Origin of the sequence: Streptomyces sp. SPB162 (assembly GCF_029504575.1) — a bacterium.
Lineage (GTDB): Bacteria > Actinomycetota > Actinomycetes > Streptomycetales > Streptomycetaceae > Actinacidiphila.
Map to the genome: position 1 here is coordinate 628,156 of NZ_JAQFII010000001.1, position 56,619 is coordinate 684,774.

Below are 56,619 nucleotides of genomic sequence, written 5' to 3' on the forward strand. Positions count from 1 at the left end.
GCTGATGCCACCGGGGCCGATCCCCAGGGCGATACCCGGCCGGGAGGGCAGTGGACGGGCGGTGCCCTGCCGCAACAGGAGCGGCTCGTCGTGGCCGGCCAGCGTGACGTCGATCCGGCAGGTGTCCGGGTGGAGCGAGATGGTCGCGACGGTGGCGAACATGGCGGAGTAGGGGCGTTCCGCGACGAGGACCTGTTCCATCAGGGCCAGCAGCCCGGACTCGCGGTGGCCGCCCAGGACGAGCGAACGCCAGGCGATGCGCAGACACACCCCGATGGCGGCCTCGTCGGGTCCGTGACCGCTGACGTCGCCGATGACCGCGTGGACGACACCGTCCGACGTCTCCACCACGTCCAGGAAGTCACCGGCCAGCAGGGCGCCTTCGCGGCCGGGCAGGTAGCAGCTGGTGGGGACGACGGCCCGGGTGGTGAGCATCGGGGTGGGCAGCAGGCCCCGTTCCAGCCGAGTGTTCTCCTGTGCCCGCAGGTGGTTCTCGCGCAGCTCGGTCGCGGTGCGCTCGGCGTGCTTGCGGTGTACGGCGTAGCGCAGCGCACGGTCGAGGAGTTCGCCGGTGACGGTGCCCTTGACCAGGTAGTCCTGAGCTCCGGCGGCGACGGCTTCCGCGCCCGCGCTGCTCTCGGCCATGCCGGTGAGGACGATGACGGCCGCCGCCGGGCAGGCGGTCAGCACCTGGTGGACGGCGCCGGTGCCCGACGCGTCGGGCAGGTGGAGATCGAGCAGGATGCAGTCGGGCGTGCGCCCCTTGAGGCGGGCCAGCCCGGCGGCGAGCGTCTGGGCCCACTCCAGGTCGACGCTCAGACCGGTGTCGGCCAGGTACTCCTCGACCAGCATCGCGTCACCGGCGTCGTCCTCGATGAGCAGGACGCCGTAGCGGCCCGGCGACCGCTGGGCGGGGACGGCGGGCGGCATCGCCGGCGCGTTCATGACGGAACTCTCTCGGTGTCCGCGGCCGACTCGACCTGGGGAAGGGGCAGTCCCGGCAGCGTGAAGGTAATGCGGGCGCCGGGAGTGTGATCGGGGTCTATCGCGATCGAACCACCGTGGAACTCCACGATCTTCTTGCACAGGGCCAGCCCGATGCCGTTGCCCGGATAGGCGTCCCGGGTGTGCAGCCGCTGGAAGATCACGAACACGCGCTCGGCGTACTCGGCCCCGATCCCGATGCCGTTGTCGGTCACCGCGAAGTGCCACAGCCCGTCCTCGAACCGGGCGCTCACGTCGATTTCCGGCACCCGCTCGGGAGCGCGGAACTTCAGAGCGTTGGATATGAGGTTCTGCAGCAGCATGCCCAGTTGGGTGACGTCACCGGACACCGCGGGGAGCGGGTCGTGGGTGACCTTCGCGTCGGACTCCTCGATGGCGATGCTCAGCGCGTCGGTGGTGCGCGAGAACAGCACCTCCAGGTCGACCGGCTCGTTGTCGGCGTGCAGCCGCCCCACCCGGGAGAAGGCCAGCAGGTCGTGGATGAGGGTCTGCATGCGGTTGGCGCCGTCGACGGCGAAGTCGATGTACTGCACGGCCCGCTCGTCGAGCTGGTCGGCGTAGCGGCGCTGCAGCAGCTGGCAGAAGCTGGCGACCTTGCGCAGCGGCTCCTGCAGGTCGTGCGAGGCCACGTACGCGAACTGCTCCAGTTCCGCGTTCGAGCGGCGCAACTCACCGGCCTGCTCGTCCAGCTGCTCGCGGGCCGAGTCCGTGAAGGCCAGTTCGTCCACCAGCCGCCCGCGCATCGCTTCGATGTCCACCGTCAGCCGGCGCAGGTCGGCCGGACCGCTGGCCGTGATCGGGTGGTCGAAGTTCCCCTTGGCGACGCGCCGGACGTCCTCGGACAGCCGCCCCAGGGGCAGCGTCACCCCGCGGCGCAACCCCGCGAAGACCAGCACCGTCAGGGCGAGGATGACCACGGCGATGAGCGAGAAGATCCAGTTGCGCTGGAACCGGACGTCGTGCAGTTCCGCGTGCGCCTGGTTGCGTGCCGTCTCCAGGTCCTTCTCCAGGCGGGCGGCGCCCACGCGGATCGCGTCGAAGTCCTGCCGGCCCTCCTCGGCCCGCTCACTGGCCAGGGCCACCGGGCCACCGGGCGGCGCGGCGGCGACCGGTTGGCCGAACCGGGACTGCCACGTCTTGGCGTTGACGAGGATCTCCTCCAGGTCCGCGGCCGCCGTCGAGTCGTCGGCCAGCAGGTCGCGCAGCAGCGCTACGGCGTCCTTCTGCTGCTGCAGACCGGAGCGGTAGGGCTCGAGGAACCCGGGTTCCCCGGTGAGCCCGTAGCCGCGCGCGCCGGTCTCCTGGTTGATGAACGCGCTCTCCAGCCGCACCGAGGTCACCAGTGCGGGGGTGCTGCCGTCCACCAGTCGGTCCGAGATCGTGGTGGAGCGGGCGAGGACCCACACGCCGGCCGCCGCGAGGACGGTCAGGACGGCGAGCGCCGCACAGACCCCCACGGTCAGCCAGCACCGCGTCGTCCAGCCCGCCGCACGACGAAGGATCCGTCCACCCCCACCCGCTTCGGAGCGCCTCCCCCCGGGCGAACCCTCGTGGCTGCGCACCCCTGCAAGGCCTGTCACCGCGACTCCTCGATCACCCCGCCCCGCCGCGGCCGCGGCGGGGCCCATTGCTCTGCCCCCAGGTACAGCGCGCCATCGTACCGAGTCCGACAACCAAGATTGTCGCCCTGTCGGCACGACCGTAGGGTGGGCACATGCGTCGCGGGCGCCGCCCCGCTTCCGACCCCGCAGACCTCCACAGGAGCGACTTCGTGAACGCCCTCGCCTCCCCCCGCTCCTACAGCATCCTGCTCGTCGAGGACGACGCCGCCGACGCGATGCTTATCGAGGAAGCCCTCGCCGAGAAGGGCATGACCCGCGCCATCGCCCGCGTGGACGACGGTGTCGCCGCCCTGGAACACCTGCGGGACCCGGCCAACGACCGCCCGGATCTCATCGTGCTGGATCTGAACATGCCCCGCATGAACGGCCGGGAACTGCTGGCCGTCCTCAAGGACGACCCGTCCCTGGCCACCATCCCGGTGGTCGTCCTCACCACCTCGTCCACCCCGGACGACATCTCGGACGCCTACCAGCACCACGCCAACGCGTACGTCACCAAGCCGGTCAACCTCGACGACTTCCTGCAGTCCGTACGGGGCATCGACGCGTTCTTCCTCGACATCGCCACCCACCTCCCCCGCGATTGAGCGGCGGGCGGCCCTTCTTACGACCGCGCATGCGGGACAATCGCCATCCTTACCTCCTATACACCAGGCCAAGAAGCACTTTTGGGTTGCATCCACGATTCCGCGGCCGGACGATGGGGCATGACGACGGGAGCAGCCGCCGCGTGCACCGCCCGGAGGGGGAATCGGATGAGCCGACCCATCACACCGGAGGGCTCCGCCGCGGCGTGGGACGGCTTCTTACGAGCCGACATCATCGGGAAGCCGGGTGTGGCCTACGCCGCGGCGCTCCTCGGCCCGGACGGGCGGTATCTGCACACCGCGTCGGCGACGGCCGGCGACGACGGCTCCGGTTACTTCGGCCCGGAGGACGCGCCGGCCGCCCTGTCCGTGCGGGACGCGGCCCGCGGCGGACCCCCCGTCGCCGAACCCTTCTCGCTGGGCGGGCGCCGGGTGAGCATCGGCCCGATCGCGGGCGGCGCCGACCTGTGGGCGACGTCGCTGATCTGCGAGCGCACCGGTCTGAACGTCGGGGTCCTGGGCGGCACCCCCAGGGGGCAGGTGCTGGTCGCCCTCTGCCACCCCATGAGCGACGACATTCCCGTACCGGGCGTCTACGGCACGGAGACCTCCACCTGGAGCGTGTTCAGGAGCCGGATCGGTCTCGCTCTTCTCACCGTCTGATCACCGCCGTTGGACCTTTCGCCGAATAGCCTGGCAGGTGCCATGGAGATTCGCATCATGAATTGCAAATGCCATGGAATTGCCCCTACGGTGTCGCACATGCGGCCCTGGTTGGCCGAACAGCCACGTCACAGGGAGACCACTGCCATGTCCTTCGCCTTCGACAGACGCCGCGCCGCCGCCGCGATCGTGACCGCTGCCCTCTTCGTTCCGCTCGTCGCGGGCTGCAGCAGCGATGACAAGAAGGACACCGACTCCTCGGCCGCCCCGTCCGCCTCCACCTCCGGGGCTCCCAAGGCCGCCCTGACGGTGCTCGCCGCCTCCTCGCTGACCGATGTCTTCAAGACCGCCGGCGCCGCGTACGAGAAGAGCCACCCGGGCACGACGGTGAAGTTCTCCTTCGCCGGTTCGCAGGAACTCGCCGCGCAGGTCAAGCAGGGCGCGCCGGCCGACGCCCTGGTGACGGCCGACACCAAGACCATGGACGGCCTGAAGTCCGACACCGGCACCCCGGCGATCATCGCCAAGAACCGCCTGGTGATCGCCACCGGCGAGGGCAACCCGCTGAAGATCACCGCCCTCAAGGACCTGGCCGACACCAAGTTCAAGGTCGTCCTGGCCGCGCCCACCGTCCCCGTCGGCCGGTACAGCAAGCAGGTCCTCGACGCGCAGAAGATCGTCGTCAAGCCGGTCTCGCAGGAGCCGAACGTCCGCGCCGTACTGAGCAAGGTCGAGCTCGGCGAGGCCGACGCCGGCATCGTCTACGCGACCGACGCCGCGAGCGCCGTCAGCAAGGTCGACGCCATCGAGATCCCCGACGCGCAGAACGCCGTCGCGTCGTACCCGGCCGCTACCTTGAAGACCACGAAGAACAGCGAAGCCGCCGCCGCGTTCGTGGCGTGGCTGAGCACCCCCGAGGCACAGCAGATCCTGCGGGCGGCGGGCTTCCAGCAGCCGTAGTCGTGCGCGGAAGCGGTAGCTTCACCCTGCCGCGAGGTTGTCCGGACCGGGGCCGGGCAGCCCGGTCACCGCTGACGCCCGCCCCGATCCCAGGAACCGCCGATGAGACGCATCCGCAGCCGAGCACGCGGCCCGCGCACCCCGCTCGCGCTGGCGCTGCCCGCCCTGCTGGCGATCGCGTTCCTGCTGATGCCGCTGGTCGGCATCCTCTCCCGCACCGCCTGGGGTGACATCGGCACCCACCTGGCGAGCCCCGACGTCACCACGGCGCTGAGACTGTCGCTGGTGGTGTCGTTCTGGGCGCTGGGGCTGTCGCTGCTGCTCGGGGTGCCGCTGGCGTGGTTGCTGGCCCGGGTCGAGTTCCCCGGCAAATCACTGGTGCGCTCGCTGGTGCTGCTGCCGATGGTGCTGCCGCCCACGGTGGGCGGCGTCGCGCTGCTGCTCGGCTTCGGGCGGCGGGGACTGCTCGGGCCGTGGCTGGAGAACACATTCGGCATCGTGCTGCCGTTCCACACCTCGGGAGCGGTGGTCGCGGCGACCTTCGTGGCGATGCCGTTCCTGGTCATCAGCCTGGAGGGGGCCCTGGCGGGGCTGCGCCCCCGATACGAGGAGACCGCCGCCTCCCTGGGCGCCTCGCCGGTGCGGGTGTTCTTCACCGTCACCCTGCCCATGGTCGCCCCGGGCCTGGCGGCGGGCGCGGCACTCACCTGGGCACGTGCACTGGGCGAGTTCGGCGCGACCATCACCTTCGCGGGCAACCTCCCGGGCACCACCCAGACCCTGCCGCTCGAGGTCTACCTGCTCCTGCAGGACTCGCCGGAGGCCGCCACGTCCCTCTCGCTGCTGCTGCTCGTCATCGCGATGGCGGTGCTGATCGCGCTGCGCGGCCGCTGGGCGGGCGGCCCGGCGGGCCGGGAGCGCGGCTACCTGCGCCCCGCGGACGAGCCGCCGGCCGATGCCGTCACGGACCGCCCTCCGGCCGACGAATCTCCGGAACCGCGGGCCGCACCGGACCGCTGGGCGCTGCACACCGACGTCACCGGCTTCAACCGGCTGACCCTGGACGCGGAGCCCGGCACCACCATCGCCGTCGTCGGACCCAACGGCGCCGGGAAGACCACCCTCCTGCGCGCGCTGCTCGGCCTCACCCATCGGGCCCACGCCGAGCTGCGCCTCGGCGGCACCGACGTCACGGACCTGCCACCGCACCGGCGCGGTGTCGCCTGGGTCCCGCAGGACGGAGCCCTGTTCCCGCATCTGAGCGCGCTGTCCAACACCGCCTACGGTCTGCGGACGCATCGCGTGCCGCGCGCCGCCGCGCGCCGCTCCGCCCAGCAGTGGCTCGACCGGCTCGGCGTCGGCCACCTCGCCCACCGCAGGCCCGCGCAGCTCTCCGGCGGCCAGGCCCAACGCGTCGCCCTCGCCCGTGCGCTCGCCGCCCGCCCCCGGCTGCTACTGCTCGACGAACCGCTGGCCGCCCTCGACCAGACCACCCGCGCCCAGGTCCGGCACACCCTGCGCACCCACCTCGACGGTTTCGGCGGGGTCTGTCTGATCGTCACGCACGACCCCGTCGAGGCGGTCGCCCTCGCCGACCGGGTGCTCGTCCTCGAGGACGGGCAGGCCCTGCAGGACGCCTCCCCCGCCGATGTCACCCGTCACCCCCGCTCCCCCTGGGTCGCCCGGATGCTCGGCCGCAACGCGTGGCCCGGTACGGCGACCGCCCATGGCCTCGCGCTGACCGGCGGCGGACACCTCGTCGTCGCCGAGACCCTCGCCGACGGGGCGCGCGCCCTGGCGATCATCGCGCCGGAGGCGGTCTCCGTCCACCGCGACCGACCCGTCGGCAGCCCCCGCAACGTCTGGCCCGGCACGATCCGCGAGATCACCTCCGTCGGCAGCCGCCTGCGCCTGCTCGTCACCTCCGACCAGGCTCCCGACCTCGTCGCCGAGATCACTCCCCAGGCCGCCGCCGAACTCGGCCTCACCGACGGCACATCGGTCTGGACCAGCGTCAAGGCCACCGAGGTCACCCTCGTCACCTTGTGACCCCCGATCCCGGCGCCACGGCCCGATAAGCTGCGACATCGTTCCCCACTGGACGCGGCGAGGGAGGTGAACGGCGAACGTGACACGCCATGTGCTCATCCTGGGCGGCACCACCGAAGCGCGCGCTCTGGCCTCATCGCTGACCGCCGATCCGGCGCTGCGGGTGACCAGTTCACTGGCCGGGCGGGTGGCCGAGCCGCGACTGCCCGAGGGCGAGGTGCGGATCGGGGGGTTCGGGGGGCCGGACGCACTGCGCCGCTGGCTGACCGAGCACGCGGTGGACGCGCTGATCGACGCCACCCATCCCTTCGCCGCCGCCATCAGCTCGCACGCCGCGCAGGCGGCGGCGTCCGCCGGCGTCCCCCTGCTGGCGGTGCGGCGGCCCGGCTGGACGGCGGGCCCGGGCGACCGCTGGCACCCCGCGGACTCCTTGGTCCAGGCCGCCGCGATGCTCCCGGACCTGGGCCGGCGGATCTTCCTGACCACCGGCAGGACGGGGTTGGCCGCGTTCGCCGGAACGACCGGTGCGTGGTTCCTGATCCGCTCGGTCGACGCCCCGCGCCCGCCGCTGCCGGAGCCCTCGGAAGTGCTGCTCGCCCGGGGACCTTTCACCCTCGAAGGGGAGGCGGAGCTGCTGCGCCGGCACCGCGTCGACGTCCTCGTTACCAAGGACAGCGGCGGACCGGCCACGGCGGCGAAGCTCACCGCCGCCCGCGAGGCCGGCGTTCCGGTCGTCGTCGTACGCCGCCCGCCGGTGCCCGAAGGGGTGCCCGTGGCCGCGACCCCCGGCGAGGCGGTCGCGTGGCTGCGCGCCGGGCCCGTCCAGCCCCGGGACGGGATCAGTCCCGGTCACCGGCGGGTGTGCGGCGCAGCAGGTAGGTGTCCATGATCCAGCCCTTGCGGGCGCGGGCCTCGGCACGCAGCGCCTGGATGCGCTCCGCGACGTCGGGCAGCCGTCCCGAGACGAGGATCTCGTCCGGGGTGCCCAGGTACGCGCCCCAGTAGATCGTGACGTCGGCGCCGTCGTCCGGGAGCTGCGCGAAGGCCTGGTGGGCGTCGAGCATGACGACGACGTCGTCGGCGCCTTCGGGGAAACCCGCGGCCAGCTGCCTGCCGGTGGTGATCTGCACGGGCCGCGCGGGCCGGTTCAGCCCGGTCCGGTGCTTGGCGGCGAGCGCCGCGACGCTGCTGATGCCGGGGACGACCTCGTAGTCGAAGGCGACCGTGCCGCGGTCGAGGACGTCCTCCAGGATGCCCAGCGTGCTGTCGTACAGAGCGGGGTCGCCCCACACCAGGAAGGCGCCGCACTGGTCGTCCGCCAGCTCCGAGGCGATGAAGTGCTCGTAGATGTCGGCGCGGCGGTGGCGCCAGTCACCGACAGCCGACGCGTAGACCGGGGACGGAGCCGTCCGGTCCCGGTCGGGGTCCTGCGCCGACACCAGCCGGTGCGGACGCGTCACGTGCCGCTCGATGATGTCGTGGCGCAGTTGGACCAGGTCCGACTTCTCCTCGCCCTTGTCCAGCACGAAGAACACGTCGGCCTGATTGAGCGCCTTGACCGCCTGGAGCGTCAGATGGTCCGGGTCGCCCGCGCCGATACCGATGACAAAGATCTTTCTCACGGCGTCGAGTCTGCACCATGGCTCGGTGGCCGTACACGCGGCGGGGTCCCATCTCACCGTCCGGCACCTGAACAAAGTTGGCCGCCCGCGCCCTTGCCCTGAGGGCCGCCCCGTAATCCCTGGCGGGCGCCCGACGACGGCTACGGCACCTCGCCTGTTGGCGGAACGCCCGAATACATCCAGTATGCGAGTGCCCCTCCGCCGTGCGATGCACCGCACCTGACGCCGCGCGCTGATCCACCAGGGATTACGGGCCAGCCCTTAGGCCGTGTCGGACACATCCCGCCTGGCCCGGGACGCCTGGCACGCGCGCTCTCCCCCAGCTACCGCTGGGAGGGGCCCCCAGTTGTCGGGCCCGCCCCGGTACGTCCAGTACAGGGGCGACCCTCCGCCGTGCGGTCGCCCGCACCAGACGCCCCGGGCCCCGCCCTCCGGGCGGACGCCGGTATGTGTCAGACACGGCCTAGGCTGGGAGATGCAGCTGGTTCGCCCTGTCCGCCGGACAGGCGCGTCGTAAGAGGGAACCCGGTGGAATTCCGGGACTGCCCCGCAGCGGTGAGTGGGAACGACCGCCGTCATACGCACTGGGACCCGAGCAGGGATCTGGGAAGCGACCGGCCAGTAGGAGTCTCGTGTCCGTACGAGACGCGCCCGCGAGTCCGAAGACCTGCCACTGCCCGCGCGCCCCCGACGGCGCACGGTGATTCCGGAGACCTCGAGGGCGGGTCGGAGCACACATCAGACGGGCACGTGCCGCATGCGTCGTTCCGGCGTCTCGGCGACGTGTATCCCGTCCGGTATGTGGTCCTTCGCGCCGTCGACCCTCCCGGGGTCGTATGGGAGACACTCGCGAAGGAGAGTTCCATGACCAGCACGTCAGCCACCGCGCGTTCCACCGTGCACGGCTATCCCCGGCAGGGCCGGAACCGGGAGCTGAAGAAGGCGATCGAGGGCTACTGGAAGCGCGACGTCGGTGCCGACGCCCTGCGGGACACGGCCGCCGAGCTGCGCCGCACCAACTGGCGGCAGTTGGCCGACGCCGGCATCCAGGAGGTCCCCACCGGTGACTTCTCGTACTACGACCACGTCCTGGACACCAGCGTCATGGTCGGCGCGATCCCCGCGCGGCATCGCGCCGCGGTCGCGGCCGACGCTCTGGACGGCTACTTCGCGATGGCTCGCGGCACACAGGACGTCGCGCCGCTGGAGATGACGAAGTGGTTCGACACCAACTACCACTACCTGGTGCCCGAACTGGGTCCCGACACCGTCTTCAGCGCCGACTCCGCGAAGCAGGTCGCCGAGTTGCGGGAAGCGCTCGCGCTCGGCCTCGCACCGCGCCCGGTGCTCGTCGGTCCGATCACCTACCTCCTGCTCGCCAAACCCGCTCCCGGCGTGGCGGCGGACTTCGAGCCGTTGACGCTGCTCGACCGGCTGCTGCCGGTGTACGCCGAGGTGCTGGCCGATCTGCTGGCCGCCGGAGCCGAGTGGGTGCAGCTCGACGAGCCGGCCCTGGTGCAGGACCGCACCCCGGCCGAACTCAACGCCACCGCACGCGCCTACCGTGTGCTGGGCCGTCTCCCCGACCGGCCGAAACTGCTGGTCGCGTCCTACTTCGACCGGCTGGGGGAGGCCCTGCCGATCCTGGTGAAGGCACCCGTCGACGGGCTCGCGCTGGACTTCACCGGCCCCGCCGCGGCCAACCTCGACGACCTGGCGGCCGTCGGCGGGCTGCCCGGCAAGCGCCTGCTGGCAGGCGTCGTCGACGGCCGGAACGTCTGGATCAACGACTACGAGAGGTCGCTGTCCGTCCTGGGCACGCTCCTCGGCCTGGCCGGACACGTCGATGTGGCGTCCTCCTGCTCCCTGCTGCACGTCCCGCTGGACGCCTCGGCCGAGCGCGACATCGACCCGCAGATCGCCCGCTGGCTGGCCTTCGCCCGGCAGAAGACCGCCGAGATCGTCACGCTGGCGCGCGGGCTCTCCCAGGGCACCGACACCATCGCGGCCGAACTCGGCTCCAACCGCGCCGACCTGGCCTCCCGGGCCGGCTCCGCCCTCACCAACGACCCCGCCGTCCGGGCTCGCGCGGCGGCCGTCACCGACCGCGACGCCCGCGCCGCTCCCAGCCCTACGAGGAGCGCACCGCCGCCCAGCGCGCCCTGCTCGGGCTTCCGCCGATGCCGACGACCACCATCGGCTCGTTCCCACAGACCACCGAGCTGCGCACCGCGCGGGCCGATCTGCGGGCCGGCCGCATCGACACCGCCGCGTACGACGCCCGTATCGAGACCGAGGTCCGCGAGGTCATCTCCTTCCAGGAGAAGGCCGGCCTCGACGTCCTGGTGCACGGTGAGCCCGAACGCAACGACATGGTGCAGTACTTCGCCGAGCAGCTGACCGGCTACCTCGCCACGCGGCACGGCTGGGTCCAGTCCTACGGGACCCGCTACGTCCGGCCGCCGATCCTGGCCGGGGACATCTCCCGCCCCGAGCCGATGACGGTCCGCTGGACGCGGTTCGCGCAGTCGCTCACCGAGCGCCCGGTCAAGGGCATGCTCACCGGACCCGTCACCATGCTGGCCTGGTCCTTCGTCCGTGACGACCAGCCGCTCGGCGAGACCGCCCGCCAGGTCGCGCTCGCCCTGCGCGACGAGGTGAACGACCTGGAGGCAGCGGGAAGTTCGGTGATCCAGGTGGACGAGCCCGCCCTGCGCGAGACGCTGCCGCTGCGCGCCGACGGCCGTGCGAAGTACCTCGGCTGGGCGACGGAGGCCTTCCGCCTCACCGCCGGCGGGGTCCGTCCCGACACCCAGATCCACACCCACATGTGCTACGCGGAGTTCGGCGACATCCTCCAGGCCATCGACGATCTCGACGCCGACGTCATCAGCCTGGAGGCCGCCCGCTCCCACATGCGGGTCGCGGACGAACTGGCCGGCGCCGGCTACCCGCGCGAGGTCGGTCCCGGGGTCTACGACATCCACTCCCCCAGGATCCCGGGCGCGGCCGAGGCTGCGGCCCTGTTGCGCAAGGGCCTTGAGGCGATTCCCGCCGAACGGCTGTGGGTCAACCCGGACTGCGGCCTGAAGACGCGCGGCTGGCCGGAGGTGCGGACCTCACTGGAGAACCTCGTCGCCGCCGCCCGCGAGGTGCGGACCACGCTGCCGGCCATTCCCTCCTGACGCGCGGGGGGCCGGGGCCACCCGTCCCCGACCTGGCTGGCCGGTACACCTAGGCCGTGTCGGACACATACCGGCGTCCGCCCGGAGGGCGGGGCCCGGGGCGTCTGGTGCGTGCGATCCCAAGGCGGAGGGTCGCCCCTGTACTGGACGTACCGGGGCGGGCCCGACAACTGGGGGCCCCTCCCAGCGGTAGCTGGGGGAGAGCGCGCGTGCCAAGCGTCCCGGGCCAGGCGGGATGTGTCAGACACGGCCTAGCGCAGTGCCGGCCGCCAGGCCGGGCGGGGCCGCTCCCGTTCATCCTTTCGGGCTAAGGAAGGAATGTTTGTCCTGGGCCGCATTCGGAGGAGCGCTCTGATGGGGGCGCCGCGCCGATCGTCGTGGACGCGGCGCCCGACAGCGAGCGAACGAGGTGTGGGGGAATGGGCTCTGTTGCTCTGGGCGTCTGGCTGATCACCGCTTCCCTGGGGGCCTACCTGTTCACGATCTGGTTGCGCCACGGCGGCCTGCGGCAACGCGAGGCGGGCATCACCCGGCTGCCGGTCTCGCTGATCCTGGGGCACGTCGCGCTGGCCGTGGTCGGCCTGGCGGCCTGGACGGTCTTCCTCTGCGGGGAGTTGGCGGCCTCCGCGTGGGCGGCCTGCGGCGTCGTGCTCGTCGTGGCGTCCCTGGGCCTGATGATGCTCTTCCGCTGGCTGCCCAGCCCGGGGCGCCATTCACACGGCGAGCGGACCGCCGAGCGGAACTTCCCGGTCACGGCGGTCGTCGCGCACGGCGTCTGCGCGGTCGTCACCGTCCTCCTGGTGCTGGCGGTGGCGATCCGCTCGACCTGAGCGCACGGCCCGGCGCACGGAGCCGCCCGTAATGCGAACCCCGTCCTCCGCGTAGATCCTGAAGATGTTGTTCCATCACGCGAGGAGGTCGACATGTCCATGCTCGACAAGATCAAAGGCATGCTCAAGGGTCACGAGGACCAGACGAAGCAGGGTGTCGAGAAGGGCGGCGACTTCGTCGACCGCAAGACGCAGAACAAGTACAGCGGCCAGGTCGACACGGCCCAGGAGAAGATGAACGAGCAGTTCGGCGGCACGCGTCCGCCCACCGACGAGACAGGCCGGTAGCCGGCCCGCACCGTTCGGCGTTCACCGGCCGACCGATCCCGGAGTTCGGCCCGGCGGGACATCGAGAACGCTCCGCCGGGCGTCCGTTCGCCCCACGTCCGGCAGAAGAATCGGCCGCCGTGGCGGCCCCCGGCAGTCCCGGGGCACGATCCGCCCTCATACCTCTGCCATCGTCCGGCTCCTCGTCAGTGCGCCCTCCCGAACAACCGAGGTGTCTCTCCCAGTACGGCGAGTGGCCGCCAGCCCCCGGAAGGCGCGTCCTGTGCATCTCGATCCCATACCCACGCCCCAGCGCGGCCGACTCCTCCGGCGGCACCGGTCACCGACCGCCGCATGGGCGGTGGCCGCGGGCCTGCTCGCGGGCACCGCCGTAGGCGCGGGAGGGAGTCACAGCGCTGTCGCGGCGCCGCAGCCGTACCCGGCCATCGCGTCGGCGGCCGCGAACCAGCGGGCCCAGCAGGTGGCGCGCCTGGTCAACGCGGAACGCGTGAGGCACGGCTGCCGTCGGGTGGCGGTGAACGCGAAGCTCACGGCGGCCGCCCAGGAACATGCCGACGACATGGCCACGCGCGGCTACTACCAGCACGCGACGCCCGACGGAAAGGACCCCGGCTCCCGGCTGACGTCCGCCGGGTACCGGTGGAAGCGGTGGGGCGAGAACATCGGCAAGGGCTCCAGGGACCCGCGGGCGGTCATGGCCGCGTGGATGCGGAGCGGCGCGCACCGTTCCAACATTCTGAACTGCGCGTTCAAGGAGATCGGCGTGGGCGTGAGCATGCGCTCGAACGGCCCATGGTGGACCCAGGACTTCGCCGCCCGCTGACCGTCTCCCCGCCCGTGGAGGGGCTCCGCCCGGCCGCTCCCAACGCGCGGTGACGGTGACCCGTGCATAGCGTGGACAAGCAGCAGCCCATACGAAGGGACGACGCACCATGAGCGACAGCACACCGCGGAACCGGCCCGAGCCCGACCGTTCCGACCTGGGAGGCAAGCAGCCGGCACGCGGCGCCGCGGGGACCCGCGGCCGGACCACCATCGCCGACGGCGTGGTGGAGAAGATCGCCGGAATGGCCGCCCGCGATGTCGGCGGCGTGCACGCGATGGGCACCGGTTTCTCGCGTACCTTCGGCGCCGTGCGCGACCGGGTGCCGGGCGGCGGCAAGTCCGTCACCCGCGGAGTGAAGGCGGAGGTCGGCGAGACGCAGGCCGCCCTCGACCTCGACCTCGTCGTCGAGTACGGCGTGTCCATCGTCGACGTCGCCAACGCGGTGCGCGAGAACGTGGTCGCCGCGGTCGAGCGGATGACCGGGCTCGAGGTCGTCGAGGTCAACATCGCGATCGGCGACGTCAAGCTGCCGGACGAAGAGGACGACGACGAGGACGAGCCGCAGCAGCGGGTCCAGTGAGCCGCGTTCCGACGCGGGAGACGGTGGGCGGGCGATGAGCATGGCGCTGGTCGGACTGGCCGCGGGCATGGCCCTGGCGTTCGCCGGGTACTTCGGCGGGTTCGGTGCGTTCCTGCTCGTGGCGGCGCTGGGCGCCGTCGGCTTCGTGGCGGGGAAGTTCCTGGACGGAGAACTCGACCCCCACGACTTCTTCCGCAGCCGCGACGCCGGCAACGGCCCTCGCGACCGCACCCGGCGCTGAGCCACCGGCCGGCACCGCCCGGTGGTCCGGACCGCAAACGCTCTCAAGCGTGGCCGCGAACCTCACGCACCGTGCACGCGGCCGGGTGCCCGGCCCGGGAACCACCGTCCCTTCCGACCCCCGCAATGTGCTGGTCACATTGCGGGGGTCGCTTGTTGACGCGCTCAACCACTGCCGCGGCGCGGATCGGGGCCGGTAACTGCGAGTTCGCGCCAATACCTGACGTACTCCCGAGTAACGCTCGCTAGAGGTATAGACCAATGATAGGTATGAGGAACGGATCTCACATGTGCGATCACCATGCGTCACTCCCCATGGGAAGGGATCACCCGCTGTGCCCCGTTCCTCCCGCTCCGCCCCGCCCGCACGTCCGCTCTACCAGCGGATCGCCGACAGACTCCAGGCCGAGCTCGACAAGGGCCGCATCGCTCCGGGAGACCGACTGCCCGCCGAACGCCTGCTCGCCGACCGCTTCGGCGTCAACCGGCAGACCGTACGCCAGGCCCTGCAACTCCTGCGCGAGCGCGGCATGGTCACCACCGGACGCAGAGGCACCCGCGCGGCAGCCGTACCCGCGGCGCTGCCACAGCAGGTGATCGACACGGCGGCCGTCCCGCCCGAGGGGTTCGAGAACTCCCTCGGCGTCCTGCGCACCGCGCCCGCACCCGTCGACATCGCCTGCCTGCTCGGCCTCACCCCCGGCACCCCCACCCTCGTCCACCAACGCGTCGAGCCGGTGCCCGGCGACCAGTTGGCCGACGCCACGTCCTACTTCTCACCCATCGCGCTCGCGGAGATCCCCCAACTGGCCGAGCACCGCCGCTCCCCCGAGCCGCACCGCGGCAACCTGCGCGGCCTGTACCAGTGGATGATCGACGCGGATCTGCGCCCCCACCGGCGCGACACCATCGACCTCACCCCGGTCCACGACCCCCGCCCCGCCGCGGCGGACCAGGTGAAGCCGACGATCCGGCGGACCATCGCCGACCAGCACGGCCGCGTCCTGGAGATCACCGACCTCCGGCTGCCGCCCGGTCCGGCCCGGCTCGTGTACGACTTCGCCCTTCCCAGCATCTGACGGCACGCTCCCCGCCCGCCGGCCCGGACGCCCCGCGCGGACCCCGCCCCCGGGCACCGGCCCCCCTCGGATCTCCCCCGATGCGACCCACCGGGTCCCCGAGGATAGGCCGCCGGTCGCCCGGGGACTATGGTCGGACTTCCCAGATCCGCTACGACGAAGGGGCAGTCGACGATGGCGCGGGACGAGGCTGTTATCGGCTGCACGGGGGAACTTCTGATCGCCACCCGAGGATCCGCCGGACCCGGCGAGATCCTGGTGCGCGTCAGAGGCGGAACCGAGACCTTCCTCGCCTGGTCCGAAGAGCCCCTGCCGCGCGGGACGATCGTGCTCGTCATCGAGTCCCGCGGAGCCCGGCAGGTCGGTGTCATCGAGTGGGCAGATCCCCTGGATGCGTTGGGCGGCGTCACCGACGCCACCCCTTGAAGGAGTCGACATGTTCGGTTATCGCGTTCCCGCCCCCGACGAGGCGATGCTGATCTCAGGCGGCAGGCGGGGACTGGAAGGTGCGCCGTTCCGCGTGGTGACCGGCCACGGCAAGTTCGTGCTCCCGGTCTTCCGCAAGACCCGCTTCCTCACGTTGGCGATGTGCGAGGCCGAGGTCGCCGAGACCTGTGTGACCAAGCAGGGCATCGCGCTGACGGTCAAGGCCGTGATCGCCTTCAAGGTGGGCAACGACAAGGAGAGCATCGTCAACGCCGGTCAGCGGTTCCTGTCCGACCAGGACCAGATGTCGGTACTGACCGGCCGGATCTTCGCCGGACACCTGCGGGCCATCATCGGCTCGATGACGGTCGAGGAGATCGTCACCGAACGGCAGAAGCTCGCCACCGAGGTCCTGGAGACCTCCAAGACCGAGATGGCGAAGATCGGCCTGTCCGTCGACTCGCTGCAGATCCAGTCGATCGACGACGGCAACACCGGATACATCGCCGCCATGGCCGCACCGCACAAGGCCGCCATCCAGCGGCAGGCCCAGATCGCCCAGGCCCAGGCCACCCAGGCCTCGGTCGAGGCGGAGCAGGTCGCCGCACGGAACCAGGCCGAGTACGCGCGGCAGACCGCCGTGGTCAAGGCCGAGTACTCGGCCCAGGTGGACCGCGCGCAGGCCGAATCCGCCCAGGCCGGCCCGCTGGCGATGGCCCACGCGCAGAAGGAAGTGCTCATCGCGCAGACCGAACTGGCCCAGCGCCAGGCCGAGCTGCGGCAGCAGCAGCTGCGGGCCGAGATCGTCAAGCCCGCCGAGGCCGAGGCCGAACGGATCAAGGTGCTGGCGATCGCCGAGGCCGAGCGGATGAAGATCCAGGCCGAGGCCGCCGCCTCGTACGACCGGGTGGCACTGGACCGGATGCTGATCGACCAACTGCCGCTCATCGTCAAGGAGGCCGCGGGCGGCCTCGCCGGGGCCAACGTCAACGTCCTCAACGGCGCCGACGGCCTCAGTGAGATCGCGGCGGGACTGGTCGGCCAGGGGCTGACCATCCTGGACTCGGTCCGCAAGAACCTCAGCGGCTCCGCCGAGTACCCCCGTCCCGGCAAGGACGACGCCCTCGTCGAGCTGCAGGGCTACCTCAAGCCGGCCGGAGGCACTGCGGGGTCGGCGACGACGAAGCGCACCGAGAAGGGCACCGGCCAGGACAAGCCGACGGACGGCCCCGTCACGATCGACTAGGCCGTGTCTGACACATACCGGCGTCCGCCCGGAGGGCGGGGCCCAGGGCGTCTGGTGCGTGCGATCGCACGGCGGAGGGTCGCCCCTGTACTGGACGTACCGGGGCGGGCCCGACAACTGGGGGCCCCTCCCAGCGGTAGCTGGGGGAGAGCGCGCGTGCCAGGCGTCCCGGGCCAGGCGGGATGTGTCAGACACGGCCTAGAGCTCTGGCCGGAAGGGTTTGCCCGGTTCGCGGCGTCCGGCGCGGTGCGTCGCACGGCGGAGGATGGTCCTCGTACCGGACGTACTCGGACGACTCCGACAACTGGGGGCACCCCCAGCGGTAGCTGGGGGAGAAGTGCCGCGCCGCGCGTCGCGAACCGGTGAACCTTTCCGGCCAGAGCACCAGCGGCAGCGCGCCCGGACTCCGCCAAGGGACCGGTGAGCAGGGACGATCCCCCGCCCACCGGTCCCTTCGGCGTGTCCGGCCCCCCGCGCGGACCGGGAGTACTACGCCACCAGCGGGAACGGGACGGCGAACGCGGCAGCCGGGGGCCGCGACCGGGAAGAACGACCGAGCGGCCCGCAGCCGCCGCGGACGGGTGACCGCACACGACGCGCCGCACCGGCAAGAAAGGCCCGGCCCATGCTCCGGCCCCCCTCGCACCCGCCCTCCCGTGCGTTCCGCCGCCTCCGGCGCCGGAGGCGGACGCGGACGGCGGTGGTCGTGACCGCCTTGCTCGTCCTGGTGGCGCCCGCGAACGGCGCCGCCGCCGGCCCCCGGTTCGCGGACGCGACTCAGCTGGCGCCCGGCGTGCGGTACGAGACGTTCTCGGCGCCCACCTCGCACGGCACGGCCCACGGCCACCTGCTGACGGTCGAACTGGATGACGTCCACGTCAAGGTCGAACTGCTGCGGCCCGACACCGCCGACGCGGTGACCGGCGCCCGGGCCCCGGTCTCCCAACTGGCGGACGCGCGCGGCGCGATCGCCGCCGTCAACGGCGACTTCTTCAACATCACGGAGGTCGAACACCCCACCGTGCAGCCGACCGGCTCCACCGTGGGTCCGGCCGTCGCGGACGGTCGGCCGCTCAAGGCCGCGGTCCCGGACGGTCAGCGCTTCGGCCCCGCGCTGGCGCCGGGGACGACCGACGAGGACGTGCTGAGCATCGGAACCGACGGCGCGGCCCGCCTGGACCGGTTGCGGCTGCTGGGCAGCGTCACCACACCGGCCGGGACGCAGGAACTGGCGGGCCTCAACCAGTACGCGCTGCCCGTGGACGGCATCGGCGGCTACACCTCCGACTGGGGCCCCTCCTCCCGCGCCCGCGCCGCCTGCGGCACCGACCACGCGCGCGCCGCCGCCTGCGACACCGACCCGTACGAGGTGACGGTGGACCACGACAGCGTCACCTCGGTCTCGACCACCCTGGGCGAAGGTCTCGTCCCGCCCGGGACGGCCGTCCTGGTGGGACGCGGAGCCGGCGCCGGCGCCCTGCGCGGCCTGCGGCCCGGCGACGCCGTCCACGTCGAGTACCGGCTCCAGGCCACCGGAGACGTCCCGCCGGCCTTCGCGATCGGCGGCTACCCGATCCTGCGCGACGGCGTCCCCCTCGCCGGCCTCGACGACACCGTCGCCGCCACCCGGACCGCCGCCGGATTCGGCCTCCAGGGCCACCGGTTGTACCTGCTGGCCCTGGACGGCGCGACCGAGAGCGGCGCCGGGCTGACCCTCGGTGAACTGGCCCGCCTGCTGCACGACCTCGGAGCCGACGGCGCCGTCAACCTCGACGGAGGCGGCTCGTCGGCCCTCGTCACCCGGCCCGCGGGCGCGGCGCACAACACCGTGCGGAACCATCCGACCGGAGCGGCCGAACGCCCGGTGCCGAACGGGATCGGCGTGCTCTCCTCCGTCTGAGGGGCTACACGCCGGGGTGCCCAGGACCGTGCTGCGGCGGGGGCGGGATCGACCCGAGACCGGGGACGGCTTCCGGCCACACCAGCAGGACGGGGCAGGGCGCGTGGTCGACGACGAAACGGCCATCGCGCCCCAGACTGCGCGGCCCCAACCGGTGCGGATCCCCGTCCCGCGCGCAGATCAGCAGTTCGGCACCCTCGGCCGCCTTGACCACCTCGCGCGCCACGCGCCCGCGGACCCGCAGCCGGGCCGCGGGCCGGCCGAGCCGGTCGGCCGCGGCCTTGAGGAGCTCGGCAGCGGCCGTCTCCGACCGGGCTTCCAGGTAGTCGCCCGGATCCCGCTCGCGGTGCCCCCGCCCCAGCAGACCGGCGAACGCGCCGTGCGCGGCGGCCTCGACGTCATCACCCGTGACATGGAGCAGGGTGAGGTCGGCCCCGTCGGGAACGTGCGAGCGGGCGGCGTCCACCGTCGCCTGCCACGCGCCCTCGGTGATCCAGATGATCGCGGTCACGGGTCGTCAGGCCTCCGGTCGTCTACGGCGCCACCCACCCTGCCACAGCGCTCGCCCGCTCCGTGGGAGTACCGGACCCGTCCGTTGGCCCGGAGGGGCTACAGCGGAGCCGCGCGGCGGCGGGTGCCGGCGTGCGGATGACCGGGACCCGCCCGGGTCCCGGTGCCGCGGCCGGGCTCAGAAACTCCCGTAGTTCACCTGCCAGGTCGGCAGCCCCATCCGCCGCCAGATCGCCACGACACGGTCCCGGTCGTCCAGGCTGACGCGGACGTTGAAGCGGTGGCGGACGTGCGCGTCGAACAGTTCGGCCTTGACGACGTCGTCGCGGCGCTGGTCACCGGCGTGCCGCATCCACAGCTCGTCGCAGGGCACGTCGTGGGCCGCGAGCCAGGCCTCGGTCTGGGCACGGAACTCCTCGCCGCGGCCGGACAGCAGCACGATCCGGTCGCCGCTCGCCTTGCGGAAGGCGACCAGCGCGTCGCGCACCGAGGAGTTCAGGCCGTCCTGCTCGCAGCGGGCGAAGTCGTACGGGTTGCGCTTCTGGTTGACCGCGAGGGTGCCGTCGATGTCGCACATGACCGCGTCCGGCAGCCGCCCGTCCGGGACGTAGGGCAGGACGGACGGGGTGTCGTTCATCCACTCGTCGGTGAGCCGCCAGCCGCCGCGGGTGGCCTTGGCGTGCTTGTCGGCCAGGATGCGGATGATCTCCTCGCCCACCGGGCGCTCGCGCTCCGCGTCGCGGCGCAGGCACTCCTCGAGCGGCACGTCGGTGAAGTCGTGGACGACGAAGACCGCAAGACCCCCGACCGCCGCCTTGAGCCGCTTCGGGATGTGCGGGGTCAGGTGGGTGTTGTCGACGACGACGTCGAAACCGGCGGCGACCGTCTCCCGCACGGCGGCGTCCTGGATGGCCAGCACGGTCTGCTCGTGCTCGTGCGACCACTGCCGGCCGCCGCCGCTGCCGCCGTCCCCGAGCATCACCCGCAGGTCGTCGAGGTTGACGCGCCGGACACGGCCGTCGGAGTCGGCGCACAGCTTGCGGGCGGCGGTGGTCTTCCCGGAGGCGGGCAGACCGGTCATGACATGCACGGTGGGCATCGGGGTTCAGCCTTCTTCGTCGTTCGCGAAAGGGTCGGAGGGGCCGGGCTTGATGGCCCGCCAGAACTGTAGATCGACGTTCAAGCCGTCGAGCAGCTGGAACATCGTGCCGCGCACCCTGCGGTCGCTGATCCGCTGGGCGGCACGGGCGAACGCGGCGCGGTCGTGGGCGAACGGCGCGAGGGCCGCGAACTCCTCCTGGGCACTCGCGGCCAGCGCTTCGGCCTGCGCCACCAAGCCGTCCGCGATGCGGCGCACCCAGGCGTCGAACTCGTCCGGGACCTGTTCGAGCAGCGCGTCGAGCGGTCCGGTGCCTCCCGCCGCGTAGGCGGCCAGTTCCTCGGGCGGGCAGCCGAGCGTCTGCGTCAGCCGCTTGGGGTCGCGGTCGGCGAAGCGCTGGACGCCGAGGCTGCGCCAGATATCCCGTTCGGTGACACCGGTGATGACCTTGTGCAGCCGCACGTAGTCCGCCGTCTTGGCTTTCGTCCGCACCCCGGACGCGAACCGCAGGACGTACCCCTCGGCATCCGTTCCGGTGACCGTCCGGCCGTCGAGCCGGATGTTGTCGGCCGTCAGCGCGAGCAGCCGGGCCAGCTCGGGCGCGGGCCAACTGCGCACGACGGAACCCACCGGCTGCCACTCCCGCGCGGCGTCGGCGAGGACCCGCTCGGTGCCGTCCTGCGCGTAGGCCGCGAGCAGCACGAGGTCGCGGCGTTCGCCGTAGTTCACGACGATGCGGTTCTCCGGGTACAGGATCTCGACGAGGTAGGTGCTCCCCGGGTCGAGCGCGCCGGTGTCGGCGGCACGCAGCCGCCGCGTCGCCCAGGTGGCCTGCTCCGAGGTGAACGAACCCTTGGAGGCGACGTGCCAACGCGCGTCGTAGTGGAAGGCGATACCAAGAGACCCGTCGACCTTGTCGTACACCTCGAACGGCTCGACGGGCAGCGGCGGCGCGTACGGCAGCCCGAGCCCGTGCTCCCCGACGTTGAAGAACTTCTCGAACGGCCACGCCACGATCGCACCGGTCACGTCATCGGCCACCAGACCGCGGCAGCGCGTGGTGACCTCGGTCCAGGCGCGTTCGTACTGGCACGTACGCGTGTAGGTGTAGATCGAGAGCGGCAGCTCGGGGTGCTGCCTGCGCGAGACGTGCCCGGACTCGATGGCCGCGACGAGGTCGGAGGGCTTGACGAGGGTCTCGAGGTCGGTCACGGCTGCTCCTGGTCGGGTCATGGATGTCTGATGCAGCGTGACCGGTAGCGCTGGTTCGCGCGATCGATTTTCGATCACCGACCGGTCACCGACCGATCACCGACCGAATACCGACCGCATGGCGCGGACGGGTAGGATCGCCCGCGCCATGCAGATGAATGCGGAATACACCAGCTTCGTCGCGATCGGCGACTCCTTCACCGAAGGAATGTCGGACGCGCTCCCCGACGGCTCGTACCGCGGATGGGCCGATCTGGTCGCCGCGCGCCTCGCCGCCCGTACCCCCGGCTTCCGGTACGCCAACCTCGCGGTGCGGGGCAAGCTCATCCGGCAGATCGCGGACGAGCAGGTGGACACCGCCGCGTCGATGCGTGCCGACCTCGTCACGCTGGTCGGCGGCCTCAACGACACCCTGCGGCCCAAGTGCGACGTCGACGCCGTCTGCGCGCTGCTGGAGGAGTCCGTCGAGAAGCTGGCGCCCAGCTGCGGGCAGCTCGTCCTGATGCGCAGCCCGATCCGCCGGGGACCGGTCGCGGCCCGTTTCCTGCCGCGCATGGAGCAGCTCTTCGCGTTCCTCGACACGCTCGCGGAGCGGCACGGGGCGATCGTGGTCGACCTGTACGGGTCGGGGGTGCTCGGGGATCCGCAGATGTGGGCGGACGACCGACTGCATCTGAACGCCGAGGGCCACCGCCGGGTCGCCGAGGCGGTCTGGCAGGCGCTGGGCCATGACGCGGAGTCCGACTGGACGGAGCTGCCGGCGCCGGCGGTGCCGCCGGCCTGGATGACCCGACGCAGGACAGATCTGCGCTTCACCCGGGAGCACCTCGTGCCGTGGATCGGCAGGCGGCTGACCGGCCGCTCGTCGGGAGACGGCCTGCCGCCCAAGCGCGGCGACCTGCTCCCCTACGACGACTGACACGAGGGCTGATACGAGGAGTGACCGGTCGCCCGCGGCCGCCGTTCCGGCCGCGGCGCTGGCCTGGGCCGACGCGCACTACACTCTGTGCACGTGACTGCTAAGCCTCGTATCCCGAACGTCCTGGCCGGCCGCTACGCCTCCGCGGAGCTCGCCACCTTGTGGTCCCCCGAGCAGAAGGTGGTGCTGGAGCGCCGCCTGTGGCTCGCCGTCCTGCGGGCGCAGAAGGACCTCGGCATCGAGGTGCCGGAGCAGGCGCTCACCGACTACGAGCGGGTGCTCGAACAGGTCGACCTCGCCTCCATCGCCGAGCGCGAGAAGGTCACCCGGCACGACGTGAAGGCCCGCATCGAGGAGTTCAACGCCCTCGCCGGGCACGAGCAGGTCCACAAGGGCATGACGTCGCGGGACCTGACCGAGAACGTCGAGCAGCTGCAGATCCGCCTGTCGCTGGAGCTCGTGCGCGACCGTACGGTGGCGGTGCTGACCCGGCTGGGGAAGCTCTCGGCCGAGTACGCGGAGCTCGTCATGACGGGCCGTTCGCACAACGTGGCCGCGCAGACGACCACCCTGGGCAAGCGTTTCGCGACGACCGCGGACGAGCTGCTGGTGGCGTTCGAGCGGGTCGAGGACCTGCTGGGCCGCTATCCGCTGCGCGGCATCAAGGGCCCGGTGGGCACCTCGCAGGACATGCTGGACCTGCTGGGCGGCGACGTCGCCAAGCTCGCCGAGCTGGAGGACCGGATCGCCGGTCACCTGGGCTTCTCGCGGGCCTTCACCTCCGTCGGCCAGGTCTACCCGCGCTCGCTGGACTACGACGCGGTGACCGCGCTGGTGCAGCTGGCGGCGGCGCCGTCGTCGCTCGCCAAGACGATCCGGCTGATGGCCGGGCACGAGCTGGTCACCGAGGGCTTCAAGCCCGGCCAGGTCGGCTCGTCGGCGATGCCGCACAAGATGAACACGCGCTCCTGCGAGCGGGTCAACGGCCTCGCGGTGATCCTGCGCGGTTACGCGTCGATGGTCGGCGAGCTGGCCGGCGACCAGTGGAACGAGGGCGACGTGTCCTGCTCGGTGGTGCGCCGGGTCGCGCTGCCGGACGCGTTCTTCGCCTTCGACGGCCTGCTGGAGACGTTCCTGACGGTGCTGGACGAGTTCGGCGCGTTCCCGGCCGTCGTCGCCCGTGAGCTGGACCGCTACCTGCCGTTCCTGGCCACCACGAAGGTGCTGATGGGCGCGGTGCGCGCGGGTGTGGGGCGCGAGATCGCGCACGAGGTCATCAAGGAGCACGCGGTGGCCTCCGCGCTGGCGATGCGGGAGAAGGGCGCCGAGCGCAACGAGCTGCTGGACCGGCTCGCCGAGGACGAGCGGATGCCGCTGGACCGGGCGCAGCTGGACGCGCTGATGGCCGACCGGCTGTCGTTCACGGGCGCGGCTGCCGGGCAGGTCGCGGCCGTCGTGCAGCGGATCGCCGAGGTGGCCGAGCGGCACCCGAAGGCGGCCGCGTACGAGCCCGGAGCGATCCTCTGACGCCGGAGGAACTCGAAGCCGCCCGGGACCGCACCGTCGAGGATGTGGTCGCGGGCGGCCTGCGTGTGCTGTTCTGCGGGATCAATCCGGGGCTGCTGTCCGCGGCGACCGGTCACCACTTCGCCCGGCCGGGCAACCGGTTCTGGCCGGCGCTGCACGCCTCGGGCTTCACGCCGCGGCGGCTGGTGCCCGCCGAGCAGCGCGAGCTGCTCGCGTACGGGCTCGGCATCACCAATGTCGCGGCGCGGGCCACGGCCCGGGCGGACGAGCTGAGCGCCGCGGAGATGGTGGAGGGCGGCCGGATCCTGGACGCGAAGGTGCGGCTGCTGGAGCCGGCGTGGCTGGCGGTGGCCGGGATCACCGCGTACCGGGTGGCCTTCGGCGAGAAGGGCGCCCGGATCGGCCCGCAGGAGCGGACCATCGGCCGGACCCGGATCTGGGCGCTGCCGAATCCCAGTGGCCTCAACGCGCACTGGACGCCCACGACCATGGCGGAGGAGTTCGGGCGGCTGCGGGAGGCCGCCGGCGTCCCGGACGCGACCGCCCGGTAAGGCACTTGGCGGTGCCGCGGTGTTCGGCCGGCGGCGGCGCGCGCGGCGCAGGGTGCAACGGCACTCGCCGGGCGGCCGCTGGCCAGGTACGATCCGCCCACATACACGCGCCGGCTGGGAGGACATACGTTGGGGCGGCTCACCGGCGGGGATCCATCCCTGCTGCGACGGATCAATTCCGCGGTGGTCCTCCATGCGCTGCGCGGGTCCCAGACTCCCACCTTGACCGAGCTGGTGCACAGCACCGGCCTGTCCCGGCCGACCGTCGAGGGCGTCATCGAGGGGCTGACGGAGTCCCGCCTGGTGGTGGAGGTTCCGGCCGAGCCCGGTGACGCCCGCAAACAGGGGCGGCCGGCGCGGCGCTTCCGGTTCCATGCCGAGGCGGGCCACCTGTTGGGCATCGAGATCGGCGCGCACCAGGTGCGCGCGGTGCTGTCCGACCTCAGTGGGCAGCTGCTGGGTTCGCTGGGGCATGACGTGGCGGAGTCGGCGTCCGCGGACGACCGCCTGGAGCGGGTCCGCGGCACCGTCGCCGAGCTGCTGCGCAAGTGCGGGGTGGCCCGCAGCACGCTGTGGGCGGTCGGGGTCGGCAGCCCCGGCATCGTCGAGGCCGACGGCGCGGTGCGGCTGAGCACGGCGCTTCCCGGCTGGACCGGTCTGCCGCTGGGTGAGCGGTTGCAGCGGTCGTTCCGCTGTCCGGTGCTGGTGGAGAACGACGCGAACGTCGCGGCGGTCGCCGAGCACTGGAAGGGCGTCGGCATGGGGACCGACGACATGGTCTTCGTGCTGGCCGGGCTGAGCCCGGGGGCCGGTTCGCTGATCGGCGGCCGGCTGCACCGCGGCTTCGGCGGTGCGGCGGGCGAGATCGGTGCTCTGCACCTGCTGGGTCAGGAAGTGACGCCGGAGCATCTGCTGTCGACGACCGGGACACCGTTGCACCCGCTGGACGAGTCGGCCGTCGCCCGGGTCTTCGCGCTCGCCAAGGGCGGCGACGTGCAGGCCAAGGAGGCCGTGGACCGGTATCTGCGACGGCTGGTGCACGACGTGGCGGCGCTGGTGCTCGCGCTGGACCCCGAGCTGGTCGTGATCGGTGGCTGGGCGGCGGGCCTGGACGGTGTACTGGAGCCGCTCCGCGACCAGCTGGCGCGGTACTGCCTGCGCCCGCCGGAGGTGACGCTGTCGGCGCTGGGCCAGGAGGCCATCGCCACCGGGGCGCTGCGGCTGGCGCTGGACCACGTCGAGGAGCAGTTGTTCGCCGTCGAGCAGACGTCGCTGCCCCGGCGCTGATTGGCCGCCGCCGCGGGGCCTGCCGTAGGACAGCACGAGGCGCCGGAACCCCTGGGGCCCGGCGCTCGCGCTTCAGATGCTGATCAGGACGCCTGACGGCGTTCCTGCTCCTCGTGGTGGGTGACCTCCACGGCGCCGGTGTCGCCGAAGGTGAGCCGGCAGGTGTCCGCGCGGTAGGTGGAGATCGCGACGGCGGCGACCTGGCCGGCCGCGAAGTAGCGCGTGGTGACGACGAGGACCGGGGCGCCGGGCAGCCGGTCGAGCTGCTTGGCGTCCTCGGCGCGGGCCGAGCCCAGTTCCACGGCGCGGTCCTCGCCCTCCAGGTCCAGCCGCTGCAGTTCGCGCAGCACGGCGGGCCCGTGGTTGACCGGGGACAGCAGGTCGGGCAGTCCGGGGACCGAGGCGGCGGGGACGTAGAGCAGTTCGGTGGCGACCGGCTGGCCGTTCATGACGCGCTCGCGCCGGACGGTGTGCACCGGCAGGGCTTCACCGCCGTCGAAGAGGCGGGCGACGGCGGCCGGGGCGAGTGCCTCGACGCAGCCGATCGTGCGCCACGTGTCGTTGCCGATGCCGGGCCAGGCGTTGTCGACCGGTCCGACGGCCACGCCCATACGGGGCGGGGCGACGGTGGTGCCGACGCCGCGGCGGCGCTGCAGCCGCCCTTCCAGCTCGAGCTGCTCCAGGGCCTGGCGGAGGGTGGCCCGGGCGACGCCGAAGCGGGCGGCGAGGTCACGCTCGTTGGGCAGGATCTCGCCCACCGCGAACTCCGAGTCGAGCGCGTCATTGAGCACGGTCTTCAGGTGCCAGTACTTCGGCTCCTGAACCTCCTGCGTCGCCTCGAGCTGCGTGGTCCCCACCCTGTCCTCACAATCGCCGGGCCCTGCGCGGGCCTTGTTCAGCCTTGTTTCGGAACCCCTGTTTATTAAAGGTTCTTGCACTACTAAGGCGACGATAGGGCGGGCTTCCCCCTTGGTCAAGACCAATGCTCGTGCGGGGCTCTGACCAGGGACGTCCTGGACGCATGACGTTCACGCGATGTTGTTGCCGCGCCACGGGCAGGCCACAGGGGAGCGGGCGGGACACCGAGGGTCGCCGCCGGGCGGGAGCGGCGGGGCCGCACGGACCGCGCTCCATGAACGAGAAGGCCCCGACCGAGACGGGGGCGCCCGGTCGGGGCTGCTGGCCGGGCCGGCGATCAACACCGGCCCGTACGCAGTGAACTCACGGTGCCCCATAGGAGTTCCCCGGCTTCCCCGATACGCTTCCTGACGTCAGGTCTATCAACGGTCAGGAGCACCGCATGCCCCGAACCGCCTCCCTCGCCGAGGTCTCCCCCGTCGGCCTCCCGCCCGTTCTCGTCGCCTATGAGCGGCGCGGCACGGGAGAGCCGCTGGTGCTGCTGCACGGCATCGGCCACCACCTGCAGGCATGGGACCCGGTGGTCGACCTGCTGGCCGCCGAGCGGGACGTCATCGCGGTGGACCTGCCCGGCTTCGGCCAGTCCCCCGCGCAGCACGCGTCGGTCCCCAGCGACCTGCCGACCGCCGTCGCGGCACTCGACGCGTTCTTCACCGCGCTCGGGCTGGACCGCCCGCACGTCGCCGGCAACTCCCTCGGCGGCCTCGTCGCGCTGCACCTGGGCCGCGAGCGGCTCGTGCGCAGTGTGACGGCGCTGTCCCCGGCCGGGTTCTGGACGGAGCCCGAACGGCGCTACGCCTTCACGGTGCTGGGGGCGATGCGGCGCGGCGCCCTGCTGCTGCCGCCGACCGCCGTGGAGCGAATGGCCCGCAGTTCGGCCGGACGTGCCGCGCTCACCAGCGCGATCTACTCCCGTCCCGGACGGCGCGCGCCGGAGGCGGTGGTGGCCGAGACGCGCGCCATGCGGGAGGCCGCCGGGTTCGAGGCCACCCTGGCGGCGGGCCGGGCCGGTGTCGTCTTCGGCGACGACGTGCCCGACGTTCCGGTGACCATCGCCTGGGGCACCCAGGACCGCGTCCTGCTGCGCCGTCAGGGGATCCGCGCCAAGCGCACCATCCCGGGCGCCCGGCTGGTCCGGCTGCCCGGCTGCGGCCACGTCCCGATGAACGACGACCCGGAACTGGTGGCCAAGGTCATCCTCGACGGCTCGCGCTGACCACCGGCCGGACCCGTCCGGCCCGGCCCGCCAGGGCTCCGCCCTGCTCCCCCGGCGTCCGCCGGCCGAACAGTCCGGAGCCCACCGCGACCCCCGCCGCGACCAGCAGGCTGCCCGCCAGCCGGCCAGGCCCGAACGTGCCCACCCCGATCAGCGGCGCGGTCAGCGCGGCGGAGACGGGGATCAGCCCGGAGAAGAGCGTGGCGCGCTCGGCGCCGATGCGCTGCATCCCGGCGTACCAGCAGACGAAGCCGACGACGGTCACCGCGACGGCCTGCCAGCCCAGCGCCAGGGCCTCGGCCGCGTCCGGCAGCCGCAGCGCGGCCCGCCCGTCGAGCAGCAGGCCGAGCAGCCCCGCCTCGACGGCGGCGAAGCCGCAGACGCACGTCGACAACAGCCGCGGACCCAGCGGGACGACCAGCGGGACGGCGATCACCGCGAAGGCGACCTCCCCGGCCAGCGCCGCCAGCGACCACACCAGCCCGGCCGTGTCCGAGCCGCCCCAGCCCTGGACGGCGAAGGCCCCGCCCGCGACGAGCAGCGCCCCGGCCAGGACGGCGTGGGCCGGGCGCCGACCGGACAGCAGCGGGACGAGCACCGCCACGACGATCGGCGCGCAGCCCACCAGCACGCCGGGTACCGCGGGTTGCGCGCTGCGCTCGGCGGCGAGCACCGCGAGGTTGAAGCCGACCATGCCGGTCGCGGCGAGCGTCGCGAGCCGCAGCCACAGCCGTCCGGTGAGCGCCCGCAGCCGGACGGCTGTGGCTGCGGCCCGGGTGCCGAGGAGCGTGAGCAGGGCGAGCAGCGCGAAGGCGATGCCGTAGCGCAGCGCCTGACCTCCGGCGTGCGGATAGGCCACGAGTGCGCCGTTGGCGGTGAAGGAGGCGCCGACCAGGACGCAGGCAAAGGCGGACAGCAGCGCTCCACGGCGCTGGAAGGAGTTCATGCGATGACGCTATGAACGGAACCGGTCTTGATTAAGGTCCACTCCCATGGCTGCTTCGAGGACCACTTCCGACGACGGCGACGGCAACGACGGCGACAGCGCGGCCGGGACCGCCGCCTGGGAGCTGCTGCTCCCCTCGGCCGCCGCCCCGGCGCGCGGCCGCGGCCGCGCGCTGCAGGCGGCGCTGCGCGACGCGGTGCGGTCGGGCCGGCTGGCGCCGGGCACCCAACTGCCCTCCAGCCGTGAGCTGGCGGCCGACCTGCGGGTGTCGCGCGGGCTGGTGACGGACGCGTACGCGCAGCTGACGGCCGAGGGGTATCTGAGCGGCCGGCAGGGCTCGGGGACCTGGGTGACGCGCGCGTGCGCGGGCCCCGCGGTGCCGGCTCCGGAGACGTTCGCGGCGGACGACCGGGGCGGCCCCTCGGACTTCCGGCCGGGGCTGCCGGACCTCTCGCTCTTCCCGCGTGCCGCCTGGTCGGCCGCCCACCGCCGGGTGCTGACGCGGCTGCCGCACCGGGCGTTCGGCTACCCGGACCCCCGGGGGCTGCCCGAACTGCGGGCCGCGCTCAGCGATCTGCTGGGCCGCCGCCGCGGGGTCGCGGTGGAGCCCGACCGGGTCGTGGTGTGCTCCGGGGTGGCGCAGGCGCACACCCTGATCGGCCTGGTCCTGGGAGACCGCGGCCAGCGCCGGGTGGCCGTGGAGGATCCGGGCAGCCCCGAGCACACGGCGCTGTTCGCGGCGGCCGGTCTCGAGGCCGTGCCGGTGCCGGTGGACCGCGACGGCCTGCACCCGGCGGCGCTGGCCGCCACCGGGGTGCGGGCGGCCGTGGTCACCCCGGCCCACCAGTTCCCTTCGGGCGTGGCGTACACCGCCCGGCGGCGCGGCGAACTCGCCGACTGGGCCAGGGAGAACGGCGGACTGCTGATCGAGGACGACTACGACGGGGACTTCCGCTACGACCGGGCACCCGTCGGCGCCCTGCAGGGCCTGACCCCCGGCCACGTCGCCTACACCGGATCCGTCAGCAAGTCGCTGGCCCCCGGACTGCGGCTGGGCTGGCTGGTCGCACCGGCCGACCTCGCGGCCGAGGTCGCGGCCCGCAAGCGGACGATGGACCTGGGCAACCCGGTGACCGAGCAGGCCGTCCTGGCGGAATTCATCTCCGGCGGCCACTACGACCGGCAGTTGCGGCGCTGCCAGCGGCTGTACCGCATCCGCCGCAACACCCTGGCCGAGGCGCTGGAGCGGCACTTCCCCGGCTCGCGGGTCAGCGGGATCGCGGCCGGGCTGCACGTCATCGCGGCCCTGCCCGCGCGCTACGGACCCGAGCCGCGCTTCCTGGCGGCGGCCGCGGCGACGGGCATTGCCGTCCGGCCGCTGTCCTCCTACCTTGCGCGCCCGGACCCCGTGGACGACGGCCGGGTACGCCTCGTCCTGGGGTACGCGCACCTGTCGCCGGCGGACATCGAGCGGTCGATCCGCCGGCTGGCCACAGCCTTTTGATCTCGAATCGGCAACAGCGGGTTTAACTTCCCGATACCCCCTTCTGTCGCAGTCGTCCCTCTTGATAGATATGACGCAGCGCGTTCCTGTCGGTCGATGGGCGCTCCACCCCCTTTCGCCCTTCGTCCTGTTGAGAGGTACGCCCATGCCTCCGCGCCCCCGCGCGGCGGTCCTGCCCCTGGTCGCGGTCTTCGCCGCCGGGTATCTCGCCGCCTATCTGCTGCCCACCCTCGTCGGGCACCTCGGTTCCTCCCCCGGTGGCCTCGGCCTGAGCAGCGCCCGTGCGGGCGCTGTCGGCAGCGCCCTGCTGCTCTCCTCGGCCGCCGCGGGCCTGACCCTCGCCTCCCGTGTGGCCCGTGTCGGGGCCGTCCGCCTCGCCCGCACCGGGCTGCTGCTGATGGTGGCGGGCTTCGCGCTCGCCGCCGGTACGTCCCTCGTCCCGCTGGTGGTCGCCGGCTGCGTCATCGGCGGCTTCGGCTCCGGGACGGCGACGGCGGTGGCCGCCGTCGGCATCGCCGCCCGCCCCGATCCGCACCGCGCCTCCGTGCTGGGCCTGTTGACCACCTCGGCGACCGCCGGCGCGCTGTACCTGGTGCTGCCGCGGCTCGGTGGCGGCCACGCGCTGCCGTTCGCCGCCATCGCCTGCGCCGCGGCGCTGGCCCTGCCCGCGGCCGGGCGGCTGCCGGCGGCGGACCCCGCCGACCCCCGGCGCCTCGACGCCCCCACCGCCTCCCGGCTGCCGCATCGCCGCTCGGGAGCGGTGCTGGCCGGAGCCATGCTGTGCTGGTCGTTGGCGCAGAACGCCCTGTGGGGGGTGAGCGGGCGCATCGGCCTCGACCGGGCCGGACTCTCCGAGGCCGCCCTCGGCCTGGTCTTCGCCGTCGCCCTCGGCGGCGGTCTGGCCGGAGTCGGCGCGGCGGGCGCGCTCGGCTCCCGGCTGGGGCGCGCCGTCCCGATCGGCGTCGGCACCGCGGTCATCGCCACGTGTGTCGCGGTGAGCGCCTCGGCCGGCGGAGCCGTGCCGTTCGCGACCGGCGAGGTGCTCTGGAACACCGTCTACCCCGTGGTGCTCTCCTACCTGATCGGCCTGGCCGCCTCCCTCGACGGGCAGGGCCGGTGGGCCGTGCTGGCCGGCTCCGCCTCCAACCTCGGCGTCGCCTGCGGACCGCTGGCCGGGACGCTGCTCGCCGGCCACGCCGGCTACCCGGCCATGGGCGCCGTGCTGGGCTGCGTGCTGCTCGCCACCGCCGTGCCGCTGACCGCGGTCGCTCTGCACGGCGGCGGCCGCGTCCTGCCGCCCGGCACCATCCGCCGGCGCGGCGGCGCGGCCGCGGCGGCCGTCGCGGGTGCGGCCGGCGCCCCGGCGGGAGCCGTCCCCGAACTGGGCGGCACCGAACTGGTGGTGACCGACATCGAGGTCGGCCCGGCACCCACGCCGGAACTCTCGCTCCTCCCGCCGTCGGCGCCGCAGCCGTCCTTGCGCGAGGAACCGGCAGCGGCACAGCTCACGCGGGTGTAGCGCCGAACCGGTTCTCCGGCGGCGTGTTCACCGGGCGTTCGACCGGACGGCATCCGGAGCCAGTAGGAACGGGGGCGACGCGGGAAGCCGAGCACCGGGAGTGGCAGATGTCGCAGGAAACACCGAACACGCAGGAGCGTTCGAACGGCACGGTGGACCGCAGGACGGTCCTCGGCGGCGGCCTCGCCGCGACCGGAGCGCTGCTGCTCCCTGCCATGGCGGCGGCACCCGCGCTGGCGCTGTCGGGGCGGCCGGCCGCCCCGTGGGGTGTGCAGAGCGGTGACGTCACCGCCTCGTCCGGCCTGGTGTGGGTGCGCTCCGACCGGCCGGCCCGGATGCTCGTCGAGACATCGGTCAGCGGCTCCTTCCGCGACGCGCGCCGCTGGCAGGGCCCGCTGCTGGGTCCTGACACCGACTTCACCGGCACGACCTCCCTGCGCGGTCTGCCGTCCGGCGAACAGATCCACTACCGGGTGCTGCTGGCCGACCCGGACGACTACCGGCGCACCGGCGCACCGGTGGCCGGCAGCTTCCGCACCCCGTCGTCGCGGCGCCGCGACGACGTGCGCTTCCTGTGGTCGGGAGACCTCGCCGGGCAGGGCTGGGGCATCAACCCCGACATCGGCGGCTACCGCATCTACGAGGCGATGGGCCGGCTCGACCCGGACTTCTTCCTCTGCAGCGGCGACAACATCTACGCCGACGGCCCGATCGCGCCCACCGCGGCGCTGCCCGACGGCCGGATCTACCGCAACCTCACCACCCCGGAGAAGTCCAAGGTCGCCGAGACGCTCGCGGAGTTCCGCGGCGCCTTCCGTTACAACCTGCTGGACGACGAGCTGCGCGCCTTCAACGCGCGGGTGCCCTCGATCATCCAGTGGGACGACCACGAGGTGCGCAACAACTGGTACCCGGGCGAGATCATGGACGACGCGCGGTACGCCGAGAAGAGCGTCGACGTGCTGGCCCGCCGTTCCCGGCGGGCGTTCTCCGAGTACTTCCCGATCTCGACGCTGCGGCCCAACACCGACGGCCGCGTCCAGCGGGTGCAGCACCACGGCCCGTTGCTGGACGTCTTCGTGCTGGACATGCGCACTTACCGCAACGCCAACTCTCCCGATCAGCAGGCCCAGGACGACCAGGGCATCCTCGGGCGGGCGCAGCTGGAGTGGCTCCAGCGGGAGCTGTCCCGCTCGCGCGCGGTGTGGAAGGTGATCGCCGCCGACATGCCGCTGGGCCTGGTGGTGCCGGACACCACGGAGGGCCGGCAGAACATCGAGGCGGTCGCGCAGGGCGACCCGGGCGCCCCGCTCGGCCGCGAGCTGCAGATCGCCGAGCTGCTGCGGTTCGTCAAGCACCGGCGGATCACCGGGACGGTGTGGCTGACGGCCGACGTGCACCACACCTCCGCACAGCACTACCAGCCGTCCCGCGCGGCGTTCACGGACTTCGCGCCGTTCTGGGAGTTCGTCTCCGGGCCGCTGAACGCGGGCGCGTTCCCGGCCAGCGCGTTGGACGGCACGTTCGGTCCGGAGCGGGTGTTCGTCAAGGCGCCCGAGCGCGCCAATGTCTCCCCCGCCGAGGGGTACCAGTTCTTCGGCCAGGTCGACATCGACGGGCACTCGGGCGAGCTGACGGTACGGCTGCGCGAGCAGGACGGCACGGTGCTGTTCACCAAGGTGCTGCAGCCGGGCCGCGTCGGCCAGTAGGCCCCCGTCCGAGCCGCGCCCGGCCGCGCCCGCGCCATGACCCGCGGGGGCGGCTCGGGCCCGTCCGGCGGGCGGCAAATCCGTTGAAAGGGCAAATTAACCACCAGGAACCACCCTTAACCCACCGGTCATCGAACGTTCGTGATCACGCAACACAGGTTCGACAGAGTGTTCTCATGCCTCAGTTGACTGCGCCGAATGTCCGCCCATCCCGCTCCCACCGCCACCACTGGCGGCGCGACCTGGTGGAACTCTCCGCCGTCTTCACGGCGGTGGCCCTCGCCGACCTGGTGGCCAATGTGGTGGTGCACGGTCCGGAGGGTCCCATCGTGCTGGCCGCCTCGGCGGTCGCACTGCTGGCCACGTCCGGGTTCCACATCTGGTGGGCCCGCCGCCACAGCCACGCTCCCCCCGGACCCGCTCCGGCGGACGGGACGGACGAGCCGGGCCCGACGACGCTGTGGCGGATGCGCACCACGGTGCGGGACACCCCCGGCAGCCTGGGCGCGGTGTGCATGGCACTGGCCGACGCCCACGTCGACATCCTGACGCTGCAGACGCATCCGCTCGCCGACGGCACGGTCGACGAGTTCCTCCTGCGGGCGCCCGCGGCGCTTCCGGCCGCCGCGCTGGCGCAGGTGGTCGGAGCGGCCGGCGGCCGCGACACCTGGACGGAACGGGCAGACGCCCACGACCTGGTGGACACCCCCACCCGGATGCTCACCCTCGCCACCCGCACCGCCCTGGACGCCGCGGAGCTGCCGCTCGCCCTGCGCCGGCTCTTCGGACGGTGCACGATCCGCTCGGTCCCGGCCGCGAAGGACGGCACACCGGCACCGGAGGACGCACTGGAGGAAACGATTATGCGACTGCGCGACCCCTCCGGTGGCACGATCACCGTCGAGCGGGCGTACCTGCCCTTCACCCCGACCGAGTTCGCCCGGGCCCGCGCCCTGGTGGAACTCGACGCCCGCCTCGGCGTGCGGATGCCGGCGAGCAAGGACGTGCTGACGCTGCCGGAGGGCAACGAGATCACCATCCGCCGGGCCGGCCCCGAGGACCTCGCCGCCGCCCGCGCCATGCACGACCGCTGCTCTTCCGACACGCTCGCGCAGCGCTACCACGGCCCGGTCCCCGACGCGGACCGGTATCTGCAGCACCTGCTCAGCCCGCGCTTCGGCCGGACCCTGGCCGTCGAGACGGCGTCGGGCCGGCTGGTGGCCCTGGCACACCTGCTGTGGGACGGCGACGAGAACGAGGTCGCCCTGCTGGTCGAGGACGAGTGGCAGCGGCGCGGCATCGGCGCGCAGCTGCTGCGCAAGCTCGTCGGCCACGCCGTCGAGGCGGGCCGCAGCAGCGTCTACGCCGTGACCCGGTCGAACAACACCGGCATGGTGGCGACCATGCGCGACCTGGGTCTGCCGCTGGACTACCAGGTCGAGGACGGCACGCTGGTGATCACCGCGACGTTGGCGACGTCGGGCGTGCCGTCCCCGCCGAAGGTCACGAGCCGGAACTGACCGCACCGGCGAGGGCCGCGGCCCGCAGCGCACCGTCGAGGTCGTCCCACAGGTCCTCGACGTCCTCCAGGCCGACCGACATCCGCAGCAGCCGGTCACTGACGCCCGCCGCGTGGCGGTCCCGCTCGTCGACGACGCGGTGGCTGATCGAGGCCGGGTGCTGGATGAGGGTGTCGACACTGCCGAGGCTGACCGCCGGGGTGATCAGCCGGACTCCGGCGATCACCTCGTGCGGGTCGCCGTGCACCTCGAAGGCGACCATGGCGCCGCCGATCCGCGGGTAGTGCACCGCCGCCACCCGCGGGTCGGCGGCCAGCCGTCCGGCGAGCACTTCCGCGCTCCGCGAGGCGGCGCGCATCCGCACCGGCAGCGTCGACAGCCCGCGCAGCAGCAGATAGCCGGCCAGGGGGTGCAGAACGCCGCCGGTGGCGAAGCGGACCTTGCGCAACAGCCGGGCGAACCCCTCGTCGCACGCCACCACTCCGCCGAGCACGTCGCCGTGGCCGCCGAGATACTTGGTCGCGCTGTGCAGCACGATGCTCGCGCCGAGTTCGGCGGGACGCTGCAGCACCGGTGTGGCGAAGGTGTTGTCGGCCAGCAGCGGCACCGTTCCGCAGGCGTGCGCGATCGCGCGCAGGTCCAGCTCGGCCAGGGTGGGGTTGGCGGGAGTCTCGACCAGCACCAGTCCGGTGTCGGGCCGGATCGCGTCGGCGATGCCCGCCGGGTCGACCCACGTCACCTCGGTGCCCAGCAGCCCGCCGGTCAGCAGATGGTCGCTGCACCCGTACAGCGGGCGGACCGCGACCACGTGCCGCAGGCCCAGGGAGCCGCGCGCCAGCAGGCAGGCGGTCAGGGCCGCCATCCCGCTGGCGAAGGCGACCGCGTCGTCGGTGCCTTCGAGGCGGGCCAGGGCGGTCTCGAAACGGCTGACGGTGGGGTTGTCCAGCCGTCCGTAGACAGGCGGGCCCTCCAGCCGGGCGCCGGTGGCGGCGAACACGTCGAGGCGGGCGGCCTCGCCGCGGCTGTCGTACGAGGGGTACGTCGTCGACAGGTCCAGGGGGACGGCGTGCACGCCGAGCCCGGCGAGGTCCTCGCGGCCGGCGTGCACCGCCTCGGTCGCCAGCGAACGAGGCCGTGTCACAGAGTGTTGTTCCATGCCCAGAGCATGAACAATCGACGCCTTGTACCGGTCGGATCCCGTGCTACGTTCGGCCGATGACCGATTCCGTCCCTTTGGATCCGATCGATCTGGAGATTCTCCGGGTCCTGCAGAACGATTCCCGGACCACCAACCGCGAGCTCGCGGCGGCGGTCGGCGTCGCCCCGTCCACCTGCCTGGACCGCGTGGCGCGGTTGCGCCGCACCGGGGTGATCCTCGGTCATGAGCTGCGGCTGGATCCGGCCAAGCTCGGACGCGGTCTGGAAGCGCTGCTGTCGGTGCAGGTGCGGCCGCACCGCAGGGAGCTGATCACCCCGTTCGTGGCCAGGATCCGCGCCCTGCCCGAGACGCGGGCGCTGTTCCACCTCACGGGCCCCGAGGACTACCTCGTCCATGTCGCGGTGACGGGGACCGCCGATCTGCAGCGGCTGGTGATCGACGAGTTCACCTCGTGCCGCGAGGTCGCCCGGGTGGAGACCCGGCTGATCTTCCAGCAGTGGGAGTGCGGCCCGCTGCTGCCGCCCGTGCCGGGCGCCTGACGGCCGCCCCGGTCGCTCCGGCCGCCACCCGGCAGGCACGTAGCCAGGAAGGATGATGACGCGGCAGCCCCGTTCGTACGAGGATGGCCGCATGTCCACGATTACCAGCAGCCCGCTGCCCCGCCAGGTGGCCGACGCGTACGTCGACCACCTCATCGAACTCGACCCGATCATGGGTACCTACCTCGGCGTCGCGCAGAGCCACTCCCTCCTGCCCGACTTCTCCCCCGCCGGGACGCGCGCCTTCGCCGACCTCGCCCGCACCACGTTGGACCTGCTGACGCGGGCCGAGGCCCGGCCGGGCGCGGACAGCGACGCGGAGCGCCGCTGCGCCCGACTGCTGCGCGAGCGCCTCACCGCCGAACTCGCCGTGCACGAGGCCGAGGAAGGGCTGCGCGCGGTCAGCAACATCCACTCGCCGCTACACTCGATCCGCGAGGTCTTCAGCGTCACCCCCACCGAGACCACCGAGGACTGGAGCGTCGCCGCCGCCCGGCTGCGCGCCGTCCCGGCCGCCCTGGAGGGGTACCGCGCCTCGCTCGCCGAAGGCCTTGACCGCAAGCTGCCGGCCGGCCCCCTCCAGGTCACGACCGTCATCGGCCAGCTGACCGACTGGATCGGCACCGACAGCGGCTACTTCGCCTCCTTCGCCGCGGCCGGCCCCGACGAGCTGCGCGGAGAGCTGGACGCCGCCTCCGCCGCCGCCACCGGAGCGCTGGTCGCGCTGCGCGACTGGCTGCGCGACACCTACGCGCCGGGCGTCGAGGGCGCACCGGAGACCGTCGGCCGCGAGCGCTACGCCCGCTGGTCGCGGTACTGGAACGGCACCGACCTCGACCTCGACGAGGCCTACGCGTACGGCTGGTCCGAGTACCACCGCATCCACGAGGAGATGAAGACCGAGGCCGCCAAGATCCTGCCCGGTGCGGCCACCCCCTGGGAGGCGCTGGCGCACCTGGAGGAGCACGGCACGCGCATCGAGGGCGTCGAGGAGGTCAGGAGCTGGCTCCAGTCGCTGATGGACGAGGCCATCGAGGCCCTGGACGGCACGCACTTCGAGCTGGCCGACCGCGTCAAGCGCGTCGAGTCGCGGATCGCCCCGCCCGGCGGCGCCGCGGCGCCGTACTACCTGCAGCCGTCGGAGGACTTCTCCCGCCCCGGCACGACGTGGCTGCCGACGATGGGCAAGACCTCGTTCCCCGTCTACGACCTGGTCTCCACCTGGTACCACGAGGGCGTGCCCGGCCACCACCTGCAGCTCGCCCAGTGGACACACGTCGCCGGCTCGCTGTCCCGCTACCAGGCGACCGTGGGCCTGGTCAGCGCGAACTGCGAGGGCTGGGCGCTGTACGCCGAGCGCCTCATGGACGAGCTGGGGTTCCTCACCGACCCCGAGCGCCGGCTCGGCTACCTGGACGCGCAGATGATGCGCTCCAACCGGATCATCGTCGACATCGGCATGCACCTGGGGCTGGAGATCCCCGCCGACTCCCCGTTCCACCCCGGCGAGCGCTGGACGCCGGAGCTTGGCCGGGAGTTCTTCGGCCTGCACAGCGGCCGCCCGGCCGAGTTCGTCGACAGCGAGCTGATCCGCTACCTGGGCATGCCCGGCCAGGCCATCGGCTACAAGCTCGGCGAGCGCGCCTGGCTGACCGGCCGCGAGGCCGCCCGCAAGGCCCACGGCGACGCCTTCGACGCCAAGGCCTGGCACATGGCCGCCCTGTCCCAGGGCTCCCTCGGCCTCGACGATCTGGTCACCGAGCTGTCAGCCCTGTAGGGCCGCTGCGCAAACGTTTCCGTGCGGGCGGGCGGCGGAGCACTCCCGCCGCCCGCCCGCAGGGGACGGTGGGAGTGAACTCCCGGGCCGCGCAGGCGCGTTGCCGGCTTGCCCGCGTCGGAGCCGCGCTGCCGCCGGCGGGAAAAATCCATCTGCGCCCCGCGACCGCCAGGCGATAGCCTGCAGATCCTCTGCCTTCTCCGACAGGACGGTTCCGCTCCATGACCCTGCGCACCTCCCACGACGACGGCCGACAGGTACTCGAGGACGGACGGGTGACGCTGCGCGAGCAACTGCCCGCCGACTGCGCGCTGCTGGCGGAGGGCAAGCCGGCCGACCTCGTCTGGATCGACGGCGTACCCGGTGAGGGCACGATCGTCGCCTCCGGGATGACGGTCGCGGCGGACACGGCCGGGGTGTTCCAGCCCGGCTGGGGCGTCTTCGTGATCCAGCGCTCCGAGGACGGCGTCGCGGTCGGCGGTATCGGCTTCCACGGGCCGCCCGCCGACGGGGTCGCCGAGATCGGCTACGACCTGTCGGTATCCGCCCGGGGCGCCGGCTGGGCCACCGACGCGCTGTTGCTGCTGGCCCGATGGACGTTTACCCGGCCGGGCGTCGGCAAGCTCCTGGCGACCACCGAGCCGGAGAACATCCCGTCCCAGCGGGTGCTGGAGCGGGCCGGCTTCACCCGCGTCGCGGACCACGGGGAACTGCGGGCGTTCGAACTGCCGGCTCCGTCGGACCCGGCCTGACCGAGCCTGGTCTGCGGAGCCGGGTCCGTTCAGCCGAGCCCGGTCGGTTCAGCCGAGTCGGGGGATCTCGATCGCGGGGCAGCGGTCCATGACCATCTCCAGCCCGGCCGCCCGTGTCCGCTCGCTCGCGGCCTCGTCGATCACTCCGAGCTGGAACCACACGGCCTTCGCCCCGGCCACCACCGCTTCGTCGGCGACGGCTCCGGCCAGCTCGGAGTTGACGAAGACGTCGACCACGTCGACCGGGAAGGGGATCTCGGCGAGCGAGGCGTAACCCCGCTCACCGTGCACCGTCTCGGCCTTGGGGTGGACCGGAACGACCCGCTTGCCGAAGCGCTGGAGCACCTGCGCGACCCCGTAGGCGGCCCGTGCCTCGTTGTTCGACAGCCCGACCACCGCCCAGGTGTCACCCAGTCCGGTCAGGATCTTCCGTACCGTCGCGGCATCGCCGTACACGTCGTCCTCCAAGGGTGTCTCCGGTGGAGCCGGGGGGCTTCCCTCCCGTCGTGCCTGGTCAACGAGCGGGACACCCCGCTCATTCCCGGTGGGCGGCATAGGGTGGCCGGATGGTTGACCGGTATCTGACGGTAGGGCGCGAAGGCGTGCACGAGAGCGAGATCAAACGCTCGCGCTTCGTGTGCGCACTGGCGCCCGCGGGCAGCGAGCCGGCCGCGCAGGCGTTCATCGCGAGAATCCGCAAGGAGAACCCGGGCGCGACCCACAACTGCTTCGCGTACGTCATCGGCGCCGAGGGCCGCGTCCACAAGGCGAGTGACGACGGCGAACCCGGCGGCACCGCCGGCACGCCCATGCTGCAGGTGCTGCTGCGCCGTGAGGTGCGTGACGTCGTGGCCGTGGTCACCCGCTACTACGGCGGGGTCCAGCTCGGGGCCGGCGGGCTGGTGCGCGCCTACGGCGGCGCGGTGTCCGCCGCCCTCGACGACCTGGGCACCGTCGAACGCCGGCGCCTCGCGCTGCTGACGGTCGCGGCGGACCACCAGCGGGCGGGCAAGCTGGAGAACGACCTGCGGTCGGCCGGGCGGACCGTGCGCGGCGTGCGGTACGGCGCGGACGTCCGGATCGATGTCGCGCTGCCCGAGTCCGAGGTGGCGGCGTTCCGCTCCTGGGTCGCCGACAGCACCTCCGGTGCCGCCACGGTGGAGGCCGGCGGCACCGAGTTCGTGGACGTCTGAGCCGGCCTCCCGGCCGGCCGGGTCAGCCCAGTTCGAGGCTGGTGACGCCGTACATCCCGGCCTGATCGGTCTGCGGCACGGGCCCTGTGTACATCCGGGCGGTCTCGAAGGACGGCGCCAGCCCGAGCCGCTCCATCAGGCGCACGGCCGGCTTGTTCATGTCGGGCACGTCGATCGAGACGGGTTCGCCCGGCACGGTCGCCGCCAGCGCGCCCACCAGGGCGCTCGCCACCTCCGGCGAGGCCGCGTGGACCGGCCCGATACGCGAGGCCCCACGGCACACGCGCAACACAGCAAGGCCCCGCAGCTCTCCGTCGCGCACCGCCGCCAGTGCGGTGCGCTGCGGCGCGGCGATCCAGGTGGCCAGGAAGCTGTCGCGGGACGCCGGGAAGAACCGGCGGTCGTAGGCGGCGAGTCGGTCGAAGGGCAGGGTGCGGGCGTCGACCAGGGTGACGCCCGCGGGCGTCGCGGTGTCCTCCGCGACAGGCGTGCCTTCGTAGCGGATGTTGTTCCAGGCGGGGTGGAAACCGGACTTGCGGTAGTTGTCCTGCTGGGCCACCACCCCGTCGAGCCCGACGTTGCGCCCGGCCAGCCGCTCCATGCCGGCGCGCCAGAGCTGGATGCCGTAGCCCTGGCCGCGCAGGTCCGGCCGGGTGATGTAGAAACCGAGGAACCCGAAGTCGGTGCCGTACCGGACGACCGAGACGCAGGCGGCCGGCGCACCGTCGAGGCGGCCGATCAAGAACCCGTGCGGATCGGCCGCGAAGAACGCGGCGCCGTCGGTGCGGCCCGGGTTCCACCCTTCCGCGGCGGCCCATTCCGCCATCAGCCCGATGTCGGCGGCGCTGGCGACCGTGATCTCGAATGTCGGCACTTCTCACTCCCGGGGCGTCGGCGGCGGGGCGGCGCGTCCAGTACTGATCCGCCCCAGGCGTGATCGTTTCGTGCCGGACCGGATCGCGGCAATACCGCGCGCTGTCCGGTCCGGCACGGATGACAAACTGAGGTCCGTGGTGGATGAGGTGCGGCCGGGCGCTAGCGTGGTCGGTGCCGACAGCCGGACCCTTGCTGCCTCGGTGCCGGTTCTGGGGTGGAGGAGAGATAAACGTGCAGGTCGGGGCGCCATAGTGAGACTTCTGCACACCTCCGACTGGCATCTGGGGCGTTCGTTCCACCGGGAGAGCCTGCTCTCCGCGCAGGCCGCCTTCCTCGACCACCTCGTCAGCACGGTCCGCGCCGAGGGCATCGACGTGGTGCTCGTCGCCGGGGACATCTACGACCGGGCGGTGCCGCCGCTGGCCGCCGTCGAGCTCTTCGACGACGCCCTGCACCGGCTCGCCGACCTCGGCGTCCCGACGGTGATGATCTCCGGTAACCACGACTCGGCCCGGCGGCTGGGCGTCGGCGCCGGCCTCATGGGCCGCGCCGGCATCCATCTGCGCACCGATCCGGCCGGCTGCGCCACCCCCGTCGTCCTGCCGGACGCCGCGGGCGACACCGTGCTGTACGGGCTGCCCTACCTCGAACCGGCTCTCGTCCGCGCGGAGTTCGGCGCGGAGCGGGCCGACCACACCGCCGTCCTGGGCGCCGCCATGGACCGGGTGCGCGCCGATCTCGCCACCCGCCCGGCCGGTACCCGCTCGGTGGTACTGGCCCACGCCTTCGTGACCGGCGGCGCGCCCAGCGACAGCGAGCGCGACATCACCGCGGGCGGGGTGGAGGCCGTGCCCGCCGATATCTTCGCGGGCGTGGACTACGTGGCGCTCGGGCACCTCCACGGCTGTCAGACGATCACCGAACGGGTCCGGTACTCCGGCTCGCCGCTGGCGTACTCCTTCTCCGAGGACCGGCACCGCAAGAGCATGTGGCTGGTCGACCTCGACCCGGACGGTGCGGTGACCGCCGAGCGCGTCGACTGCCCGGTGCCGCGCCCGATCGCCCGGATCCGCGGCCGTCTCGACGACCTGCTCGGCGATCCGGCGCTGGAGACCCACGAGGACGCCTGGGTCGAGGCCACCCTCACCGACGCGCTGCGCCCCCCGGAACCGATGGCGGCCCTGGCCAAACGCTTCCCGCACGTGCTCAGCCTGGCCTTCGACCCCGAGAACTCCGGCACCGACCCGGCGGTCTCCTACGCCCAGCGCCTGCGCGGCAGGACCGACCAGCAGATCGCCGAGGACTTCGTGGCCCACGTCCGGGGCACGGGCCCCGACGGGCGGGAGCGGACGGTGCTGCGCGAGGCCCTGGACGCGGTACGCGCGCACCACGCGAGGACGGAAACGTAGGCGATGCGTCTGCACCGGCTCGACCTCACCGCCTTCGGCCCCTTCGCGGGCACCGAGAGCGTCGACTTCGACGACCTCTCCTCGGCTGGCCTGTTCCTCCTGCACGGCGCGACCGGAGCGGGCAAGACCTCCATCCTGGACGGCGTCTGCTTCGCCCTGTACGGCGACGTCCCCGGCAGCCGCCCGGCCAGCCGGCTGCGCAGCGACCACGCCCACGCCGGTCTCAGCACCGAGGTCGTCCTCGAACTGCACGTCGGGGGACGGCACCTGGAGATCACCCGGCGGCCCGAGCAGCAGCGCCCGAAGAAGCGCGGCTCCGGGACGACGCAGGAGAAGGCCGTCACGCTGCTGCGCGAGCGCACCGACGGTGAGTGGAAGGCGCTGTCCAAGTCCCACCAGGAGATCGGTGAGGAACTCAAGCAGCTGATCGGGATGAGCCGGGAGCAGTTCTGCCAGGTGGTGCTGTTGCCGCAGGGCGAGTTCGCCAACTTCCTGCGGGCGACCGCCGCCGAGCGCGGCGCCCTGCTGGGCCGGCTCTTCGACACCCGCCGCTTCAAGGCCGTCGAGGAGTGGCTCAAGGAGCGCCGCCGCGCCGCCGAGCAGCGGATCCTCACCGGCGACCAGGAACTGGACAACCTCGCCGGACGCCTCGCCCAGGCCGCGGGCCCGGGGGCGGAGCCGCTGGACGACTGGCTGCCCGAGGACGTGACGGCGCGCGCACCGGCGGGCCACTCCGATCTGACCGGGTCGATACTGCGGTGGGCGGCGGTGCTGCGCTCCACCGCGCGCGAGCGCCAGGCCATCGCCGTGAGCGCGCTGGAACTGGCCGAGCAGGCACACAACAGGGCCCGCGACGAGGCCGGCGCCGTCCAGGAGTTGCACGGGCTGCAGCAGCGGCACGCCGCCGCCCGCCGCCGAGCCGACGACATCGCCGGGGCCCGGGCGGAACGTGACGAGCAGCGCGCCCGGCTGGAGCGGGCACACCGCGCCTCCGGCGTCGAATCGGCCCTGGAACTGCGGGAGAAGGCCGCCACACAGCACCAGCAGGCGCTGGCCGCCCGCCGCACCGCGCGAGCCGAGCTGCCCCCCGAACTCGCCGAAGCGGCGGCCGAACAGCTCACCAGGGCGGCCAACCGGTTGCGCGAGGAACTCGGTTCGCTCACCGAGGCCGGGGAACTGGAGCAGCGCGCCGCCGACCTGGCCGCCCGCCGCGACGGGCTGGACGCCGAGGCACGCGGCGACGACGAGGCCGTACTGGACGCCGACGGCTGGCTGGAGGGCTGGGAGGCGGAGCGACTTCGCCTGCAGCGGCGCGTCGATGACGCGCAGGCCGCCGCGGCCCGCGCCGGAACGCTCGACGCCGAACGCGACCAGGCCCGCCACCGCCTCGACGCGGCCCGGGAGCGGGACCGCTACGCCCGCGCCGTGACCGTGGCCGAGGACCGGCACCGCGCCGCCCGGGACCGGGCCGCCGACACCCGCGAGGCCTGGCAGGATGCCCGCGAGGCACGGATCGCCGGCATCGCCGCCGAACTCGCCGCCGCCTTGGTGCCCGGCGAGAACTGCCGGGTGTGCGGCTCGGCCGAACACCCCGATCCGGCCCGCCCGTCCGATCGGCAGGTCACCCGCGAGGACGAGGACGCCGCCTATGCGGCCTACCAGAGCGCGTCCACCGCGCAGGACGCCGTCGGGGACGAGCTGAGCCGTGCGCGGGCCGGGCGGGACGCGGCCATGACAGCCGCCGGCGACACCCCGGTGGACGAACTGGAGACCGCGCACACCGCCCTGGAGAGCGCGTACGCGCTCACGGTACGCGCCGCCGCCGACACCCACGCCGCCCGCGAGGCGCTCGCCGAGGCCGAGCGGGAGCGCGACCGCCGCACCGCGGAGCGGCACGAGGCACTGAGCCGGGCCGCGGCGCGCACCTCGCGGCGCGAGGAGCTCGACGAGCAGTACGAGCGGGTCGCCGAGCAGCTGGACAGGGCGCGCGGCGGCTTCGCGACGGTGGCCGCCCGCAGGTCGCAACTGGCCCGGCGCGTCGAGCTGCTGGCCACGGCCGCGCAGGCCGTCGACCGGGAGCACGACGGGGCGCAGCGGCTGAAGGAGGCCGACGCGGCGCTGTCGGATGCCGCGTTCCGCGCGGGCTTCGACACCCCCGCCGACGCCGCCCGCGCCCTGTACCCGCCCGACCGGCGGCTGCGGCTGGAACACCTGGTGGCGCAGTGGCGCGACGAGGAGGCCTCCGTCACCGCCGATCTGGCCGCACCCGGACTCGCGGCCGCCGCCGCGCTGCCGCCCGCCGACCCCGCGCGGGCCCGGGCCGCCGTCGACGCCACGACCGCCCGGCTGCGCGAGGCGGCCGCCGTGCACGCGGCGGCACAGACCCGCTGCGCGGACCTCGACCGGCTCGGGGCGCAGGCCGCCGGGAAGGCCGCGGAACTCGCCCCGGCCCGCGCCGAGTTCGCCCGCATCCGGCGGCTGGCGGAGCTGTCGGCCGGCACCTCCATCGAGAACCAGCTGAAGATGGAACTGGAGACCTACGTGCTGGCCGCCCGCCTGGAGCAGGTCGCCGCGGCCGCCAGCGTCCGCCTGCAGCGCATGTCGTCGGGCCGCTACACCCTCGTCCACAGCGACGCCAGGAGCGCCGGCCGCTCACGCTCCGGACTGGGGCTGATGGCCGTCGACGCCTGGACGGGCACCGAGCGCGACACCGCCACCCTTTCGGGCGGCGAGACCTTCTCCGCCTCCCTGGCGCTGGCGCTCGGGCTCGCGGACGTGGTCACCGACGAGGCGGGCGGAACGCGGCTGGACACGCTCTTCATCGACGAGGGCTTCGGCAGCCTGGACGAGCAGACGCTGGACGAGGTGCTGGACGTCCTGGACGCGCTGCGCGAACGGGACCGCGCCGTCGGCATCGTCAGCCACGTCGCCGATCTGCGCCACCGGATCCCCGCCCAACTGCGGGTCATCAAGGGCCAGTCGGGCTCCACGGTCGCGCAGGGCCCGTCCGGCTCGCCCGGCCGGCGCGCCCGCGTCACAACGTGAGCGGTCGGCGGGGCAGCGGCGAGGAGTAGACGACGCTGGTGGTGACCGAGCCGAGCCCCGAGATCCGGCCGGCTGTCTCCTCCAGGTGCCGCATCGAGCGCGCCGTCACCTTCATGACGAAACAGTCGTCGCCCGTCACGTGGTGCGCCTCCAGGATCTCCGGCGTCGACGCCAGCAGATCGTGGAACGGCTTGTAGTTGCCGGTCGGATACCGCAGCCGCACCAGGGCCAGGATCGGCAGACCGACCCGGTCATGGTCGATGACCGCCGAATAGCTCGTGATCACCCCGGACTCCTCCAGCCGGCGGACCCGCTCGGTCACCGCGCTGGGCGACATCGCGACGGCCCGCGCGAGCTCGGCGTAACTGGCCCGGCCGTCGCGTTGCAGGGCCTCCAGGATGCGCCAGTCGGTGGCGTCAAGGGATTCAGCGGTCATGAGGCATGAATAGCAGTGGAAGCCCCGGCATAACAAGGCGAGCGCCGGGAAATCCCCCTTCACGACGCCGTCCCGACTCCGTAGATTTCCAGCCATGACACAGCTGATCGTTTCCGAGAATCCCGTCCTTCGCGTCCCACCCGCCGCGCCCGCCACGGCGGCCGCCTACTTCGCCGCCTCCCTCGCCTTCCACGCCGACGTCTCGGACGTGGCGGCCGGCCTGCGGACGGAAGACCCCGGCTTCGTCGTCGTCGACTCCCGCAACACCGCGTCCTGGGACCAGGGCCACGTGCCGGGAGCGATCCACCTGCCGACCGCCCAGATCCCGCAGCTCGCCGACGAGTTCCTGGACCGCGCGGTCCCCGTCGTCGTGTACTGCTGGGGCCCCGGCTGCAACGGCGCCACCCGCGCCGCCCACGCCCTGGCGACCCTCGGATACCAGGTCAAGGAGATGCTCGGCGGCATGGAGTACTGGATCCGCGAAGGCTTCGCCTACGAGACCCACGAGGGCTCCACGCAACCCGAGGCGGACCCCCTGACCGCCCCGGTCGGCACCGACGACTGCGGCTGCTGAACCTCAGGGCCCTCCGCCGCCGGTGACGACCCGGTAACGCCGCGCCAGCTCGGAGAACTGCGGGTGCGCCGGCTCCCGCCCGGCGTGCCGCAGCGCCCATGCCTGTGCCGCGGCGAGGCTGTCCCGCAGGGACGAGGTCTCCAGACGCCGAACGCACTGCAACTCGAAGACGGCGGGCGTCTCCTCCGTCCGCAGCCGCTGCAACACCGGCCCGCGCGCGGCCCTCCTCACTCGTTGCGTTGCGGCGCGGGCGCGCCCGCACGCCATACCCGAGCCGGGCGCCTACCGTGCGGGGATGAGCAAGGATCGCAAGCCTCCTCCGCCGCCCTTCGGACTGGACGAGAAGACCTATGCCGAGCTGTGGTTCTACGCGCTGCCCGTGCTCGGGTTCGTGGTGGGCTTCGCGGTGTTCGCGTTGCTGCTCGGGGTGCTGCCCGATCACTGGTGGGGGGCGGTGCCGGCCGCTGTGGGCGGGATCGGGGCCGCGGTGGGTGTCGTGTGGGCGGGGCGGCGGGTGCATCGGGCGCTGCACCGGCCCTGAGCGGGGCCGCTCAGATGCCGAGGCCCTCCAGGACGACCGCGCCCGGGAGGGCGGCGAGCACCTTGCCCGGCACGATCAGCTTGCCCCGCCGGGCGCCGCTGCCGATCACCAGGTGCGGGGCCTCGACGACGGCCGCGTCGATGAGCAGCGGCCAGTCGGCGGGCAGGCCGACGGGGGTGATGCCGCCGTACTCCATGCCGGTCGCGCCGGTCGCGGCGTCCATCGCGGCGAACGAGGCCTTGCGAGCGCCGAGATGGCGCCGGACCACACCGTTGACGTCGACCCGGGTGGTGGAGAGCACCAGACACGCGGCGAGGGTGACGTCCTGGCCGCGCTTGCCCGCGACGACCACGCAGTTCGCCGAGGCGTCCAGGTCGACGCCGTAGGTCTCGACGAAGACGGCGGTGTCGGCCTTCTCGGGGTCGGTGTCGACGTAGAGCATCTCGGCGGTCACCGCCGCGGCCACCGGAGCCGGGAGCAGGTCGAGCCGGTCGGTGGCGGGGTGGGCTTCGTCGAAATTGCCGATGGGTGCGCGCATACCGGAAACGTAACAGGCGCTACCTCGGCGGCGGGACGGCGATCGCGAGCGTCATCTCGGCCGGGACGGCACCCGCGTTGTGATAGCCGTGCGGCACGTGGGCGTCGAAGCTCGCGGTGGTCCCGGCCGGGACGCGGTACTCCTGGCCCTCGACGACGAGCGTCAGCTCGCCCGCGTCCACTCGGATCAGTTCGGCGCTGCCGGGCGGGTGGGAGTCGGAGTCGTGTCCTTCGCCGGGCATGAGCCGCCAGGACCACAGTTCCAGCGGGCCGGGCGCCTCGGTGCCGGCCTGGAGGGTGCCGTAGCTGCCGCCCGGGGTGCTCCACAGCGGTACGGCGCGGTCGGCGGGGACCAGCCGGACCTGGGGGCTGTCGGCGTAGTCCAGGAGGTTGGCGATGCTGATGCCGACGGCGTCGGCGATGCGCACCACGGTGCCGATGCTGGGGTTGGTCCTGGCCTGCTCGATCTGGATGATCATGCCGCGGCTGACGCCGGCACGAGCGGCGAGCGCGTCGAGGCTGTATCCGCGCTCCTGCCGCAGCCGTTTGACGTTGCGGGCGAGCGACTGGGCGACGATTTCGAGGTCCGGCACGCGCTTCCATCCAATATTATGAATGACAGAGTTCACTGTGCTGCACTACCGTGAGGTGTACCAGCACGTTCATCACACTGTACTGCGAGGGAAGTCCCATGACAGCGGTTCTCGCGCTCGCCAGCAGCCTGCTCTGGGGGCTCGCCGACTTCGGTGGTGGCCTGCTCACCCGCCGGCTGCCCGCGCTGGTCGTGGTCGTCGCCTCGCAGATCGCCGCCGCGCTCGTGCTCGGCGTCATCGTCGTGGCCACCGGCGCCTGGAGCGAGATCGGCCCACAGCTCTGGTACGCCGTCGCCGCCGGTGTCGTCGGTCCGATCGCGATGATCTGCTTCTACAAGGCCCTCGCCCAGGGACCGATGGGCGTGGTCTCGCCCCTGGCCACCGTCGGCGTCGTGATCCCCCTCGCCGTCGGGCTGACGCTCGGCGAACGCCCCGGGCCGCTGCAGTACGGCGGGATCGCGGTGGCCGTCGTCGGCGTCGTCCTGGCCGGCGGCCCGCAGTTGCGCGGCGCGCCCGTGCAGCGCCAGACGATCCTGCTCACCCTCGTCGCCGCCTTCGGCTTCGGCGCGGTGTTCGCACTCATCGCCGAGGCGTCCTCAACGATCACCGGGCTGTTCCTCGCGCTCTTCGTCCAGCGGGTGTGCAACTCGCTGGTCGGTGGCGCCGCGCTGGCCGTGGCGGTGCGGCGCGACCCGGCCGCCGCCCCGGAGGGCGGCATGGCCGCCGTGTGGTCCGTGATGCCCGCGCTCACCCTGGTCGGCCTCGCGGACGTCGCGGCGAACGGCACGTACTCGCTGGCCGCCCAGAACGGCCCGGTCACCGTCGCCGCGGTGCTCGCCTCGCTCTACCCGGTGGTGACGGCGCTGGCGGCCCGCGGCTTCCTCAAGGAACGGCTGCTGGCGGTCCAGGCCGCGGGCGCGGGACTCGCCATGGCCGGCACACTCCTGCTCGCGGCGGGGTAGCCGACCCACACCTACACCGCGGGACCGGCTGCCCGGTCCGCCTCGTCCTCGACCCCGGCGAGCGCGATCAGCTGCTCGGGCGTGATCCCCTCGGGTATCGGCACCGGCGGCGGCGTCCGCAACGGAGGCTGCCATCCTTTCTCGGGGTCCCAACTGCGCACGATCCGAGCGGGGGCACCCGCGACCACCGCGTGGTCCGGCACGTCACCCCGTACCACCGCGCCCGCCGCGACCACCACATTGCGGCCCAACCGCGCCCCGGGCAGGATCACCGCTCCGGTGCCCAGCCAGCTCCCCGACCCGATCTCGACCGGCTCCGAGCGCGGCCACTGCTTGCCCACCGGCTCGTGGGGATCGTCGTAGGAGTGGTTGTCGCTGGTGACGTACACATAGGGCCCGGCGAAGATGTTGTCGCCGAAGACCACCGGCGCCGAGGCCACGACATGGCTGCCCCGGCCGAGCACCACGCCGTTGCCGAGCCGCAGGACCGGCTCGGGCCCGAGGTCCAGGTCCGGCATCATGCCCGCGGTGAGGGTCACCTGCTCCCCCACCACGCAGTGTTCCCCGATCTCGATCCACTGCTCGCCGAACACCGTGCCCAGCGGGAACGCCAGCCGCGAGCCCGTACCGAAACTGCGGAAACGGTACGGTCCGGGTCGCTGCGCGGTCACCGCGCCCGCCTTCTGCACCCACCGCCATCCGCAGTGGACCAGACGCGAGGCGGTGCGGCGGCGCCAGGCCGCCACGGAGGAGAACACGTTCTCGTTCTTCGGCACGGGATCACCGTATACGGTGCCGCGCGGTGGTGAAGTGCTGGACGTGACGGACGGGCGGGGGAGCCGCGTCGGCGGCGCGGCTCCCCCTGATCCCAGCACCCTGATCCCAGCACCCTGATCCCAGCACCCTGATCCCAGCGCCCGCATCGCAGCACCCGCATCGCAGCGCCCGAATCTCTGTGCCCGCATCTCACCGCCCGGATCTCACCGCCGCGCGTCGCCGGTCATCGCGGCGAGCACCGAGCGCCAGTCCTCACCGGGCCGCTCGTCCAGCGCGGTGGCCAGCCGGCCCGACGCGTAGTGCCAGCGGTGGTCCAGGTCCGGGTGCACCCGGTCGACGAGCGCGATCTCGCTGTCGCTGCCGAGGAGCCGAGTCAGCTCGTCCGCCAGCTCCGGCCAGGCGACGTGCCCACTCACCGCGTTGGCCACACCGTGCACGGGGTTCTCCAGGCAGTCGCCGACCGCACGTGCCAGTGCCGCCGCGTGGACCCAGGGGGCGCCGTACCAGGCGTGCTCCGCGGTGCCCGGCCGCGGCAGGTCGATCGGCTCCCCGGCGAGGGCCGCCTGGTAGAGCAGCCCGGTCGCGCCCCAGCGCAACTGGTCGCGCAACCGGTCGTGCGGGCCCCAGACGATGGGCGAGCGCACCACACTCGCCCCGCCCCGCCCCTCGGTGCCCGCCGCCCGCATCAGCAGGCGCTCGCAGTCGAGCTTCGCCTGCCCGTACGCGCTCAGCGGCCGCTCGGACGGCGCTTCCTCGGCCACCCGCGGGCCCGCCGGCCGGCCGTAGGCGTCCACGCTGCTCACGAAGACGAACGGACCACGGTTCCAGGCCTCCACCATCGCGGCCATCGCCGCCACGTCCACCTCGGGACGGGTGAAGGTGCAAGCCGCGTGGATCACCGCGTCCGCCCTCCCGACGGCGGCGCGCAGCCCGTCCAGGTCGGTCAGGTCGCCCTCGACGACCTCCACACCCTCCCCCGCGACCAGGTGGGCCGATTCGGGTCGGGACAGCGCCAGCACCGACCGTCCCCTGGCCGCCAGCTCCCGCAGGACGAAGGCGCCGACGCCGCCGGTGCCGCCGGTCACCAGGACCGTGCCCTCCCGCGGCTGCCGGGTACGTGCCGTCGGAAGGGAAGCGGCCAGCCGTTCCCGTTCCGCCTCCCGGGTGTCGAGCAGTGCCGCGATCGCTCGCGGCGTGCGGTGCTCCATGACGTCCAGGCCGGTCAGCGGCAGCGCGAGTCCGGTGCGCAGCCGTTCGGCGAGTTGTACGGCGACCAGCGAGTGGCCGCCGAGTACGAAGAAGTCGTCGTCGGGGCCGGGGGTGCGGCCCAGCAGCGTCGCGAACGCCGCCGTCACCGCTTCGGCCCGGACCCCGCGCGGTGCGGGGGCGGCCGGGGCGCCGGGCAGCCGGGGGCCGTGTCCAGGGTGCCGTCGGCGGTTCGGGGCATCGCGTCCAGCAGGGTCACAGCGGCCGGGACGAGGTCACGGTCCAGGCCGGCCCGCAGGTGCGAGCGGAGTTCGGCGGGCGAGGGGCCGCCGGTCCCGCGCAGGACGGCGTATGCCAGCAGCGGTCCACCGGCCGGGGTCGGCACCGCGGCGTCGGCGACCAGCGGGTGCGCGCGCAGCCGCGCTTCCGCCGGGTGGCTGTCGGGCGCGCCGCCAGCGGCCCGGGAGACGGGCAGCTGGGATATCCGCAGCTCCGAGTCAGCGGCGACCGCGGCCAGGAGTGCGGCGAAGCCGTCCGCCAGCCGCTCCCCCGCCGCGTCGTCGAGGGCGGCCCGCCCGTACTGGACCAGACCGGCGGGACGGCCGGTGTCCGACAGGCCGAACGACAGGTCGAACTTGGCCTCGCCGACCGCCACGTCCACCGGCTCCGCGACCAGGCCGGGCAGCCGGAGCGCGGTGGCCTCACCCAGCACGTCGGCGGTGACCCGGACGAGCGAGGCGCCACCGGCGTCCCGGGCGGCGGCGCCGAGCCGCTCCAGGATCAGGTCGAACGGCACGTCACGGTACTGCTGTGCCTCCAGCAGCGCGTCCCGCACCCGGTCCACCACGACTCCGAACGCCGGGTCGCCGGACAGGTCCACCCGGATGGGCAGGGTGTTGACGCACAGGCCGACCAGGTCGCGCATGGCGGCGCCCTCGCGGTGGGAGCCGGCGCAGCCGATCACCAGGTCGTCCTCGCCGGTGAAGCGGTGCAGTGCGGCGAAGGCGGCGGCGAGGGCCACGGTGAACAGCGTGGCCCGGTGCCGCAGCCCCAGCTCCCGCAGAGCGGGCAGCACCCCCTCGTCCAACGGCGCGCTGCGTACGGCGGCGGGCCGCGCCCCCAGGTCGGCGGCCCGCGCGGGGCGCGGCAGGCGCGGCGGAACGGCGCCCGACAGGCGGCGCGTCCAGTGCGCGAGTCCCGTGTCGAGCCGGCGGGCCGCCGCGTGCTCGCGGGCCGCGAAGTCCGCATACTGCGGCGGCGGCGCCGGCTCGTACGGGCTTCCGCCCACGGCTGCCGCGTACAGCGCGGCCAACTCGCCGGCCACCGTCTCCAACGCTCGTCCGTCGATGCTGATGTGATGGAACGTCAGCAACACGGTGTGGTCCTGCGGCCCGTGACGCAGCGCCAGGGCGCGCGGGAGGGGTCCGGCGGCGAGGTCGAAGGGGCGGCGCGCCTCCTCCGCCAGCGCGGCGACACCGTCGCCGACGGCGTCGATCACCGGCACGGTGATCGCGTCCGGTGCGGGGAGCGTCTCCTGGTACGGCTCGTCGCCGTGCTGCCCATAGCGGGTGCGCAGGATGTCGTGACGGGCGACGAGCGTGGTGAGCGCGGCGCCGAGGGCGTCCAGGTCGAGCGGGCCGCGCAGCCGGGTGGCGAACGGGACGCTGTACAGCGCGCCGCCCTGGCCGAGCCGGTCCATCAGCCACATGCGGCGCTGGGCGTGGGACAGCGGCACGGGCCCCTGGACCGGGGTATCGGCGGGCGTCGCGGAATCGACCGCGCGGGCGCGGGCCCGGGCGCGGCGCAGCAACTCCTCCTGCAGGGCGGCGGAGGTGGGGTGGGTGTCAGTGGCCATCGGGGTCCTCCGGCGCGTCGGGGTGGAGATCGCTGTGGTTGGCCAGCAGGGCGCGCTCGACGAGCGCGGCATGGCCGGCGACGGTGGGAGCGGCGAAGAAGTCGGGCAGCGACAGCGTCACCCCCAGCTCCTCGCGGAGGTCGTCCGTGACGATCAGCGCGAGGAGCGAGTGGCCGCCGTAGGCGATGAAGTCGGCGTCCGCCCGCGCGACCTCGCAGCCCAGGGCGTGACTCCAGATGTCGGCGACGGCCTGCTGCAGCGGCGTCAGCGGCTCCGTGCGCTCCTCGGTGACGGCGACATCGTGCAGGGCGGCGAGCGCCCGGCGGTCGACCTTGCCGGACACCGTCAGAGGGAGCCGTTCCACGAGCGTCAGCTCGTCCGGGACCAGGTGCGCGGGCAGGTGTGCGGCGAGCCGGGTCCGCAGCGTCTCGGCGCGGGGTACCGGGCCGGGCGCCGCCACCACGAAGGCGGCCAGTCGCGCGTCGCCCTCGGCGGGCCGCCGTACGGTGACGGCCGCGTCGTCCACGTCGGGCTGCTCGCGCAGCAGGTGCTCGATCTCGCCCGGCTCGATCCGGAAGCCGCGCACCTTGACCTGGTCGTCGGCGCGGCCGTGGAAGTCCAGCACGCCGTCCCGGCGGCGCGAGACCAGGTCGCCGGTGCGGTAGAGCCGGCCCAGCGAGGCGTGCTCCACGAACCGCTCGGCGGTCAGCTCCGGCCGTCCGACGTAACCGTTCGCGAGCCGGCTGCCGCCGATCCACAACTCGCCCCGCTCACCGTCCGGGGCGGGCCGGCCCGCCTCGTCCAGCACATGGGCGGTGGCGCCCGCGAAGGGGCGGCCGATCGGCACCGGGCCGTCGCAGTCCGCGTCGGTGACGCGGTGGGTGGTGGCGAAGGTCGTCGTCTCGGTCGGGCCGTAGCCGTTGACCAGCTCCAGCCACGGGAACGCGCGCAGCACCGCGCGGGCCTGCTGCGCGGCCATCGCCTCACCTCCCACGACGACGGTGCGCAGCACCGAGAAGAGCCGGGAGCGACGGGCGGCGAGCTGGTGGAAGAGCGCGGTGGTGAAGAACGCGACGGTCACGCCGTACCGCTCGACGTGCTGCGCGAGGTCCTCGAACGAGGGCCGCTCGGTGGTGCACACCACGACGGACGCGCCGTTGGCGAGGGCCGTCCATACCTCGAAGGTGGAGGCGTCGAACGTCGTCGGTGAGTGGAACAGCACGCGGTCCCGTTCGGTGACGGTGACGTACCGCGGGTCGGTGACCAGTTCGGCGATGCCGCCGTGGGTGACGGCCACGCCCTTGGGCACGCCGGTGGAGCCGGAGGTGAACAGGACGAGCGCCGTCGCGTCCTGCCCGGTGTCGCCGGCGGGCATCTCCCCGGCGGCGGGCACGGGTACCTCGTCCGCACCAAACCCGGACAGCGGGTCCTCGGGCAGCGCCAGCGTCGCTCCGGTGCCGGTCGCGGACGCGAGCAGCTTGCCGTCGCCGACGGTCAGGGTCGTCCTGGAGTCGGCGAGCATCGCCTCGATCCGCGGACGCGGGTGCGCCGGGTCGAGGGGGACGCAGGCCGCGCCCACCCACCACAGGGCGAGTTGCGCGACCACGGTGCGGGCCGAGCGCGGCATCAACAGCGCCACCCGGTCACCGGGCCGGACCCCGTGGCCGTGCAGATGCGCGGCCAGGCAGCGGGCGGAGGTCACGAGCTGCCGGTAGGTCAGTGTGGTGTCGCCGTCGACCACCGCCAGGGCGTGCGGGGTCCGTTCGGCGTGCCGGGCCACCTGGGCGGGCAGGGCGGTCACGGGAGCTTCCTTCCGGTCGGCGGGATTCCGCGGGGAGGGGGTCGCCATCTCAGGCCACCGCCGGTGACGCGGCCGCGCGGCGCCGGTCGAGCACGGCCGCCACCGACCGGAGGTCCGGCTGGCGCAGCACCTCGGGAGCGCGCAGCCGGGTGCCCGTCTCGCGCTCGAGGGCGGCCAGCAGCCGGGCCGCGATGATCGACGTGCCGCCCATCGCGGTGAAGTTGTCCTCCAGCGCGGCGTCCGGGCGGTCGAGCAGGTCGCGGACCACCCGCAGCACGAGCTGTTCGGCGGCGGTCGCTGCTGCATCGGGAACGGCGGTGCCCGCGGAAGCGTTTACAGCGGCTTCGCCCGCCAGAAGTGCGGCGCGGTCCACCTTGCCGTTGGCGTCCAGCGGGAAGGCCTCGACGACGCGTACGGTCGCCGGCACCGCCTGCTCGGGCAGCCAGCTCCGCACCGCCGCCAGCAGGTCGTCCGCGGTCGGGGCGGCGCCCGCGGACGGCAGGACGAACGCCACCAGCCGGGTCCGGCCGTCGGCCGAGCGGGGCGCGGTCACGACCGCGCCCCGCACCTGCGGGTTCTGCTCGAACGCGGCCTCCACCTCGGCCGGTTCGATCCGCACCCCGCTGATCTTCACCTGGTCGTCGAGCCGCCCGAGGAACTCCAGCCGCCCGTCCGCCGGCATCCGCACCCGGTCCCCGGTGCGGTAGAAGCGGTCGGCGCCCGGAGCGTCCAGCCCCGCGGGCGGGGCGGTGAAGCGCCGGGCCGTCAGCTCCGGGTCCAGGTAGCCGATCGCCAGGCAGGCACCGCCGATGAGCAGCTCCCCCGTCTCACCGCGGGGGGCGACGCCACCGTCCGCGCGGACGACGACCACGGTGGTGCCGGGGATCGGCAGGCCGATCGGCGGCGCGGTCGCGTCGTCCGGCTCCCGGTCGGTGGGCCGCATGGCGTGGGTGGTGGTGACGACGGTGGCCTCGGCCGGCCCGTAGGCGTTGTGGACGGTGGCGGTCACGTCGGGCCCGGGGCGGCGGCGCATCCGGTCGCC

The 56,619-nt window shown here is 73.4% G+C and carries 52 protein-coding genes, 1 pseudogene and 1 riboswitch (2 of these 54 cut by a window edge); of the genes and pseudogenes, 33 read left to right on the forward strand and 20 right to left on the reverse strand.

The window, feature by feature from the left end:
• On the reverse strand, positions 1–945 hold the 5' portion of the coding sequence (locus M2266_RS02940) for a SpoIIE family protein phosphatase (protein WP_277436673.1). 279 nt of this gene lie to the left of the window's left edge; only the first 945 of its 1,224 coding nucleotides appear in the window; it begins with the start codon at positions 943–945; the stop codon falls past the left edge of the window.
• Positions 942–2,462, reverse strand: a complete 1,521-nt coding sequence (locus M2266_RS02945; RefSeq protein ID WP_346780862.1) for a CHASE3 domain-containing protein — start codon at positions 2,460–2,462, stop codon at positions 942–944. Before M2266_RS02945 ends, M2266_RS02940 begins: the two co-directional genes overlap by 4 nt.
• A gap of 314 nt (positions 2,463–2,776) precedes the next feature.
• Between M2266_RS02945 and M2266_RS02950 the strand changes: the two genes are divergently transcribed.
• The 5 genes from M2266_RS02950 (at position 2,777) to M2266_RS02970 (ending at position 7,775) form a co-directional block, all read left to right on the forward strand.
• Positions 2,777–3,214 carry a response regulator gene (locus M2266_RS02950; RefSeq protein WP_277436674.1) on the forward strand — a complete coding sequence of 146 codons (438 nt, stop codon included), beginning with the start codon at positions 2,777–2,779 and terminating at the stop codon, positions 3,212–3,214.
• Positions 3,215–3,382: 168 nt separating this feature from the next.
• Positions 3,383–3,877, forward strand: a complete 495-nt coding sequence (locus M2266_RS02955) for a hypothetical protein (protein WP_277436675.1) — start codon at positions 3,383–3,385, stop codon at positions 3,875–3,877.
• Between the two features lie 147 nt (positions 3,878–4,024).
• A complete protein-coding gene (gene modA, locus M2266_RS02960; protein WP_277436676.1) occupies positions 4,025–4,837 on the forward strand; it encodes a molybdate ABC transporter substrate-binding protein in 813 nt (270 codons plus the stop codon).
• Between the two features lie 102 nt (positions 4,838–4,939).
• Positions 4,940–6,886 carry an ABC transporter permease gene (locus M2266_RS02965; protein ID WP_277436677.1) on the forward strand — a complete coding sequence of 649 codons (1,947 nt, stop codon included), beginning with the start codon at positions 4,940–4,942 and terminating at the stop codon, positions 6,884–6,886.
• Between the two features lie 79 nt (positions 6,887–6,965).
• Entirely contained in the window at positions 6,966–7,775 is an 810-nt protein-coding gene (locus M2266_RS02970; protein ID WP_277436678.1) for a cobalt-precorrin-6A reductase, read from the forward strand.
• Here M2266_RS02970 and cobF read toward each other — a convergent pair.
• The gene (gene cobF / locus M2266_RS02975; protein WP_277436679.1) at positions 7,726–8,508 is read right to left on the reverse strand and encodes a precorrin-6A synthase (deacetylating); all 783 of its coding nucleotides are present in this window, start codon (positions 8,506–8,508) and stop codon (positions 7,726–7,728) included. The two genes, M2266_RS02970 and cobF, sit on opposite strands and share 50 nt — an antisense overlap.
• A gap of 482 nt (positions 8,509–8,990) precedes the next feature.
• Positions 8,991–9,181: riboswitch (cobalamin riboswitch) on the forward strand.
• A 191-nt stretch (positions 9,182–9,372) separates the two neighbouring features.
• Between cobF and metE the strand changes: the two are divergent.
• The 10 genes and pseudogenes from metE (at position 9,373) to M2266_RS03025 (ending at position 19,108) form a co-directional block, all read left to right on the forward strand.
• A pseudogene (gene metE / locus M2266_RS02980) lies at positions 9,373–11,693 on the forward strand (5-methyltetrahydropteroyltriglutamate--homocysteine S-methyltransferase).
• 419 nt (positions 11,694–12,112) lie between these two features.
• Positions 12,113–12,523, forward strand: a complete 411-nt coding sequence (locus tag M2266_RS02985; protein WP_277436680.1) for a hypothetical protein — start codon at positions 12,113–12,115, stop codon at positions 12,521–12,523.
• A gap of 93 nt (positions 12,524–12,616) precedes the next feature.
• The gene (locus M2266_RS02990) at positions 12,617–12,811 is read left to right on the forward strand and encodes an antitoxin (RefSeq protein WP_277436681.1); all 195 of its coding nucleotides are present in this window, start codon (positions 12,617–12,619) and stop codon (positions 12,809–12,811) included.
• A 262-nt stretch (positions 12,812–13,073) separates the two neighbouring features.
• Entirely contained in the window at positions 13,074–13,634 is a 561-nt protein-coding gene (locus M2266_RS02995; RefSeq protein ID WP_277436682.1) for a CAP domain-containing protein, read from the forward strand.
• A gap of 109 nt (positions 13,635–13,743) precedes the next feature.
• Positions 13,744–14,217, forward strand: coding sequence for an Asp23/Gls24 family envelope stress response protein (locus tag M2266_RS03000; RefSeq protein ID WP_277436683.1), 474 nt, complete (start codon positions 13,744–13,746; stop codon positions 14,215–14,217).
• A 34-nt stretch (positions 14,218–14,251) separates the two neighbouring features.
• Positions 14,252–14,458, forward strand: coding sequence for a hypothetical protein (locus M2266_RS03005; RefSeq protein WP_277436684.1), 207 nt, complete (start codon positions 14,252–14,254; stop codon positions 14,456–14,458).
• A gap of 334 nt (positions 14,459–14,792) precedes the next feature.
• Positions 14,793–15,536: a GntR family transcriptional regulator gene (locus M2266_RS03010; RefSeq protein ID WP_277436685.1), complete on the forward strand. Its 744-nt coding sequence runs from the start codon at positions 14,793–14,795 to the stop codon at positions 15,534–15,536.
• Between the two features lie 174 nt (positions 15,537–15,710).
• A complete protein-coding gene (locus tag M2266_RS03015) occupies positions 15,711–15,962 on the forward strand; it encodes a hypothetical protein (protein WP_277436686.1) in 252 nt (83 codons plus the stop codon).
• A 10-nt stretch (positions 15,963–15,972) separates the two neighbouring features.
• Entirely contained in the window at positions 15,973–17,208 is a 1,236-nt protein-coding gene (locus M2266_RS03020) for a flotillin family protein (RefSeq protein WP_277436687.1), read from the forward strand.
• Positions 17,209–17,914: 706 nt separating this feature from the next.
• Entirely contained in the window at positions 17,915–19,108 is a 1,194-nt protein-coding gene (locus tag M2266_RS03025) for a phosphodiester glycosidase family protein (protein ID WP_277436688.1), read from the forward strand.
• 4 nt (positions 19,109–19,112) lie between these two features.
• Here M2266_RS03025 and M2266_RS03030 read toward each other — a convergent pair whose 3' ends face one another.
• From M2266_RS03030 to M2266_RS03040, 3 genes are all read right to left on the reverse strand, one after another.
• Positions 19,113–19,619 carry a universal stress protein gene (locus tag M2266_RS03030; RefSeq protein ID WP_277436689.1) on the reverse strand — a complete coding sequence of 169 codons (507 nt, stop codon included), beginning with the start codon at positions 19,617–19,619 and terminating at the stop codon, positions 19,113–19,115.
• Between the two features lie 177 nt (positions 19,620–19,796).
• Positions 19,797–20,717, reverse strand: coding sequence for an AAA family ATPase (locus M2266_RS03035; RefSeq protein ID WP_277436690.1), 921 nt, complete (start codon positions 20,715–20,717; stop codon positions 19,797–19,799).
• A 6-nt stretch (positions 20,718–20,723) separates the two neighbouring features.
• Entirely contained in the window at positions 20,724–21,929 is a 1,206-nt protein-coding gene (locus tag M2266_RS03040) for an RNA ligase (RefSeq protein ID WP_277436691.1), read from the reverse strand.
• Between the two features lie 148 nt (positions 21,930–22,077).
• On the opposite strand from M2266_RS03040, the gene M2266_RS03045 reads away from it, so the two are divergent.
• From M2266_RS03045 to M2266_RS03060, 4 genes are all read left to right on the forward strand, one after another.
• Complete coding sequence (locus tag M2266_RS03045) at positions 22,078–22,848, forward strand: SGNH/GDSL hydrolase family protein (RefSeq protein WP_277436692.1); 771 nt, start codon at positions 22,078–22,080, stop codon at positions 22,846–22,848.
• Between the two features lie 93 nt (positions 22,849–22,941).
• Entirely contained in the window at positions 22,942–24,375 is a 1,434-nt protein-coding gene (gene purB, locus M2266_RS03050; RefSeq protein ID WP_277436693.1) for an adenylosuccinate lyase, read from the forward strand.
• Positions 24,372–24,926, forward strand: a complete 555-nt coding sequence (gene mug / locus M2266_RS03055; RefSeq protein ID WP_277441049.1) for a G/U mismatch-specific DNA glycosylase — start codon at positions 24,372–24,374, stop codon at positions 24,924–24,926. The genes purB and mug overlap by 4 nt, the downstream gene beginning before the upstream one ends.
• A 129-nt stretch (positions 24,927–25,055) precedes the next feature.
• Positions 25,056–26,213, forward strand: a complete 1,158-nt coding sequence (locus M2266_RS03060; RefSeq protein WP_277436694.1) for an ROK family protein — start codon at positions 25,056–25,058, stop codon at positions 26,211–26,213.
• 83 nt (positions 26,214–26,296) lie between these two features.
• Here M2266_RS03060 and M2266_RS03065 read toward each other — a convergent pair whose 3' ends face one another.
• A complete protein-coding gene (locus M2266_RS03065) occupies positions 26,297–27,070 on the reverse strand; it encodes a GntR family transcriptional regulator (RefSeq protein ID WP_277436695.1) in 774 nt (257 codons plus the stop codon).
• A 443-nt stretch (positions 27,071–27,513) separates the two neighbouring features.
• Between M2266_RS03065 and M2266_RS03070 the strand changes: the two genes are divergently transcribed.
• Positions 27,514–28,347: an alpha/beta fold hydrolase gene (locus tag M2266_RS03070; protein ID WP_277436696.1), complete on the forward strand. Its 834-nt coding sequence runs from the start codon at positions 27,514–27,516 to the stop codon at positions 28,345–28,347.
• Here the strand turns inward: M2266_RS03070 and M2266_RS03075 are convergent.
• Positions 28,325–29,293, reverse strand: coding sequence for a DMT family transporter (locus M2266_RS03075; RefSeq protein ID WP_277436697.1), 969 nt, complete (start codon positions 29,291–29,293; stop codon positions 28,325–28,327). The genes M2266_RS03070 and M2266_RS03075 overlap by 23 nt on opposite strands.
• Before the next feature lie 46 nt (positions 29,294–29,339).
• On the opposite strand from M2266_RS03075, the gene M2266_RS03080 reads away from it, so the two are divergent.
• The 4 genes from M2266_RS03080 (at position 29,340) to M2266_RS03095 (ending at position 35,545) form a co-directional block, all read left to right on the forward strand.
• On the forward strand, positions 29,340–30,797 hold the full coding sequence (locus M2266_RS03080; RefSeq protein ID WP_277436698.1) for a PLP-dependent aminotransferase family protein: 1,458 nt from the start codon (positions 29,340–29,342) through the stop codon (positions 30,795–30,797).
• A 145-nt stretch (positions 30,798–30,942) separates the two neighbouring features.
• On the forward strand, positions 30,943–32,316 hold the full coding sequence (locus M2266_RS03085; RefSeq protein ID WP_277436699.1) for an MFS transporter: 1,374 nt from the start codon (positions 30,943–30,945) through the stop codon (positions 32,314–32,316).
• Positions 32,317–32,423: 107 nt separating this feature from the next.
• Positions 32,424–34,025 carry an alkaline phosphatase D family protein gene (locus tag M2266_RS03090; RefSeq protein WP_277436700.1) on the forward strand — a complete coding sequence of 534 codons (1,602 nt, stop codon included), beginning with the start codon at positions 32,424–32,426 and terminating at the stop codon, positions 34,023–34,025.
• A 176-nt stretch (positions 34,026–34,201) separates the two neighbouring features.
• Positions 34,202–35,545 carry a GNAT family N-acetyltransferase gene (locus M2266_RS03095; protein ID WP_277436701.1) on the forward strand — a complete coding sequence of 448 codons (1,344 nt, stop codon included), beginning with the start codon at positions 34,202–34,204 and terminating at the stop codon, positions 35,543–35,545.
• Here M2266_RS03095 and M2266_RS03100 read toward each other — a convergent pair.
• Complete coding sequence (locus M2266_RS03100) at positions 35,529–36,701, reverse strand: PLP-dependent transferase (RefSeq protein ID WP_277436702.1); 1,173 nt, start codon at positions 36,699–36,701, stop codon at positions 35,529–35,531. The two genes, M2266_RS03095 and M2266_RS03100, sit on opposite strands and share 17 nt — an antisense overlap.
• Positions 36,702–36,760: 59 nt before the next feature.
• On the opposite strand from M2266_RS03100, the gene M2266_RS03105 reads away from it, so the two are divergent.
• The 3 genes from M2266_RS03105 to M2266_RS03115 all read left to right on the forward strand — a co-directional run bounded on the left by M2266_RS03105 (position 36,761) and on the right by M2266_RS03115 (position 39,772).
• Positions 36,761–37,243: an Lrp/AsnC family transcriptional regulator gene (locus M2266_RS03105; protein WP_277436703.1), complete on the forward strand. Its 483-nt coding sequence runs from the start codon at positions 36,761–36,763 to the stop codon at positions 37,241–37,243.
• Positions 37,244–37,334: 91 nt separating this feature from the next.
• Positions 37,335–39,020 carry a DUF885 domain-containing protein gene (locus M2266_RS03110; protein ID WP_277436704.1) on the forward strand — a complete coding sequence of 562 codons (1,686 nt, stop codon included), beginning with the start codon at positions 37,335–37,337 and terminating at the stop codon, positions 39,018–39,020.
• A 221-nt stretch (positions 39,021–39,241) separates the two neighbouring features.
• Complete coding sequence (locus M2266_RS03115; protein WP_277436705.1) at positions 39,242–39,772, forward strand: GNAT family protein; 531 nt, start codon at positions 39,242–39,244, stop codon at positions 39,770–39,772.
• A gap of 48 nt (positions 39,773–39,820) precedes the next feature.
• Here M2266_RS03115 and M2266_RS03120 read toward each other — a convergent pair whose 3' ends face one another.
• Positions 39,821–40,228, reverse strand: coding sequence for a CoA-binding protein (locus M2266_RS03120; protein ID WP_277441050.1), 408 nt, complete (start codon positions 40,226–40,228; stop codon positions 39,821–39,823).
• Positions 40,229–40,338: 110 nt separating this feature from the next.
• Here M2266_RS03120 and M2266_RS03125 point away from each other — a divergent pair, with 110 nt between their 5' ends.
• Positions 40,339–40,965 carry a YigZ family protein gene (locus tag M2266_RS03125; RefSeq protein ID WP_277436706.1) on the forward strand — a complete coding sequence of 209 codons (627 nt, stop codon included), beginning with the start codon at positions 40,339–40,341 and terminating at the stop codon, positions 40,963–40,965.
• Positions 40,966–40,987: 22 nt separating this feature from the next.
• Here M2266_RS03125 and M2266_RS03130 read toward each other — a convergent pair whose 3' ends face one another.
• A complete protein-coding gene (locus M2266_RS03130; RefSeq protein ID WP_277436707.1) occupies positions 40,988–41,839 on the reverse strand; it encodes a GNAT family N-acetyltransferase in 852 nt (283 codons plus the stop codon).
• 253 nt (positions 41,840–42,092) lie between these two features.
• On the opposite strand from M2266_RS03130, the gene M2266_RS03135 reads away from it, so the two are divergent.
• Together M2266_RS03135 and M2266_RS03140 are read left to right on the forward strand one after the other, a co-directional pair.
• Positions 42,093–43,250: an exonuclease SbcCD subunit D gene (locus M2266_RS03135; protein ID WP_277436708.1), complete on the forward strand. Its 1,158-nt coding sequence runs from the start codon at positions 42,093–42,095 to the stop codon at positions 43,248–43,250.
• A gap of 3 nt (positions 43,251–43,253) precedes the next feature.
• Positions 43,254–46,295 carry an SMC family ATPase gene (locus M2266_RS03140; RefSeq protein WP_277436709.1) on the forward strand — a complete coding sequence of 1,014 codons (3,042 nt, stop codon included), beginning with the start codon at positions 43,254–43,256 and terminating at the stop codon, positions 46,293–46,295.
• Here the strand turns inward: M2266_RS03140 and M2266_RS03145 are convergent.
• Positions 46,285–46,731 (reverse strand): Lrp/AsnC family transcriptional regulator, encoded by a 447-nt coding sequence (locus M2266_RS03145; RefSeq protein ID WP_277436710.1) that lies wholly within the window; start codon positions 46,729–46,731, stop codon positions 46,285–46,287. The genes M2266_RS03140 and M2266_RS03145 overlap by 11 nt on opposite strands.
• 94 nt (positions 46,732–46,825) lie before the next feature.
• Here M2266_RS03145 and M2266_RS03150 point away from each other — a divergent pair, with 94 nt between their 5' ends.
• Complete coding sequence (locus M2266_RS03150) at positions 46,826–47,305, forward strand: rhodanese-like domain-containing protein (protein WP_277436711.1); 480 nt, start codon at positions 46,826–46,828, stop codon at positions 47,303–47,305.
• Positions 47,306–47,308: 3 nt separating this feature from the next.
• On the opposite strand, the gene M2266_RS03155 is transcribed toward M2266_RS03150, so the two are convergent.
• A complete protein-coding gene (locus M2266_RS03155) occupies positions 47,309–47,536 on the reverse strand; it encodes a hypothetical protein (RefSeq protein WP_277436712.1) in 228 nt (75 codons plus the stop codon).
• Positions 47,537–47,600: 64 nt separating this feature from the next.
• Between M2266_RS03155 and M2266_RS03160 the strand changes: the two genes are divergently transcribed.
• Positions 47,601–47,846, forward strand: coding sequence for a hypothetical protein (locus tag M2266_RS03160; RefSeq protein ID WP_277436713.1), 246 nt, complete (start codon positions 47,601–47,603; stop codon positions 47,844–47,846).
• 10 nt (positions 47,847–47,856) lie between these two features.
• Here M2266_RS03160 and M2266_RS03165 read toward each other — a convergent pair whose 3' ends face one another.
• Positions 47,857–48,384 carry a YbaK/EbsC family protein gene (locus tag M2266_RS03165; protein ID WP_277436714.1) on the reverse strand — a complete coding sequence of 176 codons (528 nt, stop codon included), beginning with the start codon at positions 48,382–48,384 and terminating at the stop codon, positions 47,857–47,859.
• 19 nt (positions 48,385–48,403) lie between these two features.
• Positions 48,404–48,976, reverse strand: coding sequence for an XRE family transcriptional regulator (locus M2266_RS03170; RefSeq protein ID WP_277436715.1), 573 nt, complete (start codon positions 48,974–48,976; stop codon positions 48,404–48,406).
• Between the two features lie 98 nt (positions 48,977–49,074).
• Between M2266_RS03170 and M2266_RS03175 the strand changes: the two genes are divergently transcribed.
• Positions 49,075–49,938, forward strand: a complete 864-nt coding sequence (locus M2266_RS03175) for an EamA family transporter (RefSeq protein WP_277436716.1) — start codon at positions 49,075–49,077, stop codon at positions 49,936–49,938.
• Between the two features lie 11 nt (positions 49,939–49,949).
• Here M2266_RS03175 and M2266_RS03180 read toward each other — a convergent pair whose 3' ends face one another.
• From M2266_RS03180 to M2266_RS03200, 5 genes are all read right to left on the reverse strand, one after another.
• Positions 49,950–50,714, reverse strand: a complete 765-nt coding sequence (locus M2266_RS03180; RefSeq protein WP_277436717.1) for an acyltransferase — start codon at positions 50,712–50,714, stop codon at positions 49,950–49,952.
• A gap of 204 nt (positions 50,715–50,918) precedes the next feature.
• The gene (locus tag M2266_RS03185) at positions 50,919–52,070 is read right to left on the reverse strand and encodes an NAD-dependent epimerase/dehydratase family protein (RefSeq protein ID WP_277436718.1); all 1,152 of its coding nucleotides are present in this window, start codon (positions 52,068–52,070) and stop codon (positions 50,919–50,921) included.
• Positions 52,067–53,776: a condensation domain-containing protein gene (locus M2266_RS03190; RefSeq protein WP_277436719.1), complete on the reverse strand. Its 1,710-nt coding sequence runs from the start codon at positions 53,774–53,776 to the stop codon at positions 52,067–52,069. The genes M2266_RS03185 and M2266_RS03190 overlap by 4 nt, the downstream gene beginning before the upstream one ends.
• Entirely contained in the window at positions 53,766–55,577 is a 1,812-nt protein-coding gene (locus M2266_RS03195) for a non-ribosomal peptide synthetase (protein ID WP_277436720.1), read from the reverse strand. The genes M2266_RS03190 and M2266_RS03195 overlap by 11 nt, the downstream gene beginning before the upstream one ends.
• A 49-nt stretch (positions 55,578–55,626) precedes the next feature.
• Positions 55,627–56,619, reverse strand: partial view of a non-ribosomal peptide synthetase gene (locus M2266_RS03200; RefSeq protein ID WP_277436721.1) — the 3' portion only. It continues 897 nt past the right edge of the window; the window shows 993 of its 1,890 coding nt (coding positions 898–1,890); the start codon falls outside the window, past its right edge; it ends in the stop codon at positions 55,627–55,629.

What these genes read in the sequence shown, in the direction of transcription:
- M2266_RS02955 (WP_277436675.1), top strand. Translation starts at nt 3,383, where the DNA reads ATGAGCCGACCCATCACACCGGAGGGCTCCGCCGCGGCGTGGGACGGC.
- modA (WP_277436676.1), top strand. Translation starts at nt 4,025, where the DNA reads ATGTCCTTCGCCTTCGACAGACGCCGCGCCGCCGCCGCGATCGTGACC.
- M2266_RS02965 (WP_277436677.1), top strand. Translation starts at nt 4,940, where the DNA reads ATGAGACGCATCCGCAGCCGAGCACGCGGCCCGCGCACCCCGCTCGCG.
- M2266_RS02985 (WP_277436680.1), top strand. Translation starts at nt 12,113, where the DNA reads ATGGGCTCTGTTGCTCTGGGCGTCTGGCTGATCACCGCTTCCCTGGGG.
- M2266_RS02990 (WP_277436681.1), top strand. Translation starts at nt 12,617, where the DNA reads ATGTCCATGCTCGACAAGATCAAAGGCATGCTCAAGGGTCACGAGGAC.
- M2266_RS03000 (WP_277436683.1), top strand. Translation starts at nt 13,744, where the DNA reads ATGAGCGACAGCACACCGCGGAACCGGCCCGAGCCCGACCGTTCCGAC.
- M2266_RS03005 (WP_277436684.1), top strand. Translation starts at nt 14,252, where the DNA reads ATGAGCATGGCGCTGGTCGGACTGGCCGCGGGCATGGCCCTGGCGTTC.
- M2266_RS03015 (WP_277436686.1), top strand. Translation starts at nt 15,711, where the DNA reads ATGGCGCGGGACGAGGCTGTTATCGGCTGCACGGGGGAACTTCTGATC.
- M2266_RS03020 (WP_277436687.1), top strand. Translation starts at nt 15,973, where the DNA reads ATGTTCGGTTATCGCGTTCCCGCCCCCGACGAGGCGATGCTGATCTCA.
- M2266_RS03035 (WP_277436690.1), bottom strand. Translation starts at nt 20,717, where the DNA reads ATGCCCACCGTGCATGTCATGACCGGTCTGCCCGCCTCCGGGAAGACC.
- M2266_RS03045 (WP_277436692.1), top strand. Translation starts at nt 22,078, where the DNA reads ATGCAGATGAATGCGGAATACACCAGCTTCGTCGCGATCGGCGACTCC.
- M2266_RS03070 (WP_277436696.1), top strand. Translation starts at nt 27,514, where the DNA reads ATGCCCCGAACCGCCTCCCTCGCCGAGGTCTCCCCCGTCGGCCTCCCG.
- M2266_RS03075 (WP_277436697.1), bottom strand. Translation starts at nt 29,293, where the DNA reads ATGAACTCCTTCCAGCGCCGTGGAGCGCTGCTGTCCGCCTTTGCCTGC.
- M2266_RS03080 (WP_277436698.1), top strand. Translation starts at nt 29,340, where the DNA reads ATGGCTGCTTCGAGGACCACTTCCGACGACGGCGACGGCAACGACGGC.
- M2266_RS03085 (WP_277436699.1), top strand. Translation starts at nt 30,943, where the DNA reads ATGCCTCCGCGCCCCCGCGCGGCGGTCCTGCCCCTGGTCGCGGTCTTC.
- M2266_RS03090 (WP_277436700.1), top strand. Translation starts at nt 32,424, where the DNA reads ATGTCGCAGGAAACACCGAACACGCAGGAGCGTTCGAACGGCACGGTG.
- M2266_RS03095 (WP_277436701.1), top strand. Translation starts at nt 34,202, where the DNA reads ATGCCTCAGTTGACTGCGCCGAATGTCCGCCCATCCCGCTCCCACCGC.
- M2266_RS03100 (WP_277436702.1), bottom strand. Translation starts at nt 36,701, where the DNA reads ATGGAACAACACTCTGTGACACGGCCTCGTTCGCTGGCGACCGAGGCG.
- M2266_RS03105 (WP_277436703.1), top strand. Translation starts at nt 36,761, where the DNA reads ATGACCGATTCCGTCCCTTTGGATCCGATCGATCTGGAGATTCTCCGG.
- M2266_RS03110 (WP_277436704.1), top strand. Translation starts at nt 37,335, where the DNA reads ATGTCCACGATTACCAGCAGCCCGCTGCCCCGCCAGGTGGCCGACGCG.
- M2266_RS03115 (WP_277436705.1), top strand. Translation starts at nt 39,242, where the DNA reads ATGACCCTGCGCACCTCCCACGACGACGGCCGACAGGTACTCGAGGAC.
- M2266_RS03125 (WP_277436706.1), top strand. Translation starts at nt 40,339, where the DNA reads ATGGTTGACCGGTATCTGACGGTAGGGCGCGAAGGCGTGCACGAGAGC.
- M2266_RS03140 (WP_277436709.1), top strand. Translation starts at nt 43,254, where the DNA reads ATGCGTCTGCACCGGCTCGACCTCACCGCCTTCGGCCCCTTCGCGGGC.
- M2266_RS03145 (WP_277436710.1), bottom strand. Translation starts at nt 46,731, where the DNA reads ATGACCGCTGAATCCCTTGACGCCACCGACTGGCGCATCCTGGAGGCC.
- M2266_RS03150 (WP_277436711.1), top strand. Translation starts at nt 46,826, where the DNA reads ATGACACAGCTGATCGTTTCCGAGAATCCCGTCCTTCGCGTCCCACCC.
- M2266_RS03160 (WP_277436713.1), top strand. Translation starts at nt 47,601, where the DNA reads ATGAGCAAGGATCGCAAGCCTCCTCCGCCGCCCTTCGGACTGGACGAG.
- M2266_RS03165 (WP_277436714.1), bottom strand. Translation starts at nt 48,384, where the DNA reads ATGCGCGCACCCATCGGCAATTTCGACGAAGCCCACCCCGCCACCGAC.
- M2266_RS03175 (WP_277436716.1), top strand. Translation starts at nt 49,075, where the DNA reads ATGACAGCGGTTCTCGCGCTCGCCAGCAGCCTGCTCTGGGGGCTCGCC.
- M2266_RS03190 (WP_277436719.1), bottom strand. Translation starts at nt 53,776, where the DNA reads ATGGCCACTGACACCCACCCCACCTCCGCCGCCCTGCAGGAGGAGTTG.